Annotated in this window: 52 protein-coding genes and 3 pseudogenes (1 of these 55 running past the window's edge); 33 read left to right on the top strand and 22 right to left on the bottom strand. The window is 68.5% G+C overall.

The features are described from left to right. Window positions 1-4,703, bottom strand: a pseudogene (gene bcpA, locus HWX36_RS20490) (contact-dependent inhibition toxin BcpA); the annotation flags it as partial. Between the two features lie 1,132 nt (window positions 4,704-5,835). Between bcpA and HWX36_RS20495 the strand changes: the two are divergent. Next, on the top strand, window positions 5,836-6,426 hold the full coding sequence (locus HWX36_RS20495; RefSeq protein WP_175954139.1) for a histone acetyltransferase: 591 nt from the start codon (window positions 5,836-5,838) through the stop codon (window positions 6,424-6,426). Window positions 6,427-6,821: 395 nt separating this feature from the next. Further along, window positions 6,822-7,382, top strand: coding sequence for an NADPH-dependent FMN reductase (locus tag HWX36_RS20500; RefSeq protein WP_175954141.1), 561 nt, complete (start codon window positions 6,822-6,824; stop codon window positions 7,380-7,382). Between the two features lie 79 nt (window positions 7,383-7,461). Here the strand turns inward: HWX36_RS20500 and HWX36_RS20505 are convergent, their stop codons facing one another. Continuing rightward, on the bottom strand, window positions 7,462-7,779 hold the full coding sequence (locus HWX36_RS20505) for a DUF4148 domain-containing protein (protein WP_175954143.1): 318 nt from the start codon (window positions 7,777-7,779) through the stop codon (window positions 7,462-7,464). 242 nt (window positions 7,780-8,021) lie between these two features. On the opposite strand from HWX36_RS20505, the gene HWX36_RS20510 reads away from it, so the two are divergent. Beyond that, entirely contained in the window at window positions 8,022-8,525 is a 504-nt protein-coding gene (locus HWX36_RS20510; RefSeq protein ID WP_175954145.1) for a DM13 domain-containing protein, read from the top strand. Window positions 8,526-8,556: 31 nt separating this feature from the next. Here HWX36_RS20510 and HWX36_RS20515 read toward each other — a convergent pair whose 3' ends face one another. From HWX36_RS20515 to HWX36_RS20535, 5 genes are all read right to left on the bottom strand, one after another. Then, complete coding sequence (locus HWX36_RS20515; protein WP_175954147.1) at window positions 8,557-9,162, bottom strand: DUF2894 domain-containing protein; 606 nt, start codon at window positions 9,160-9,162, stop codon at window positions 8,557-8,559. After that, window positions 9,159-9,803 (bottom strand): OmpA family protein, encoded by a 645-nt coding sequence (locus HWX36_RS20520; protein WP_175954149.1) that lies wholly within the window; start codon window positions 9,801-9,803, stop codon window positions 9,159-9,161. The genes HWX36_RS20515 and HWX36_RS20520 overlap by 4 nt, the downstream gene beginning before the upstream one ends. A 3-nt stretch (window positions 9,804-9,806) precedes the next feature. Next, on the bottom strand, window positions 9,807-12,854 hold the full coding sequence (locus tag HWX36_RS20525; RefSeq protein WP_175954151.1) for a DUF802 domain-containing protein: 3,048 nt from the start codon (window positions 12,852-12,854) through the stop codon (window positions 9,807-9,809). Window positions 12,855-12,864: 10 nt separating this feature from the next. Then, complete coding sequence (locus tag HWX36_RS20530; RefSeq protein ID WP_175954153.1) at window positions 12,865-13,638, bottom strand: DUF3348 domain-containing protein; 774 nt, start codon at window positions 13,636-13,638, stop codon at window positions 12,865-12,867. A gap of 576 nt (window positions 13,639-14,214) precedes the next feature. After that, on the bottom strand, window positions 14,215-14,853 hold the full coding sequence (locus tag HWX36_RS20535) for a LysE family translocator (RefSeq protein WP_175954155.1): 639 nt from the start codon (window positions 14,851-14,853) through the stop codon (window positions 14,215-14,217). Window positions 14,854-15,001: 148 nt separating this feature from the next. Between HWX36_RS20535 and HWX36_RS20540 the strand changes: the two genes are divergently transcribed. The 3 genes from HWX36_RS20540 (at window position 15,002) to HWX36_RS20550 (ending at window position 17,627) form a co-directional block, all read left to right on the top strand. After that, window positions 15,002-15,466: a GNAT family N-acetyltransferase gene (locus HWX36_RS20540; RefSeq protein WP_175954157.1), complete on the top strand. Its 465-nt coding sequence runs from the start codon at window positions 15,002-15,004 to the stop codon at window positions 15,464-15,466. A gap of 49 nt (window positions 15,467-15,515) precedes the next feature. Next, window positions 15,516-16,094: a hypothetical protein gene (locus tag HWX36_RS20545; RefSeq protein WP_175954159.1), complete on the top strand. Its 579-nt coding sequence runs from the start codon at window positions 15,516-15,518 to the stop codon at window positions 16,092-16,094. Window positions 16,095-16,247: 153 nt separating this feature from the next. Beyond that, window positions 16,248-17,627: an FAD-containing oxidoreductase gene (locus HWX36_RS20550; RefSeq protein ID WP_175954161.1), complete on the top strand. Its 1,380-nt coding sequence runs from the start codon at window positions 16,248-16,250 to the stop codon at window positions 17,625-17,627. Window positions 17,628-17,682: 55 nt separating this feature from the next. Here HWX36_RS20550 and HWX36_RS20555 read toward each other — a convergent pair whose 3' ends face one another. Then, window positions 17,683-18,576, bottom strand: coding sequence for an SDR family oxidoreductase (locus HWX36_RS20555; RefSeq protein WP_175954164.1), 894 nt, complete (start codon window positions 18,574-18,576; stop codon window positions 17,683-17,685). Between the two features lie 98 nt (window positions 18,577-18,674). Here HWX36_RS20555 and HWX36_RS20560 point away from each other — a divergent pair, with 98 nt between their 5' ends. Then, a complete protein-coding gene (locus HWX36_RS20560; RefSeq protein WP_175954166.1) occupies window positions 18,675-19,532 on the top strand; it encodes a helix-turn-helix transcriptional regulator in 858 nt (285 codons plus the stop codon). Window positions 19,533-19,598: 66 nt separating this feature from the next. Further along, a complete protein-coding gene (locus HWX36_RS20565; protein ID WP_244136474.1) occupies window positions 19,599-19,754 on the top strand; it encodes a hypothetical protein in 156 nt (51 codons plus the stop codon). Between the two features lie 61 nt (window positions 19,755-19,815). Here the strand turns inward: HWX36_RS20565 and HWX36_RS20570 are convergent, their stop codons facing one another. Beyond that, window positions 19,816-20,199, bottom strand: coding sequence for a hypothetical protein (locus HWX36_RS20570; protein ID WP_175954168.1), 384 nt, complete (start codon window positions 20,197-20,199; stop codon window positions 19,816-19,818). A 202-nt stretch (window positions 20,200-20,401) separates the two neighbouring features. Here HWX36_RS20570 and HWX36_RS20575 point away from each other — a divergent pair, with 202 nt between their 5' ends. Then, entirely contained in the window at window positions 20,402-20,923 is a 522-nt protein-coding gene (locus tag HWX36_RS20575) for a GNAT family N-acetyltransferase (RefSeq protein WP_175954170.1), read from the top strand. Window positions 20,924-21,238: 315 nt separating this feature from the next. Beyond that, window positions 21,239-22,576 (top strand): MFS transporter, encoded by a 1,338-nt coding sequence (locus HWX36_RS20580; RefSeq protein ID WP_175954172.1) that lies wholly within the window; start codon window positions 21,239-21,241, stop codon window positions 22,574-22,576. 104 nt (window positions 22,577-22,680) lie between these two features. Here the strand turns inward: HWX36_RS20580 and HWX36_RS20585 are convergent, their stop codons facing one another. Continuing rightward, window positions 22,681-23,691, bottom strand: coding sequence for a 3-hydroxybutyryl-CoA dehydrogenase (locus HWX36_RS20585; protein WP_175954174.1), 1,011 nt, complete (start codon window positions 23,689-23,691; stop codon window positions 22,681-22,683). After that, complete coding sequence (locus HWX36_RS20590) at window positions 23,688-24,803, bottom strand: NAD/NADP-dependent octopine/nopaline dehydrogenase family protein (RefSeq protein WP_175954176.1); 1,116 nt, start codon at window positions 24,801-24,803, stop codon at window positions 23,688-23,690. Before HWX36_RS20590 ends, HWX36_RS20585 begins: the two co-directional genes overlap by 4 nt. 149 nt (window positions 24,804-24,952) lie before the next feature. On the opposite strand from HWX36_RS20590, the gene HWX36_RS20595 reads away from it, so the two are divergent. Together HWX36_RS20595 and HWX36_RS20600 are read left to right on the top strand one after the other, a co-directional pair. Beyond that, a complete protein-coding gene (locus HWX36_RS20595) occupies window positions 24,953-25,927 on the top strand; it encodes an AraC family transcriptional regulator (protein WP_175954178.1) in 975 nt (324 codons plus the stop codon). Next, on the top strand, window positions 25,924-26,958 hold the full coding sequence (locus tag HWX36_RS20600) for a LysR family transcriptional regulator (protein WP_175954180.1): 1,035 nt from the start codon (window positions 25,924-25,926) through the stop codon (window positions 26,956-26,958). The genes HWX36_RS20595 and HWX36_RS20600 overlap by 4 nt, the downstream gene beginning before the upstream one ends. A gap of 47 nt (window positions 26,959-27,005) precedes the next feature. On the opposite strand, the gene HWX36_RS20605 is transcribed toward HWX36_RS20600, so the two are convergent. Beyond that, window positions 27,006-28,124, bottom strand: a complete 1,119-nt coding sequence (locus tag HWX36_RS20605; RefSeq protein WP_175954182.1) for a porin — start codon at window positions 28,122-28,124, stop codon at window positions 27,006-27,008. A 410-nt stretch (window positions 28,125-28,534) separates the two neighbouring features. Between HWX36_RS20605 and HWX36_RS20610 the strand changes: the two genes are divergently transcribed. Then, complete coding sequence (locus HWX36_RS20610; RefSeq protein WP_175954184.1) at window positions 28,535-29,932, top strand: MFS transporter; 1,398 nt, start codon at window positions 28,535-28,537, stop codon at window positions 29,930-29,932. 167 nt (window positions 29,933-30,099) lie between these two features. After that, a complete protein-coding gene (locus HWX36_RS20615) occupies window positions 30,100-31,089 on the top strand; it encodes a PDR/VanB family oxidoreductase (protein ID WP_175954186.1) in 990 nt (329 codons plus the stop codon). Between the two features lie 260 nt (window positions 31,090-31,349). Here HWX36_RS20615 and HWX36_RS20620 read toward each other — a convergent pair whose 3' ends face one another. Then, window positions 31,350-32,270, bottom strand: coding sequence for a LysR family transcriptional regulator (locus HWX36_RS20620; protein WP_175954188.1), 921 nt, complete (start codon window positions 32,268-32,270; stop codon window positions 31,350-31,352). 139 nt (window positions 32,271-32,409) lie between these two features. On the opposite strand from HWX36_RS20620, the gene HWX36_RS20625 reads away from it, so the two are divergent. From HWX36_RS20625 to HWX36_RS20635, 3 genes are all read left to right on the top strand, one after another. Further along, window positions 32,410-33,693 (top strand): aromatic ring-hydroxylating dioxygenase subunit alpha, encoded by a 1,284-nt coding sequence (locus HWX36_RS20625; protein ID WP_175954190.1) that lies wholly within the window; start codon window positions 32,410-32,412, stop codon window positions 33,691-33,693. Then, the gene (locus HWX36_RS20630) at window positions 33,690-34,193 is read left to right on the top strand and encodes an aromatic-ring-hydroxylating dioxygenase subunit beta (RefSeq protein WP_175954192.1); all 504 of its coding nucleotides are present in this window, start codon (window positions 33,690-33,692) and stop codon (window positions 34,191-34,193) included. The genes HWX36_RS20625 and HWX36_RS20630 overlap by 4 nt, the downstream gene beginning before the upstream one ends. A gap of 65 nt (window positions 34,194-34,258) precedes the next feature. Continuing rightward, the gene (locus HWX36_RS20635; protein WP_174429285.1) at window positions 34,259-34,645 is read left to right on the top strand and encodes a 2-hydroxymuconate tautomerase family protein; all 387 of its coding nucleotides are present in this window, start codon (window positions 34,259-34,261) and stop codon (window positions 34,643-34,645) included. Window positions 34,646-34,689: 44 nt separating this feature from the next. On the opposite strand, the gene HWX36_RS20640 is transcribed toward HWX36_RS20635, so the two are convergent. Then, window positions 34,690-36,243 carry an ATP-binding protein gene (locus tag HWX36_RS20640; protein ID WP_175954194.1) on the bottom strand — a complete coding sequence of 518 codons (1,554 nt, stop codon included), beginning with the start codon at window positions 36,241-36,243 and terminating at the stop codon, window positions 34,690-34,692. Between the two features lie 144 nt (window positions 36,244-36,387). Between HWX36_RS20640 and HWX36_RS20645 the strand changes: the two genes are divergently transcribed. From HWX36_RS20645 to HWX36_RS20665, 5 genes are all read left to right on the top strand, one after another. Then, window positions 36,388-37,581: an acyl-CoA dehydrogenase family protein gene (locus tag HWX36_RS20645; protein ID WP_175954196.1), complete on the top strand. Its 1,194-nt coding sequence runs from the start codon at window positions 36,388-36,390 to the stop codon at window positions 37,579-37,581. A 111-nt stretch (window positions 37,582-37,692) separates the two neighbouring features. After that, window positions 37,693-38,070 (top strand): hypothetical protein, encoded by a 378-nt coding sequence (locus HWX36_RS20650; protein ID WP_011356094.1) that lies wholly within the window; start codon window positions 37,693-37,695, stop codon window positions 38,068-38,070. Window positions 38,071-38,078: 8 nt separating this feature from the next. Beyond that, window positions 38,079-38,600, top strand: coding sequence for a nuclear transport factor 2 family protein (locus tag HWX36_RS20655; RefSeq protein ID WP_175954199.1), 522 nt, complete (start codon window positions 38,079-38,081; stop codon window positions 38,598-38,600). 31 nt (window positions 38,601-38,631) lie between these two features. Further along, on the top strand, window positions 38,632-39,756 hold the full coding sequence (locus tag HWX36_RS20660) for an amidase (protein WP_175954201.1): 1,125 nt from the start codon (window positions 38,632-38,634) through the stop codon (window positions 39,754-39,756). Between the two features lie 59 nt (window positions 39,757-39,815). Then, on the top strand, window positions 39,816-40,559 hold the full coding sequence (locus HWX36_RS20665) for an SDR family NAD(P)-dependent oxidoreductase (protein ID WP_175954203.1): 744 nt from the start codon (window positions 39,816-39,818) through the stop codon (window positions 40,557-40,559). 38 nt (window positions 40,560-40,597) lie between these two features. Here the strand turns inward: HWX36_RS20665 and HWX36_RS20670 are convergent, their stop codons facing one another. Then, window positions 40,598-41,230 (bottom strand): response regulator, encoded by a 633-nt coding sequence (locus tag HWX36_RS20670; protein WP_175954205.1) that lies wholly within the window; start codon window positions 41,228-41,230, stop codon window positions 40,598-40,600. Between the two features lie 353 nt (window positions 41,231-41,583). Here HWX36_RS20670 and hpaC point away from each other — a divergent pair, with 353 nt between their 5' ends. After that, window positions 41,584-42,129, top strand: coding sequence for a 4-hydroxyphenylacetate 3-monooxygenase, reductase component (gene hpaC, locus HWX36_RS20675; protein ID WP_175954207.1), 546 nt, complete (start codon window positions 41,584-41,586; stop codon window positions 42,127-42,129). A gap of 20 nt (window positions 42,130-42,149) precedes the next feature. On the opposite strand, the gene HWX36_RS20680 is transcribed toward hpaC, so the two are convergent. Beyond that, window positions 42,150-43,418: a YbfB/YjiJ family MFS transporter gene (locus HWX36_RS20680; RefSeq protein WP_175954209.1), complete on the bottom strand. Its 1,269-nt coding sequence runs from the start codon at window positions 43,416-43,418 to the stop codon at window positions 42,150-42,152. A 3-nt stretch (window positions 43,419-43,421) separates the two neighbouring features. Here HWX36_RS20680 and HWX36_RS37265 point away from each other — a divergent pair, with 3 nt between their 5' ends. From HWX36_RS37265 to HWX36_RS20690, 3 genes are all read left to right on the top strand, one after another. Next, entirely contained in the window at window positions 43,422-43,781 is a 360-nt protein-coding gene (locus tag HWX36_RS37265; RefSeq protein WP_244136475.1) for an Lrp/AsnC ligand binding domain-containing protein, read from the top strand. Between the two features lie 389 nt (window positions 43,782-44,170). Then, the gene (locus HWX36_RS37660) at window positions 44,171-44,293 is read left to right on the top strand and encodes a hypothetical protein (protein WP_006766865.1); all 123 of its coding nucleotides are present in this window, start codon (window positions 44,171-44,173) and stop codon (window positions 44,291-44,293) included. 58 nt (window positions 44,294-44,351) lie between these two features. Continuing rightward, complete coding sequence (locus HWX36_RS20690; RefSeq protein WP_175954211.1) at window positions 44,352-45,305, top strand: leucyl aminopeptidase; 954 nt, start codon at window positions 44,352-44,354, stop codon at window positions 45,303-45,305. 16 nt (window positions 45,306-45,321) lie between these two features. On the opposite strand, the gene HWX36_RS20695 is transcribed toward HWX36_RS20690, so the two are convergent. After that, window positions 45,322-45,831, bottom strand: a complete 510-nt coding sequence (locus HWX36_RS20695; protein WP_175954213.1) for an N-acetyltransferase — start codon at window positions 45,829-45,831, stop codon at window positions 45,322-45,324. Between the two features lie 55 nt (window positions 45,832-45,886). After that, a pseudogene (locus HWX36_RS20700) lies at window positions 45,887-46,222 on the bottom strand (helix-turn-helix transcriptional regulator); the annotation flags it as partial. A gap of 3 nt (window positions 46,223-46,225) precedes the next feature. On the opposite strand from HWX36_RS20700, the pseudogene HWX36_RS37270 reads away from it, so the two are divergent. The 4 genes and pseudogenes from HWX36_RS37270 to HWX36_RS20715 all read left to right on the top strand — a co-directional run. Next, window positions 46,226-46,414 (top strand): annotated as a pseudogene (locus HWX36_RS37270) (hypothetical protein); the annotation flags it as partial. Window positions 46,415-46,626: 212 nt separating this feature from the next. Further along, a complete protein-coding gene (locus HWX36_RS20705; protein WP_175954215.1) occupies window positions 46,627-47,181 on the top strand; it encodes a protein tyrosine phosphatase in 555 nt (184 codons plus the stop codon). Between the two features lie 371 nt (window positions 47,182-47,552). Continuing rightward, window positions 47,553-47,885, top strand: a complete 333-nt coding sequence (locus HWX36_RS20710) for a type II toxin-antitoxin system RelE/ParE family toxin (protein WP_175954217.1) — start codon at window positions 47,553-47,555, stop codon at window positions 47,883-47,885. Beyond that, on the top strand, window positions 47,882-48,211 hold the full coding sequence (locus HWX36_RS20715; RefSeq protein ID WP_175954220.1) for a transcriptional regulator: 330 nt from the start codon (window positions 47,882-47,884) through the stop codon (window positions 48,209-48,211). Before HWX36_RS20710 ends, HWX36_RS20715 begins: the two co-directional genes overlap by 4 nt. Before the next feature lie 24 nt (window positions 48,212-48,235). On the opposite strand, the gene HWX36_RS20720 is transcribed toward HWX36_RS20715, so the two are convergent. Together HWX36_RS20720 and HWX36_RS20725 are read right to left on the bottom strand one after the other, a co-directional pair. Continuing rightward, entirely contained in the window at window positions 48,236-50,254 is a 2,019-nt protein-coding gene (locus HWX36_RS20720) for an LssY C-terminal domain-containing protein (RefSeq protein WP_175954222.1), read from the bottom strand. Window positions 50,255-50,356: 102 nt separating this feature from the next. Beyond that, window positions 50,357-50,809, bottom strand: coding sequence for a hypothetical protein (locus HWX36_RS20725; RefSeq protein WP_175954224.1), 453 nt, complete (start codon window positions 50,807-50,809; stop codon window positions 50,357-50,359). 321 nt (window positions 50,810-51,130) lie between these two features. Between HWX36_RS20725 and HWX36_RS20730 the strand changes: the two genes are divergently transcribed. From HWX36_RS20730 to HWX36_RS20740, 3 genes are all read left to right on the top strand, one after another. Then, on the top strand, window positions 51,131-51,775 hold the full coding sequence (locus tag HWX36_RS20730) for a response regulator transcription factor (RefSeq protein ID WP_175954227.1): 645 nt from the start codon (window positions 51,131-51,133) through the stop codon (window positions 51,773-51,775). Further along, on the top strand, window positions 51,772-53,562 hold the full coding sequence (locus tag HWX36_RS20735; RefSeq protein ID WP_175954229.1) for a sensor histidine kinase: 1,791 nt from the start codon (window positions 51,772-51,774) through the stop codon (window positions 53,560-53,562). The genes HWX36_RS20730 and HWX36_RS20735 overlap by 4 nt, the downstream gene beginning before the upstream one ends. Before the next feature lie 250 nt (window positions 53,563-53,812). Then, window positions 53,813-54,493: a hypothetical protein gene (locus HWX36_RS20740; protein WP_175954231.1), complete on the top strand. Its 681-nt coding sequence runs from the start codon at window positions 53,813-53,815 to the stop codon at window positions 54,491-54,493. A gap of 12 nt (window positions 54,494-54,505) precedes the next feature. Here the strand turns inward: HWX36_RS20740 and HWX36_RS20745 are convergent, their stop codons facing one another. Further along, a complete protein-coding gene (locus HWX36_RS20745; RefSeq protein WP_175954233.1) occupies window positions 54,506-55,816 on the bottom strand; it encodes an MFS transporter in 1,311 nt (436 codons plus the stop codon). A 122-nt stretch (window positions 55,817-55,938) separates the two neighbouring features. Beyond that, on the bottom strand, window positions 55,939-56,660 hold the 3' portion of the coding sequence (locus HWX36_RS20750; protein WP_175954235.1) for an ABC transporter substrate-binding protein. The gene runs 295 nt beyond the window's last position; the window shows 722 of its 1,017 coding nt (coding positions 296-1,017); the start codon falls outside the window, past its right edge; the stop codon is at window positions 55,939-55,941.

Below are 56,660 nucleotides of genomic sequence, written 5' to 3' on the forward strand. Positions count from 1 at the left end.
CGGAATCGAGGCGTTGCCCGCCGAGTTGTTGACGCTGACACCCGTGCCCGAAATCGTGCCGTTCGAACTCAACGTCGAGTCGTATTTCGGTAGTTTGTAATCCTTGATCGAGGCCGGTGCCGCCTGCGTGTAACCGCCCGGGCGACCGGTCACGAACGGCGCGTTGCCGAACGGCAATTGCCAGTCGTGTTCCGTGTTGTCGTAGTTGTTGTAGTGATATTGGCCCGAGTAGGAAACCGACACGCCCGGCAGCTTCTGGCCGGACGCCGCCCAGCCGTCGGCGTCGTAACGGGTCGGCATCTTGACTTCGCCGACCGCGGCGAGGTTGCTCCAGTAGTTTTGCAGCGTGCCGACCGACGACGCATCGATCTTGCCACCCGACACGATCTGGGCGGCCGGGCTGATGTCCGTCACGGTCGTCGCCGTCGCGCTGTCCGCGTAGTACGTCGTCTTCTGGTAGCCGCTGTTCCACTGCCCGCCATGAGGCGGATCGGTCGGAACCCCACCTATGAAATCCAGAAAAAGTTCACGCACTTCGGGCTTGCTCAGGTCGACCCAGGGCACGTCCCGACCAGAGCACGCCTCCATGTGGACCGCCACGCATCCGGACATGCTGATGCCGAACTGCGCGAGCAATGCCGGATCGATCTGGCTGGTGGACGTCTTCATCACGCGGCGCGTGCTCGTCACCTTGTCCGCGTGCAGTTCCATGTCGCCGCCCGACTGAATCAGCGCCGACACGTTGTTGACGAGCGCCGCGTTCGTGTAGTTGCCGCTCGCGTCCTTGCCCCCTGCGAGTACGACCTTGCCCATCCCGAAGATGGCGGTCGTCGCCATCGAATCGGTTGCAGTCGTATCGTCACGGTTTTCGATGTCGTGCGCGAGGATTTCGAGCGTGCCGTTGCTGTCTGAACCGCCGATCAGCGCGGCCGGGCCGAGGTTCGAGATCGTATTTGTCGCGTTGAGCGACACGCTCGCGCCCACAAGCGCGCCCGTATTGGTCAGGTTGGTCGACTGCGTGTGCAGCAGGCCGCCTGCCGTCAGGGCGCCCACGTTGACGATGTTGCCCGCATTGACGCTCAGGTTGTGACCGACTGCAGGTTCGCGTTGTTCGTGAAGGTACCGGGCAGCGTGAAGGCAAGATCGTGACCGACGTTGAACTGCGTATCGGCCGCCGCCGTGTAATCGCCCTGGAGGTTCACGTTCGCGTCGTGCGTCGCGCTGTACGTGCCGCCGCCTTGCAGCGTGGCCGCCGCGACCGACAGGTCGTGCGTCGAGCTGATCTGACCGCCCGTATTCGTGATCGCGCCGGTCATCGTGACGTTCACGTCACCGTTCGAATTCGTGACGTTGCCGATAGTGCCGCCACTGTTGTCCAAGGTGTTGCCCTGGACACGAAGCGATGCGCCGCTGAGCTGGCCGCCTTGCGTGTTGCTGATCGACGCTGCGCTGACCGTCACATCGCCGTTGCCGGTAATCGCCCCCATGCCCGATACGCCGCCGGCGTGGCTGTTGATGATCTGGCTGCCGCCTTGCACCGTCACCTTGCCCGCGCCGAGGTCGACGATGGCGCCGTCCGCGTTGTCGATCGAGGCCGATTGAATGGCGAGCGTGCTGGTGTCGCCCGCAGTCGATTGCCCGGCCTGGATGTGGCCGGCTCGGTTGGACAACGTGCCGCCGTTCGTCAACGACAGCGATGCATCCGAGCGCAACAGGCCCTGTGCGTTGTTCACGTCGCCGGCAATGGTCGCGTGGATGCCGCGCTGCGCCGCGAGAATACCGCCGGCGTTATTCCAGGTCGCCGCGTTGACGATGGCTTGTCCCTTCGTCACGATGGTGCCCGACGCATTGTTCAACGCGCTGGCTCCATTGCCCGGTGCGATCGTCAAAGCACCCGTACCAGCGTGTGTAATGGTGCCGCCCGCGTTGTTCAGCTCGGCCGGCGTGAGCGTCAAGTCCGTGCTGTTGGTCTGGATCACGCCGGCAGCCGAGTTGTCGAGCGTGCCGCTGACGTTCATCCCCATCGCTGACGATCCATACTGCGTGATCGTGCCGCCGTGGTTCACAAGGTTGGCGGCGGTCAGCGCAAGCTGATTGGCCTCGAGCTTGCCGCCGCTGTTGTCCAGCGTCGAATCGGCGGTGACCGATAGGTTCGGCCCGACGATCGACCCACCCTGATTCGTCATTGAACCGGTGTGGATCGTGGCGTCCGTGCCCGCACCGATCTGGCCGCCGTCATTCGCCAGCGTATCGCTGGTGACGCCCAGATCCGTGTTCGACAACAGCTTGCCGCGCGCATTGTTCAGCGTGCCGGCGACGGTTGCCGTCAGTCCGTTCTGCGCGTTGATCGAGCCCGACGTATTGTTCAGCGCGCTGGTTTGTGCGACGACGCGCCCGTTGCTGGCAATCGCGCCACTGACGTTCGACACCGACCCCGTACCACCGCCAAGCGTCAGCGTGCCGTTGCCGGCATGCGTGATCGTGCCGCCGTCGTTGATGATCGACGCCGGCGCGAGCGTCAGGTCGGTACTGTTGGTTTGCAGCGTGCCGCCATTCGAGTTGTCGAGCGTGCCCGACACGTTCACGTTCATCGCCCCGGCGCCGGTCTGCGTAATCGTACCGCCGTGGTTCACGAGGTCGGTCGCCGTCAACGACATCTGGCTCGCCTGCACGGTGCCGGCGCTGTTGTCGAGGGTCGTGCCGGTCAGCGTGGCCGTCTGACCGACGATCGAGCCGCCGTTGTTGATCAGGCGCGCGCCCGCATCGACAGCAACCTTTTGCGCAGCCTGCAGCGTACCGCTACTGTTGTCGACCGACTGGCCCGATACCCGAAGATTCGTATTGGAAGTGATCGCACCGCGATTGACAACGTTTGCGCCCTGGACCGACACATCGCCGTTGCCGCCGATGACACCGCCTTGCGCACCGCTCGCGGTGGTCCCCGCCGCATTGGTCAATTGGCCGCTCGTCGTCACCGACAAACCGTCGCCATTGAGCGACGTGATCCGCCCAGCCGTGTTGTCCAGCGACGTGCCGGCCACCGTCATGCCGGCCGCGCTTTGGAGAGTGCCTTGATTGTTCGCGATGGCGCCGCCACGCACGTCCGCCGTGCTCTCGGATACCAGTTCGCCGGACTGGTTGGCGATCTGGCCAGCCACGTTGACCGACAGCGGCCCCTGCGATGAAACCTTGCCACTCTGGTTCGACAGATTGCCACCGGTCAGCGTCGTGCCGCCGCCGCTCGACAGGCTGCCGTGATCGTTGATCACGGTGCCCGATGCGTTCGCCTGAATGGCGCCTTGCGCGCTCGTCGTCGCGTTCGACAGGTTCACGTCGCCGGCCGTCGCGTTCAGCGACAGATTGCCGTTCGCGGCCGTCGTGCTGCCGGCGAGATTCACATCGTGGCCCGTCGCCGACAGGTTGCCACCCGCAATGTTCTTGCCGGTCGCATTCATCTGGCCTGTCGTCGCAAGTTGCAGGTCCCCCGCTTGCGTGACGGCACCGTCGCCGTTCACGCCCGCGCCGAGTGTACCGGTTGAATCCAGCGAACCGGCATTCACGCCCACGTTGTGCTGTGCGGCGAGCGTACCGGAGTTCACTACGTCGGCACCAGTATTCAGTACAACCGACTGCTGGCCATAGGTCGTGCCGCTGTTCTCGACCCCGCCCGCGGCCGATACCACGACGTTGCCGAGCGAGCTCACCTTGCCGGACTGTACCAGCCGTCCGGCCGTCGTCAGCGTCAGGCCCATCGCGTCGGCAGCGATCGTGCCGGCGTTCCGAACCCCGACACCGCCCTCGGTGCCGACCAGGAAAATCCGGTTGCTGTACATGCCGCCCAATTGACCGACATCGATTGCGACGGCCGGCGCGGCGCCTTCACCCTGAATTCGGGTCGCCTGAAGCGTGTCGTGATTGACCTGATTCGCGCCGGCCACCACGTTCAGATTGTTCGCGTAAATGGCCGCATTGGTTTGAACGGCCCGGGCAATCAGATCCACCTGATCGACGTTCTTCGCATTCAGGCCGGCGCCTTGCACCGTAATGAGGCCGCGCGTCGTGTTGAAACCGGCCAGCGATCCATCCGCATTCAGATTGGGGGTTCCGGTCGTGAGAATAGCGCGCGACGTGTTGATGAAGCCGCCACCATCGACCACCAGACCAGACGAGTTCGAAATAATCATCTCGGCCCGCTGGCCGGCGATCTCGATATACCCCCTCAATTGCGAAGGGTTGTTGCTGTTGACCTGATTGATGATGATTCTGGCCGCATCGTGTGCGCCAAAATTCGGGTTGCCGTTGATATACCCGGCCTGCTGCGTGTTCGTCATCACCGGCGAGTTGTTTACGATCACACCGGGTTTCTGCACATCGAACTGGGAATAGGTATTTAGCGAAACACCGGCTCCGCCAGGCTTGTTGATATTGACCTGTGGCAAACCGTTCGCAGTCTGCACGACCGACGGTGCATTCGCCCCTGCGCCCACCACCTGTGCCTGCACCCAGCGTGGCGCCACGCCCGCCGCAAGCAGCACCGCAAACGCCGCGTGGCGCAGTGCGAACCTCACCACTACGCGCGGCGGCTGTGCAACGCGGACGGCTTCTCCACGACTTGTGTTCGCCGACGAACTGGCCGTCTCTTCGACCGCGATCAACATGCCACGTACGCGGCTGAATACCAGACGATATTGGTTCTTGTTCATGGTACGGCGGGCGCGCTTTGACGCACCAGGTGAATAAGTTTGGAACGCCGCGACAGGTAACGAAGAGGTTGGCAATGCCGGGATCGACGCGCCAGAATTTCTCCGCCTTTTCGTCACTCAGGTCGTAGCGAACTTGATTGGTCTCTCCCGCCGAAATATATCGAAACATTTGTCAGTACATTGTCAGGAATTGATAAAGTCGCGTCGCTCCGGAATGGCCGCAATCGATTTTCCGGGTAGGTACGCCTCGGTTTCTCGCGCATCAGAGTCGAGTGCAGACCAGAGTGGCTCGCAATTCCACGCCACTATTTAACAATTGGAATTGATTTTAAAAAACACCCCCGATATTTGAGATAATTCGATATCCGTAGCCGTCACGTGATCGGCACCCCATCAACCGCTTGATGACGAAGCCGTTCAAACAAGCAGAAATCGGGCATATCAGCGCTTTGCCAGCGTCAATCGAACGCGGGGTTTTCTCACTTCATCCCGGAGGGCCGCCCTCTCCATTCCTCCTATCCCGAATTGATCGTTCACACTCCTTATTGACAATCTCGCCAACCAGCGGGCGTGTGAGCGAGACGTTTCGCGGCCGAATCGATGTAGCGACTGCATTGTCGTGAACACGCAACAAAAACACGCCTGTGATGCCGGAACGCACTTCCTGCTCGCGAAGACGAATGTGCGTCCCCCTTGCGACCAATCGTCGCGAAACACCCCGAATCCCCGGGATTCGTCGCTTTTCTCCCCTAGTCCGATTGCCCGACCCGATCGCGTCGCGTATGGTGCAGGCCGTCCGCGTGCGATACGGCGCCCGACCCGCGCGCTGCCGCCCGGACCTTCGACCGTCGTCCCGCACGACGGCCGCGCGGGCCGTGCCCGCCGCTCACCGTCTCCGCGATGCCGCCCTTCGGCGCCGCGCATTCATGAGGAGAGAGACGTGATCCACAAAGTCCTGATCCTGTTCGCACTCTGCATCGCGGGCCTCGCCGCGATCGCCGCCGGTTTCCAGCACATCCCCAGCTGATTCGCGGCCCCGGTTCGCTTCGCCGAGCCCGGGGGCCGCAACCATTCCCTTCCCCTTCTGCGATGAACCACTTTCTCGGACCGCCCGGGACGGGCGACCTTTGCCATGCGTATCGACGTACAGCATTCCCAGCACGACATCGACGATGAACTCGACACGCTCTACGCGCGTCTCCACCAGCCAGGCCATCGCCTGCACGGCCTGCCGGCCGTCGCGCTCGGCCGCTCCGGCCTGATCGTCCGCCACCGCGAGGCGGACGGCGAGTACTTCCTGTATGTCGAAGATCCGGCCGCGCGTCAGCTCGCCGGCTATACGGTATTCAACCGCCTGCCCGAAATCCCGCGCCGTGCCGACCGCTACCTGCGCGCGCCGCATACGCGGCTGCGCGGCTCAGCGCAGCGCAAGGGCCTCGCGACGACGCTGTATCGCTGGGCGCTCGACGCGGGCCTGTGCCTGATCAGCGGCGCGCGCCAGTCGGTCGGCGCCGCGCGCTTGTGGACGGCGCTCGCGCAGGACTACCGGCACGGCTTCGTCGATATCGACGAGCGGGCGCTGCGTTATCTCGGCGAAACCGTCGCCGACGACGTGCACGGCGCGCTGCATACGCGGCGGCTGATGCTGGGCAAGGGATGGAGCCTCGAAGCATTCGCGCTTGCGGCCGGGATGACCGACATGGCAACGGGATCGCCTCGATAGCGGGTGCTGTCGTATCCCGTTGGCATTGCCAATCATCGATTGTGACGACTGCTCTTCACGTTTTACAAGAGACGGGTGCGCGCCGGACAGTCCGGAATACGCGCGCCCCGACGCCCGTGCAATCTCCGCGAGAACGGCCTGCACGTCCGGATCGCCGGGCGGGCGCAAGACCTCGTCATGGTTGGAAGAAGGACCGGCGCAAGCGCTCATCGGCACCGTGACGGCAACACTTGCCAGACAGCTCCAGCGCTTCATGAGCGAACCATTCCTCAAAAGATGCCCAGGGCCGACAGAATCGATGGCGCAATTCTGGCGCTTGCGATCGGATCCCGCGGCAATCACGCGCCGGTGCGATAATGCGTCCGCTCCACGCATCGCGTCCCGAATACTCACCGATGGCTACCGATCCCACCCGTCACATCAACATCGTCGCGCTGTGCGGCAGCCTCCGCGCGCAGTCGTACAACGCCGCGCTGCTCGATGCGGCCGCGCTCGTCGCACCGAGCGGCATGCGCATCGTGCGCTTCGATCGTCTCGGCGAATTTCCGCTGTTCAATCCTGATACCGAATGCCCGTCGCCTGCCGCCGTGCGCGACCTGATCGAGCGCCTGAACGCGGCCGACGGCGTGCTGATCGCGAGCCCGGAATACGCACACGGCGTGACGGGCGTCATGAAGAACGCGCTGGACTGGGTCGTGGGATGCGAAGCGTTCGTGTGCAAGCCGGTCGCGGTGCTGAATGCGTCGCCGCGCGCGACACATGCGGACGCGGCGCTGCGGGAAACGCTGGCGGTGATGTCGGCGCACATCGTCGAACGCGCGTCGATCACGCTGCCGGTGCTCGGCAGTCAACTCGACGCGGCGGGCATCGCCACGCATCCGCCGTTCGCATCGGCGCTGGTTGATGCGTTGCACGCGCTGCGTGCGGCAGTTGCGCAAGGCGATCCGTCACGCTGACGTCATGCACCCGAAAACACATCGCAGTCCGGAATGACTGGACACGACGCCCGTCGACAGGCGTCATGTCCGGGCCGGCTCATCGTCCACGATAGATCGGCAGTTCGCGGGCAATCGAGCCCGATTCGCTCGCGGCCGGCGACATCGTCCCGTATCCGCTCGTATCGGCCGTCGACGGGCCAGTCGAACCGATCTTCGCCAGCGCTTCGGCGAGGCGTGCCGGATAGTGCGGGTCTTCGCCGGTCTGACGGTAGCCGGCCGCGCGCACGGCGGCCAGTTCGGCCGTGACGTCCGCGCGCGTCACCGTGGACTCCGGCGCGGCCCATGCGGAAATGGACATGGAAATGGAAGCAGTCGCGGCAACGGTCGCGAGAACATACAGGGCAAGCTTGTTCATCTGATCTCTCCTGAGCGTCGACGACGTTGTCGACGGAGAGTGAGTCGCCCCGCGAGCGCAAAGATGACACGCGCCGGCGGAAAATTTTCGACATCGTGCCGCCATGCGGCTGCCGGGCGCCCTGCCCTGTGGATACGGCATGCGCAAATGAATGCCGGCCGGGTGTCAGATTTTGCCGGCCCGCGCGACTACAGGGTCGTGGCCCTGCGCCACCCTCTGTTTCCGCTCATGGGGTCCGACACATGAAAACCAGAATCTGGATACTGATCGCGTCGCATTTCGCGACGGGGCTCGTGGCATTCGCGGCAGGCATCTACGTCCTTCCGATCCTGACGGCACCGGAAGGCGCAAGCGCCGTCGAACTGCAGGTGGCCGCCGAAAACGAACGTCATACCGGCCGTTTCGAACGCGACCTGCCGGGCAGTGACCTGCTGCACTGGGCCGACGGCAAGCTGACCATCACCGACTCGTCGATCGCCTTCGAAGGCGACATCGCGCCGGGGCCGGATTACAGGATCTATCTCGTGCCGGAATTCGTCGATACCCGCGCGTCGTTCCTCGCGATCAAGGCGCGCACCGCGCGCGTGGCCGACCTGAAGACATTCGGCAACTTCATCGTGCCGCTTCCCGCCGACGTGAACCCCGCGCAGTACACGTCGGTCGTGATCTGGTGCGAGCGCTTTTCGAAGTTCATCAGCGCGGCCCGGTATCGGAACGCGACGACATCGGGCCTGGTGTCGATGTAGCGAGTCCGGACCGCCGCCCCACGAAGTCGCGCTAGCGGCTCTTGCTCCGCACGACCTTCTTCACCGCCTTCGCGCGCGGCGCTTCCTTCTCGGGCTGCGCGCCGCCGCCAGCGAGATCCTCGAGCCACGCGAGCGCGTCGACATACGACAGGAACTGCTGCAGATAAGCCGGCGACAATTCGCGCATCGTCGCGAGCGACCGGTGCACGAGACTGTTCGAATTGAGTGGCCCCGCGTTGCGCGGCACCTGGTCGAGCGACTGACGGTACTGCTGTTCCGTGCGGACTTTCGACCACATCGAGCGGAAGTAGTCGACCAGCTCGGGATCGAGCCCGCGCCGGTCGGCCTGCGCATCGCGCGCGAGCCGCTCGACGAGTTCCGCCAGCGCGCCGCGCGCGGGCGCATCCGCCGCGCCGCTCGCGGCTGCCGTTTCACCGGCGCGCGCGACAACTTCCGCGAAGCCTTCGAGCAACGTCGCCAGACGCGCGTCGAGCAACGCGCGTGCGTCGCCTTCGAGCGCGGCCGCACGCCGTTCGAGCGCGTCGATCCGGTGAAAGCGCACCGGATCGAGCCGGTCGGCGCCCTGCTCGCGCCATGCGTCGAGCATCGCTCGGACGTGCGTCGCGTCGCCGGTCACTGCGCCTTCCCTCCGTTCGACGCGGACTTGCGCGGCACCGGCGCGATCTCCACGCGGCGGTTCTTCGCGCGGCCTTCGTCGTCCGCATTCGAGCTGACCGGCTGCTCGGAGCCGAACGCGGCCGCGAACACCGACGACGCCGGTACGCCGGCGTCGATCAGCGCACGCGTGACCGTCAACGCGCGCTTGGCCGACAGCTCCCAGTTGTCCGCGAACAGGCGGTTGCCCGCATGCACCTGCTGGTCATCGGCGAAGCCGCTGACCATCAGGATCTCGTCGCGCGTCTTCAGGTAAGCGCCCAGCGGCGCGGCCAGCGTCTTCAGCAGGTCGCGGCCCGCGGGCTGCAACTGGTCCGAGTTCAGCGCAAACAGCACGTTGCCGCTGATGCCGATGCGGCCGTTCACGAACGTCACGCGGCCGGCCGCGAGCGGCCCGGCGAGCGCCTGCTCGAGCGACTTGCGCTGCTGCGCTTCGAGCTGCCGCGCGCGCACGGCTTCCTCGAGCTTCGACGTGAGCTGAAGCTGCATGCCGATCACGCCGACGAGGATCAGCACGAACGCGCCGAGCAGCACCGACATCAGGTCGGCGAACGCGGGCCACACCGGCGCGGAGGACGCGCCGCCGTCGATTTCGTCATGCATGCGTTACGCTCCGACGCTCGCCCGCCGGCCGGCGAGCTGCTGCAGGTCTTCGACGATCTGCTTCTGCGACATCATGCTCAGGTCGATCACCTCGCGCGCCTGCGCGACGTAATACTCGAGCTGCTCGTCGCTGCGCGCGAGCGATTTCTCGAGCGCGGCCTCGATGCGTTGCAGATGGGTCAGCAGCTTGTCGTTCGACTCGCCGAATACCTGCACGGCCATCCCGAACGCGTCGCCGAGGCTCGCGACCTCGACAGCGCCTGCCGTGACCTGTGCGGCCACCGAGTCGAGCTTGCGCGTCTCGGCATCGACGGTGTCGTTGAAGCGCGCGCCGACGCGGTCGAGCAGGTCGGCCGACGTGCTGACGAGCGCGTCGATCGCGGTGCGCTGTTCGGTCGACGCGTGGTTGACCGCGCCGAGCAGCGTTTCGAGCGTCGCGAGCAGGCGGCTGCGCTCCTCGAGCATCGCGGTATCGTGCACCAGGCTGTCGGACAGGCGCTGGCGCAGCTCGGCGACGACGTCGGCCGCGGCCTTCGGCGCCTCCGATGCAGCCTGCACGAGGCGCGCGATCTCGTTGATCGTGTCGCTCGCATGCACCTGCGCCTGTGCGGTGATGTCGTTCGCGGTGCGGGCCAGCGTGTCGCAGATGTCCTGCTGGCGCGCCGCGGCCTGCGCGCTCGTTTGCGCCCATTCGTCGCGCAGCGCGGCCGCCATCGCGGCGAGCGAGTCGTTCCATGCGGCGAGGCGTGCTTCGTCGCGCGCGGCGAGTTGCGTCTGCAGGCCGGCATGCGAATCGCGAATCGTCGACAGCAGTTCGGTCGAGCGTTGTTCGAACGTCGACGCCTGCGTGGCGAGGTCACGCGTCGTTTGTGCGAGCGCGTCGCAGATTTCCTGCTGACGGCCCGCGCTGTGCACGCCCGCGCGTTGCCATTCGTCGCCGAGCTTCGCGGCCATCGCGGCCAGCGAATCGTTCCACGCGGCAAGACGCTGTTCGTCGCGCGCCGCCAGTTGCGTCTGCAGCCCCGTGTGCGAATCGCGGATCGTCGACAGCAGTTCGGTCGAGCGTTGTTCGAACGTCGACGCCTGCGTGGCGAGGTCACGCGTCGTTTGTGCGAGTGCGTCGCAGATTTCCTGCTGGCGGCCCGCGCTGTGCACGCCTGCGCGCTGCCATTCTTCGCCGAGCTTCGCGGCCATCACGGCCAGCGACTCGTTCCATGCGGTGAGGCGTTCTTCGTCACGCGCCGCCAGTTGCGTCTGCAGGCCCGTGTGCGAATCGCGGATCGTCGACAGCAGTTCGTTCGAGCGCTGTTCGAACGTCGACGCCTGCGTGGTCAGATCGCGCGTCGTTTGTGCAAGCGCGTCGCAGATTTCCTGCTGGCGGCCCGCGCTGTGCACGCCCGCGCGCTGCCATTCGTCGCCGAGCTTCGCGGCCATCTCGGCCAGCGAGGCGTTCCAGGCCGACAGGCGTGCTTCGTCACGCGCAGCCAGTTGCGTCTGCAGCCCCGTGTGCGAATCGCGAATCGTCGACAGCAGTTCGTTCGAGCGTTGTTCGAACGTCGACGCCTGCATCGCGAGGTCACGCGTCGTTTGTGCGAGCGCGTCGCAGATTTCCTGCTGACGGCCGGCACTGTGCACGCCCGCGCGCTGCCATTCGTCGCCGAGCTTCGCGGCCATCGCGGCCAGCGAATCGTTCCACGCGGCAAGACGCTGTTCGTCGCGCGCCGCCAGGTCGGTCTGCAGCCCCGCGTGCGACTCGCGCATCGCGGCGAGCGTCGCGCCCGAATGGCGTTCGAACGTCGCGGCGGCCTCGCCCAGCGCGCGCGCATGCTGCGCGGCCAGCGTCTCGCCGACCTGTTCCTGGCGCGACAGCGCGTCGCGCCATGCGTCCGACAGGCGGCTTTCCGTCGATTCGAGGCGCGTCGCCACGCCGTCGAGCAGGTCCGTCGAACGCAGCGCGAACGTGTCGGTGAACTGGCCGAGCGTCGTTTGCAGCTGCTGCGCGACGGCGTCGCCCGCGCGACGCTGTTCGTCGAGCGCGCGGTTCCAGACGGCCGTCACGTTGCCGGTGGTCTTCTCGAAGCCGTCCGTCAGCCCGTCGAGCTGACGCTGCACGGCGCCCGTCACGGTGTCGCGCAGCGCGGCCATCTCCTGCGCGAGCCCCGTCATCGTCGCGGCGACGACCGGCTGCAGCGCGGCGCCGGCCACGCGCGCGCTTTCGGCGGCGCTTTCCTTCAGCGCATCGCCGACATTCGACGCGAGGCCCGCATACGCGCGCTCGGTCCGGTCGAAAAACGCCTGCTGGCTTTCGATCTGGCGATCGTGCAGCGCGACGCTGCGCGCCTCGAGCGTCGTCATCATCGCCTGCAACCGGTCGACCAGCGCCGGCATCACGTCGGCCTGGCGCTGCAGCAGCCGGAACGATTCGTCGCGCTGGTGCGCGGAAGAATGCACGCGCAACGTCGTCGCGATCTTCGCGTCGAGCTGCTGAGCCGCATCGATCCGCTCGCGGCGCACGAGCGCGGACAGCAGCCCGAGCATCGCCGACGTCGCGACGCCGGCGATCGACGTGCCGAACGCGAACCCGAGGCCCTTCACCGGCGCGATCAACGACGCGCGGATCGCGTCGAGATCGGTCGCGCTTTCGAGCGCGGCGCCGGTGCCCTTCAGCGTGACGACCATCCCGAGCAGCGTGCCGAGCATGCCGAGCAGCACGAGCAGCCCGACGAGGTAAGGCGTGAGCGACGGGCCCGGCAGCGCGACGCGCGCGCCTTCGACCCGCGCGCGCACGGCGCCGCGCAGGCCCGGGTGCAGCGTGTCGAGCCAAGCGTCGAGCTTCGCGGGCGGCTCGGTCAGGCCGGCGACCGCGCGCGACAGCGTGGCGGTGGCCTGCCGGTAGCGCAGCAGTTCCCATGCGCCGGCGACGTAGCACGCGGCGATCAGCAGCGTGACGGCCGACGCCAGCGGGTTCGACGCGACATAGCCGACGCCGATCCAGCCCACAGCGAGCAGACCGGCGACGAAGACAACGAGATCAAGGCGAATTCTGGACATAGCGTGTTGATTAGCTGGTGCGAAGGGCCGCGAGCAGCCCGTCTACCGTTTGAAACCGGACTTCGAGTTCGGCAAGCAGGATGCCTTGCATCTCGTCGCGAAACGTATCGAGCCATGCGCCGGGCACGATCGCCGCGACGGCCGCACCCTCGGCCACCACCTCGCCACCGTCGGCCGCGGCGGCCGTGGCTGCGGCCGCGGATTCGGCGTCGGCCTGCGCCTGCCGCTCCGCGTCGCGCAGCCGCCCGAAACGCGTGCCGAGCAGCGCGGGGATGGCCGACAGCAGGCTGCGCTCGCGCGCGCCGAGCACGCGCTCCATGATCGCGTCGAGCGTCGCGAGCCGCGCCATCCCGGCCGAGCGCGCGGCGACCGCGACCCGCAGGCGGCCGCGCAACTGGCCGATCGCCGTTTCCATGTCCTGCTGCAGGGACAGATAACGCTGGCGGAAATCCGCGAAATCGGCCGTGTCGGCGGCCGGCGGCGGCGGATCGCCGGGCCGGCGCCGCGCTCGCGGCCGGTTGGTAGCCGTGATCGCCTGCGCGAGCTCGTGGCGCACACGTGCGCAATCGCGCTCCGCGTCGTAGCCGCGCACGCCGGCCGCGACGCCGGGCGGGCTCGCGTTCAGCGCGGACGACAGCGTGATCGCGTCGGTCCAGCCGAGCCACTGGCTCAGCCGGTCGGACAGCGTCTGCCGGGATTCCACGACGTCGGCATCAGCCAGGCGCGCGAGCAGCCGGACGAGCGCCGGGCCGCTCAGCGCCGGGCGCGAAGGTGCTTGCACCATGCTGCAAACCGTCAAAAAAGGCAGCAGTTTACACGTCGGCGGGACGTCGGCCGCCAGAATCGGGGAAGCGGCGCCGTTCGGCGCGGCACGCGGCACACGCGAACGCCCGCCGCGCAAGGCTTGGCGGGCGACTGGGGGCTGCTGCGGCGACGGTCCCGCCGCGCCCTTGCCCTTGCCCTTGCCCTTGCCCTTGCCCTTGCCCTTGCCCTTGCCCTTGCCCTTGCCCTTGCCCTTGCCCTTGCCCTTGCCCTTGCCCTCGCCCTTGCCCGCTGCCGTGTCGCCTGCCGGTTGCGAATATCGTCCGACGATACCTGCCGCGCTGCGCTACCACCACAGCACCCGGCGAGCCACGCGTGCCGGCCGCGGGTTGCGCCGCCGAAACCGGGCGCCACCGACCCACCACGACAACAGCCGGTGCGGTATGAAGTGAAGGAATTTCCGGACGACACGCGGTTCGCGGCGCTGCTGGCGCGGTTCAGCGAAGCCTGATGCCGATGCGCGTTCGCGCGGTGCGCGCCGGCGGCCAGCCAAGGGAATGACCGGCCGCCGTGCGATGCAGATCGGGAATGGAAGCGCTCAGATGCCCGCTTTCGGTGCATTCAAGATCAATCGCAGCCCGAGCAGCGTGATCGCGCCGGCGGCAACGCGGTCGACCCACTTCTTCGCGCGCAGGTAGAGTTCGCGCGGCCGGCGGGTGGAAAAGCACAGCGCGACGATCGTGTACCAGCCGAACTCAACGCCGAACACGAGCGGCGGCAGCGCCAGATAGCACCACAGCGGCGGATGCTGCGGGAGCAGCGCCGCGAAGATGCTGCCGTACCAGATCGCCGTCTTAGGGTTGCTGAGCTGGGTCGTGAGGCCCGTCCAGAACGACTTGCGCGCGCTGCCGCCGGCGATGGCCTGCGGATCGTCCATCGCGATCGGCCGGCCGGCGCCGCGCCAGATCTTCGACGCCATGTAGATCAGGTACGCGCCGCCCGCCAGCTTGAGGCCCACGTACAACCATTCGACGGCCTGCAGCAGCGTATAGAGCCCGGCCAGCGCGACCCCGCCGAACACAATGCCGCCGATGCCCATGCCGAGCGCGGTCGCCAGCCCGTCGCGGCGCGACAGCCCGATCGAATTGCGCGCGACCAGGACGAAGCTCGGGCCCGGAATCATCGCGCCGAGAAACAGCGCAGCCAGGATGGCGAGTACGGCAGCCGATGCAGTCATCGAAGTCTCCTTGGTGAGCGACGCCGAATCGCCGGCGCCCGCGGGTCGTTTCCGACGGCCGAAGCGTCGATTCTGGCACGCTTCGCGGATGGCCGAAAGCGGCCCTGCGCTGCTATGCTGGCCCTGTTTCCCGTCATTCGCGCCCCTCATGATCGAGATCCGCCCCGCCCGCTATCCCGACGACGCCCGCGTCGTCGAGGCGATCTTCCGCGAGTACATCGCCAGCCCGACCGTCAGCCTCGAATTCCAGGACCACGCGCCCGAGATCGCCGCGCTGCCCGGCAAGTACGCGGCGCCGCGCGGGCAGCTGCTGCTCGCATGGCAAGGCGAGCGCGCGGTGGGCTGCGCGGCGTTTCGCGAGATCGACGACACGACGTGCGAGATGAAGCGCGTCTACGTGCGCCCGGAAGCGCGCGGGCTGAACGTCGGCCGCCAGCTCGTTGAACGGCTGCTGCGCGATGCGAAGGCGGCCGGCTATGCGCGCATGTGCCTCGACGTGCTGCCGGAGTTCGTCGCGGCCAGGAAACTGTATGCGTCGCTCGGCTTCACGCCCGCGCCGCCCGTCGCGTTCAATCCGGTGCCGGGCACCGAGTTTCTCGGGCGGGACCTGTAGCCGCCACGCCATCGGCAGCGCTTACCTCCTTTCGACCGGACACCCCGTCATGCGCATTTCCCGCCTGCCCTTCGTGCTCCTCCCGCTGCTCGCCGCGCTGTCGCTCGGCGCCCGCGCCGGCGACCTGCCCCAGTCGATCGCCGCGCAGTTGCCGCCCGGCTACCAGCCGCTGCTCGCGCATGCCGGGCCGGATCTCGACAACAGGCGGCACAGCTTCCTCGTCGTCGTGCATCGGGCGGTCGATACGCGCGAGCAGCCGTCGCCGCGGCCGCTGCTGATCTTCGAGGAGCAACCGGATCACGCGTTCCGGCTCGTCGCGCGCAACGACCAGGTCGTGCTGCGCGCGGACGAAGGCGGCCAGTGCGACCCGTTCGATCCCGAAGATGCCGCCGACAGCGGCGTTGCCGTAAAAGGCCGCTATTTCACCGTGCAGAACTTCGTCGCGTGCGGGCAGCACTGGAGCGACTACGTGACGTTCCGCTATGACCCGCATACGCACGGGTGGCTATTTTCGAACCAGATCGTCACCGAATCGTTTCCGCTCGACGACCAGCCCGATCACGTCACCGTCACGCGCGCCGACGCGCACCGGCCGGTGTCGTTCAGTCAGTGGCAACGCAAGGACTGACCCGGTCACGCCTCGCTTCTCCCGCCCCGCCCGCACTCGCGAGCGCACGCCAACAGGGCTACCATAAGCGCTCGCCGTCGCACGGCCGCGCGCCGGCCACGCACGCGGCTCGCCCGCACGCGCTCCCTCGCTGCACCCGCACAGGAGGACGTCATGACGCAACACTTCGACGCGATCGTCATCGGCACCGGGCAGGCCGGGCCGCCACTCGCCGCGCGACTGTCCGCCGCCGGCATGAAAGTCGCGATCATCGAGCGCGGCCGCTTCGGCGGCACCTGCGTGAACACCGGCTGCATCCCGACCAAGACGCTGATCGCAAGCGCGTATGCCGCGCACCTCGCGCGGCGCGCAGGCGAATACGGCGTGTCGGTCGGCGGCCCCGTCACGGTCGACATGAAAGCCGTGAAAGCGCGCAAGGACCAGATCTCCGGCCGCTCCAATCACGGCGTCGAGCAATGGGTGCGCGGCCTCGCGAACACGACCGTGTTTCAGGGTCACGCCCGATTCGAGCGCGCCGATGCGGTGCGCGTGGGCGACGACGTGCTCGAAGCGCAGCGCATCTTCATCAACGTCGGCGGGCGCGCGCAGATCCCGGCCATGCCGGGCCTCGACACGGTGCCGTACCTGACCAACTCGACGATGATGGACGTCGACTTCCTGCCCGACCATCTCGTGATCGTCGGCGGCAGCTATGTCGGGCTCGAATTCGGCCAGATGTACCGCCGCTTCGGGTCGAAAGTCACGATCGTCGAGAAGGGCCCGCGCCTGATCCGCCGCGAGGACGAGGACGTGTCGCAGGCCGTGCGCGAGATTCTCGCCAACGAAGGCATCGACGTGCAGCTCGAGGCGACCTGCCTGAGCGCACGGCGCGACGGCAACGGCATCGCGATCGGCCTCGACTGCGCGGGCGGCGGCCGCGAGGTCGCGGGCTCGCACCTGCTGCTTGCGGTCGGACGCGTGCCGAACACCGACGATCTCGGGCTCGACCGGGCGGGCGTCGCGACCGACGCGCGCGGCTATATCGAGGTCGACGAGCAGTTGCGCACGAACGTGCCCGGCATCTGGGCGCTCGGCGACTGCAACGGCCGCGGCGCGTTCACGCACACCGCGTACAACGACTACGAGATCGTCGCGGCCAACCTGCTCGACGGCGATCCGCGCAAGGTGTCCGACCGCATCACGGCGTACGCGATGTATATCGATCCGCCGCTCGGCCGCGTCGGCATGACGCTCGCGGAAGCGAAGCAGACGGGCCGCCGGCTGCTCGTCGGCACACGCCCGATGACGCGTGTCGGCCGGGCAGTGGAAAAAGGCGAGAGCCAGGGTTTCATGAAGGTGATCGTCGACGCGGACAGCCACGCGATCCTCGGCGCGTCGATCCTCGGCGTGACGGGCGATGAAGTCGTGCACGGGATGCTCGACGTGATGGCCGCCGGCGCGCCGTACACGACGATCAGCCGCGCGATGCACATCCACCCGACCGTGTCGGAGCTCGTGCCGACGCTGCTGCAGGATCTGCATCCGGTCGAATGACGCGCGGCCTGACGGACGGCCGCCGTTTGAAAACGACGGCACGCCCGCCGCCCGCTCAGCTTTCGAAATACCGCGGCCGGTCGATATCGGCCAGCAGCCCCGGCTGCGTCGGCGCCCAGTCGAGCAATGCACGCGTGCGCTCGCTCGTTGCCGGCGCATCCAATCCCGCGAACATCGCGAACCAGCCGAAGTGGTCGCCGGCTTCCGCCGCCGTTTTCGCGACGACCGGCACGTTCAGCCGCCGGCCGATCACTTCCGCGATGTCCCGGAACCGCACGCCGGTATCGTCGACCGCGTGATAGCGCGCGCCGGCCGCGCCGCGTTCGATCGCGAGCCGATAGACGCGCGCCGCATCGAGCCGGTGCACGCCCGGCCAGCGGTTGCCGCCGTCGCCGAGATAGGCCGATACCCCTTTCTCCCGCGCGAACGCAATCAGGCGCGGCACGAAACCGTGATCGCCGTCGCCGTGCACGGACGGCGGCAGGCGGACGACCGACGCGTGCACGCCGCGCGCTTCGAGCGCGACCGCGGTCGCCTCGGACGCACGCGGATAATTCGCCGATACCGGCACGTGCGGATCGTCCTCCGTCGCCGCGCGGCCGGGCGCGACGAGCGCGAGGCCCGACGTGACGACCAGCGGCCGCGCCGAACCCGCGAGCACCGCGCCGATCGTCTCGATCGCATGACGGTCGAGCTCGCAGTTCTGCGCGAAACGCGAGAAGTCGTGATTGAATCCCGTGTGGATCACCGCATCGGCGGCCTCGGCGCCCCGGGTCAGGCTGTCGAGATCCTCCAGCGACCCGCGATGGACGTCGGCGCCGGCGGCGGCCACCGCCGCCGCGGCCGCATCGGACCGCGCGAGACCCAGCACAGAGTGGCCAGCGGCCACGAGTTCCGCGACGACGGCCGAGCCGACGAACCCCGACGCTCCCGTAACAAAGACACGCATGTTCAGCACCTCCGGATGAAATGGAGGCTTACTATCTGCCGATGGCCGCTCGCGGTGAAGCCGTGACGGTTTACCGGTAAACGAACTAACAGGATGTGATGGCCGACGCCCCCGACAACCTGCTCGGCGCGTACCTGCGGGACCGCCGCGAGAAACTCGACCCGGCCGCGCTCGGGCTGCCGGCCACGCGCCGCCGCACGCCGGGCCTGCGGCGCGAGGAAGTCGCGCAGCGCGCGCACGTGAGCACCGCGTGGTACACGTGGCTCGAACAGGGGCGCGGCGGTGCGCCGTCGGCCGACGTGCTCGACCGGCTCGCCCGCGCGCTGCTGCTGAACGACGCCGAACGCGAACACCTGTTCCTGATCGGCGTCGGCCATCCGCCCGAGGTGCGCTATCACGCACCGGCCAACGTGACGCCGCGCCTGCAGCACGTGCTCGATTCGCTCGATGCGAGCCCCGCGATCGTGCGCACGGCCACCTGGGACGTCGTTGCGTGGAACGCCGCGGCAGCCGCGACGCTGATCGACTATGCGACGCTGCCGCCGCCTGCGCGCAACATCCTGCGGCTGATCTTCATCGACGACGGCGTGCGCGACGCGCAGCCGAACTGGGAACGCGTCGCGCGCTTCGCGGTGGGCGCGTTTCGCGCGGATATCGCGCGCGGCGGCGCAACGCGGGCCGTGCAGGCATTCATCGACGAGATGCGCGCGACGAGCGCCGAATTCGACACGATGTGGCGCGACCACGCTATCCGCACGCACGACGAAGGCACGAAGGAAATCCGCCATCCGCAAGCCGGCCGGATCGCGCTCGAATATTCGGCGTTCTCTGTCACGGGCCGCCCCGACCTGAGCCTCGTGATCTTCACGCCTGCGACGCCGGCTGATCGTGAGCGCATCCGGGCGCTCGTCGCGGCCCGCGAGCAGGCGCGTGAACTGCGGGCGCCGGCCGCCTGAAAACCGCGGAGGGGGGCGAACTTCGAATTCGCGGGGCCGCCGCTGCATGACCCGAAGACGCTCGGCGTGGGTTCGGCGATCGGCGTGCGCAAGGATGACGACACGCTGTGCACGTCGATCAACCAGGCGCTTGCGAGCCTGATCCAGGACGGGGGTGTACCAGCGAATCTCGAAGAAGTATTTCTCGTTCGATATCCGCAACTGACGGACACGAACGGATAACACCAAGAGGCGTCACGCATGAATGCGCGACGCCTCTTCTTCGTTGACCGAATAAAATCGACTATGCCGCTCGCTGCAACAGGTCGGTTGCGAACGACCTCGCGTGCTCGACGGCCTCTTGCGCGTCGCCGAATACACCGAGCTGATCCCAGTGTTCTTCAGCCGCATACGTTCCCTTCACGGTGAGCGCCCGCTGAACGCTCAACTGCGCCGCGTACCTGCCATCTTCCAGCGGTCGGGCCGTTGCAACCACCTTGTGTGGAGGGCTCGCTCGCTCCGGCTGAATCAGCTCGATGGCGCCGCCGACCATGTCGACATGCATCAACTCGTTCCTAGTGTTGCAGTCCGGGCAGTAGAAGCACCACCCCACGTCCTCCTGACGGGGCCTGACCTGCCCGCGAGCCAGCACGGCGCGGCATTCAACGTTTTCGCAGATGAACGGCATGGCAGTCTCCGAGGTTGTTTGCCGGAAATCCTAGCATGTCCGTCGGCGGTCAACCATCGGCATCGGCATGATTGCGGTGCGGGGGATCAGGTCAAGCGCAACAGCCCGTCACACGCCGCGCACGCCGGCCATCCAGGCGCTCGCAAGCCTCTTGTCACCCGGGATAAACTGTCTGCCCGACCCACGAACCGAGCCGTCCCCCATGCTGATCCGCGTTGCAACGCCGTCCGATGCCATCCCGCTTGCCGAATTGAAGCGCGACACGTTTCGCGAAACCTTCCTGCATGACGGATTCGGCATCGACTACCCGCCACACGATCTGGCCGCTTACGAGGCCCGAACCTACTCGGTGGAAACGATCACGGGCCAGCTCAACGATCCCCAGTGCCGCACGTGGGTCGCCGAAAGCGACGACGGCCAGCTGGTGGGGTATGCGCACGCGGGGCCGTGCAAGCTTCCTCACCCGGAAGTGACGGACGGTTCGGGGGAGATCCATCAGATCTACCTTCGGCGAGGGACGCAAGGGACCGGCGCCGGGCGCGCCCTGTTCGACGCCGCACTGGGCTATCTGGCAACGGAGCGCCCCGGACCGGTATGGCTTGGCGTGTGGTCCGGCAACGCGAAGGCCATCGCCTTCTACGAGAAGGCCGGGTTCGAGCGTGTCGGCACGTACGAATTCAAGGTCGGTGAAGCGACCGATCTGGAGTTCATCTACCGTCGCTGATGCCGCGGATCGAGCGCCGGTGCGATTGACGCGCCGCGACCGCCGTATTCGGGTTTCGATGATCCGCCTGCCGCGCCCATGCCGGCTACCCTGCCGGCCATCTCCGCCACGAGCACGGCGAGCGTGACGAACGTCGCGCCGGATCGAGCGGCAAGCGGCGCGCCAGCGGACACGGCCGCGCACGCCGCGACCATCATTTGCGGGAGTGATGACACGCCCCTTTTTCTGCGGATTTGACCGGGGCCGGCGGGGCCGACAACACTAGCCCGCAGGGCTGCAAAAGACGGCACGCGCCCGCCCCCTTCAGAGTCCGCCATGGTCCCGACCGACACCGTGCAATCCCCGAGCGCCGCCCGGCCGCTCGCCGACCGGCAACTGCGCCGGATCGTCATCGCCTCCGTCGCCGGCAACGCGATGGAATGGTATGACTTTTTCGTGTACGGCACGGCCGCCGCGCTCGTGTTCGGCCATGTGTTCTTTCCGCCCGGCGCATCGCCGCTGGCCGGCAGCCTCGCCGCGTTTGCGGCCTTCGCGCTCGGCTTCGTCGCGCGACCGCTCGGCGGGATCGTGTTCGGCCACGTCGGCGATCGCTACGGGCGCAAGGCGTCGCTCGTGTGGACGCTGCTGATCATGGGTGCGTCGACCTTCGCGATCGGCCTGCTGCCGACCTATGCGCAGGTCGGCATGTGGGCGCCGGCCGCGCTCGTCGTGCTGCGCCTGCTGCAAGGCATCGCGTCCGGCGGCGAATGGGGCGGCGGCGTGCTGATGATCAGCGAGAACGCGCCGCCGGAACAACGCGGCTACTACGCCGCGTGGAGCCAGCTCGGCGTGGGCGGCGGCTTCGTGCTGTCGTCGGCCGCGTTTCTCGCCGCGCAGGCGCTGCCGGACGACGCGTTCCGCACGTGGGGCTGGCGGCTGCCGTTCCTCGCGAGCATCGCGATCTTCGCGATCGGCATCTATATCCGCCGCCATCTGCCGGAAAGCCGCGACTTCGAACAGGCCGGCAAGCGCGGCGCGCACACTCACCTGCCGATCGTCGAATGCATCCGCCGCCATCCGAAGGAAATCCTCCTCGCGATGGGGCTGCGCGTGGCGGAGAACGGCGGCGCCTACATCTTCCTCGCGTTCTCGCTCGTCTACGGCAAGTACGTCGGCATCCCGAACGGCACGATGCTGACCGGCGTGATGATCGCGATGATCGTCGAGATGGGCGCGATGCTCGCGTGGGGCCGGCTGTCCGACCGGATCGGCCGCAAGCCCGTGTACCTGATCGGCGGGCTGAGCCTCGTCGCGTGCGCGTTCCCGTTCTTCTGGCTGCTCGACACGCGCGCGACGCCGCTCGTGTGGCTCGCGCTCACGGTCGGCACGGCGGTGAGCCACGGCGCGATGATCGGCACGCTGCCCGCGCTCGTCGGCGAACTGTTCAGCACCGAGGTGCGTTACTCCGGCGTCGCGCTCGGGCATGAAGTCGCGTCGATCTTCGCGGGCGGGATGTCGCCGCTGATCGCGACTGCGCTGCTCGCGCGCTATCAGGCGTCGTGGCCCGTGTCGCTGTTCCTCGTTGCGCTCGGCCTCGTGACCGTCGCGACGCTGTGCGTGATGCGCGAGACACGGGCCGCACCGGCCGCCGGCGCGCGCGGTGAGACGGCATGAGCAAGGGGCCCGCGCCCTGGCCGGCTAGTGAACGGCTCACCGGTTCACGATGCCGCGTGCGCGCTTGCGTGGCGCCGCACGCGCACGCGGCCGCGACGTCCGAGCTATGCGCCCCGGTTGCGCCGCCCGCCGTCGAACACCGGCGCCAGTCCCAGGTGATCGAGCAACCGCGCGAATTCGCCGAGCCGCTGCCGCATGTACGCAGGCACGTCCACGTCGGCATAGTCGTGGAAGCCGGCCCCCGTGCGCACACCATCGCGCCCGGCGTCCATGTTGCGCACGACGCTCGCGGCCGGCGCGAAGCGCGGGCCGATCTCGCCGGCCAGATATTTCGACGCGTAATACAGGATGTCGCAGCCGCCCCAGTCGATGAATTCGAGCAGCCCGAGCACCGCAAAGCGCGGGCCGAAGCCCGTGCGGATAGCCGTGTCGATATCCTCGGCGCTGGCCACCCCTTCCTCGACCATCCGCGCGGCCTCGTTCATCGCGAGCGCCTGGATGCGCGGCACGATGTAGCCCGGTGCAGGCCCGCAGATCACCGGCTTCTTGCCGACGCGTTCGAGCAGCGCGGCGAGCGCATCGACCACCGACTGGGCGGTTGCGTCGCTGCGGCTGATCTCGACGAGCGGCATCAGCAGCGCGGGATTCAGCCAGTGCGCATTCAGCATCCGCTCCGGGCGCGCGACATGGCGCTGCAATTCGGTGACGACGAACGTCGATGTGGTCGACGCAATCGTTGCACGCGCATCGACATGCTCGCCGAGCCAGCGCAACGCATCGGCCTTCGCATCGAGCACTTCGGGGAGTGCCTCGAACACGACGTCCGCATCGCGCACGGCTTGCGCAGCGCCCTCCCGAGCAACGATCGCGATGCGCGCGACGACCGCATCGGCCTGCGCGGCATCGATGCGGCCGAGCGCGACCTGCGCGTGCAGCGGCCTTGCGATCTCGTCGCGCGTGCGATTGTCGAAGGCTCGCCAGCCAGCCGCATCGCGCCGCTTGAAGTCGATCAGCGTCACGTCGAGGCCCGCGAACGCGAACACGAGCGCAATCCCCTGCCCCATGCGCCCCGCGCCGAGCACGTGCACGCGCGTCACCTCGGCGGCCGCGCTCATGCCGCCGCTCCCGCGATTCCAGCGTCGAGCAGCGCACGCATCGCGTCCTTCGACAGCGCCGCGATCCCGAGCCGCTCCAGCGTGCGCCCTTCCGCATACAGGTCACGCACCGCGACCGCGCTCGCGATGCTCAGCAGCCCCTGCGCGACCGGTGTCTGCACGCCGGCCCAGCGCCCGCACGACACGATGAACGACAGCCCGAGCCGGGTGTCCTCGAGCATGTAGCGATGGGAGCGCAAATCGATCTTCTCGCGCCAATCGCCGCTATCGGTCAGCTTGCCGTGCGCGCCGCGCCCGTACATCCATTCGTCGCCTTCGGTCGCATAGTGGTCCGCGAGCGGGAAATGCGGTGCGTGGTAACCGAGCGCTTCGCGCACCGCGATGCGTTCGGCATCCAGCGCGTTCGTCACGCGACGGATCGATGGCTGCGTGCCTTCGTTGTGGATGTCCCACGCGTCGAAGTGTTCGAGCGGCCCGGCGTTCATCAGGATCAGCGGCGGATGGATCACGGGCCCCGCGTTCATCAGCGCACCGGACAACGCATCCTCGACCGGCTCGACCGACGGATAACCCGCACGCAGCACGCCGAACGCCCAGCCTGCCGCATTCGCCGGAAAGACACCGGTCGGCAAACGCGTCGCGTAGGCGCTGATCACGACGTCGTTGTCGCCATGCTTGCGCACCAGGTACGGCAGCGTGCCCGTCTCGGCGAATGCGACGCGCGAACGGTTGCCGGCATCGGCCGCCGCCCGTGCGAACACGAAGCTGCCGAACGTGCCGGGCGGCAGGAACACGACCTGGCCGTCCTCCAGAAAAGGCGCGACTTGCGCGGCGAGTGCGTCGTGCGACGTGGAAGGCAGCGGCACCACGACAAGCTGCGCACCGCGCACTGCCGCTGCGAGATCGTCGGTCAGGCGGATCGCCCCCGGTGCATCGCCGAGCGGCACCGCGCGCTTGCCGCGATAGTCGGTCACGTTCAGCACGCCGAGCTCACGCAGCCGCGCATGCGGCTCGCGGTCGCGCCGCCACCACGTCACGTCGTGGCCCTTCTCGAGCAGGTCGATCGCCGCCGCATGGCAGCCGTGGCCGCCGCCCAGTACACATGCCTTCATCGTTTTCTCCCGGTGATTGAGTGTCTCCGAGACTACGCGGCCGCCCCGGCCGCGTCGCTTCAAAACGCGCAACGGCGCGCCCGTTCGCGCAACGCAATCGCGGCGGTGCGCACGCCGCCGCGCCCCCGCATCCGCTACGAGGTCCGTGAATGGATATCGCCCTTTCCCGCCATGCGCCGAACCGGCTCGGCACGCTGCGCGCACCCGACGAAGTCGAACGCGCGGTCGCACACCGGCTCGGGCCGCACCGGATGGCTGCACGCAACCGCGATCCGTTTCATGCGGAGCTGTACGAAGTGCCGCTGCATCACGGCGCGCTGCTCGAACTCTGCTACGGCCGCGAGACGCACATCGATTTCGGCGGCGATGCCGATCATTTCCTGTTCAGGCTGACGCTTGCCGGCGCATGCGAGTTGCAGGCCGGCAACGTCGTCGCGCGCGCCGGCCCCGGCGAGCTGACCGTGTCGTCGCCCGCGCTCACCAGCCGGCTGAGCACGAGCCCCGATTGCCGCAACCTCGTGCTGCGGCTCGAACGCGGCGCGCTCGAACGCAAGCTGCAGGACATGCTGCAGGCCACGCTCGCGCGGCCGCTGCAGTTCGATCTCGCGGCCGGCGGCGCCGGCACGGGCGCCACGCGCCTGCTGCCGACTTTCGAATACCTGTGCCGGCTCGGCGCGCAGCCGGACATCGGTACGGCCGCGACGACCTTCGGCGCCGACCTCACCGCATGGCTGATGTCGCTGCTGCTCACCCACCTGCCGCATTCGTACAGCGATGCGCTCGCGCGCGGCAAACCGCCGCTACCGGCCCACGTGCGTCGCGCATGCGCTCACGTCGACGCGCACTTGGGCGAACCGCTCACACTCGCCACGCTCGCGGCGGTCGCGGGCGTGGCGCCGCGCACGCTGCAGCACGCGTTCCGCGCGTTCCTGCACACCACGCCGGCCGCGTACGTGCGCGAATGCCGGCTCGCCGCCGTGCACGCGGCGCTGCAATGCGGCGACGCGCGCAGCGTGACCGACGTGCTGATCGCACACGGCATCCATGGCTTCGGCCATTTCGCGAAGGCGTATGCGCGGCGTTACGGCCACGCGCCTTCCGTCACCGCGAGGCAACCCCGATGACGCACGCCGCAACCGGCCGCCCGGCGGCCCCGGCCCGCGCCGAATCCGCACCGCACGACAACGACCCGTCCGAACTGCGCGTGCAGGATCTCGATCTCAACTTGCTGAAGACGTTTCGCGCGGTCTACGAGGAGCGGCACGTCGGCCGTGCGGCGCTGCGGCTCGGCGTCACGCAGCCGTCCGTCAGCCACGCGCTCGGCCGGCTGCGGCTGATGTTCCGCGACGCGCTGTTCGTGCGCACCGGCACCGGCGTCGAGCCGACGCCGCGCGCGCAGCGGCTCGCCTTGTCGGTCGACAAGGCGCTCGCGATCCTGCAGGACGTGCTCGACGAAGGCTCGCGCTTCACGCCCGACAGCACGCAGCGCGTGTTCCGCCTGCACATGAGCGATTTCGCGGCGAGCGCGTTCCTGCCGACGCTGCTCGCCGCGTTCGACCGGCGTGCGCCGGGCGCCGTGATCGAGACGCTGCACGTCGACGAATGCCAGCTCAACGTCGCACTCGAATCGGGGCGCATCGACTTCGCGCTCGGGCATTTCGCCGATGCGTCGAGCCACTTCCAGCGCACCGCGCTGCTGCACGAGCGCTGCGTGCTGCTGATGCCGCGCCGCACCGCGCGGCGCGTCGCGCTGCCCGACGACTACGTGCTCGATGGCGAAGCGCCCGATACGCTGCGCTTCGTCGCGGTCACGTCGCATCCGCAATCGATGCAGTTGCTGGAACGGCACGGACTGATGCCGCGCGTGCGCGCGGCGCTGCCCGATTTCATGGTGGTGCCCGCGCTGCTGCAGGACGGCGACTATGCGCTGATCCTGCCGGAGACGATCGCGATCACGTTCGCGGCGCGGCAGCCGTGCGCGCTGTACGAGATCGCCGGCGCCGGCGAATGGGCCGTCAACGCATACTGGCACCGGCGCTTCGACGCCGACCCCGGCCATCGCTGGCTGCGTGCGCTGCTGCTCGAGCTGTTCAACATCGGCGAGCTGGCGCCGTTCGACGCATGGCTCGCGCCGCAGCCGCCCGCCTGCGCGTAACGGGGCGGGCGGCCCGAGCGGCGCAAGCGGGCACCGGTGCGGGCCGGTCAGAACGACGTGAGCATGCCCGCGACGATCGAACTGGCGGTCGCGCCGGGCTGGGCGACCGCCACGCCGCCACCCGCCGCGCCGTTGACGACGAAGCGTGCATGCGCACCGTTGCGCACCATCGCGGCGCCCGTGTACAACACCGTGCGCTTCGACAGCGGATAGTCGAAGCGGATGCCGTACGAATCGGCGTTGCCGTCGCTGTCCGCGACCTTTCGATAATGGCCGACGCTCAGCAGCAGCGACGCGCGCCCGATCGGCACCGTCGCGCTCAGCTCCATGATGTCGCTGTGCGGATACGCGCTCTGGCTGTCGATCGCGGTCGCGACGTCGGGGCCGCCACGATGGCGCATGTACAGCGCGGCAACCTTCACGACGCTGAAATCGTACGAAATCGCGCCCAGCGTGTAGTTGCCGTTCGCGGCCGGGCTCGTGTCGCCGAGCGCGGCCGCGGCCACCGGGCTGAACTTCTGCTGCATGTAGTCGACGTCGACCGACAGGGCGCCGCGCACGTAGTTGAGCCCGGCGCCGTACGTATCGCCGAGCGTCGCCGGCTGCCCGGCCGCGCCGTTGGTGCCGCGCGCGGCCATCGCGCGCAGCATGAAGCCCGCGTAGCGCGGCGACGTGTAGCGCAGCGAGTTGCGCACGCGCAGGAACGCGGGCCCGACGAAGTTGTTCGTCGCATTGCCCCAGGCGAGCCCTGCGCCGAGGCCGGGCAGGCTGTACGTGACGAGCGTCGTGTGCAGGATCGTGTAAAGCTCGCCGAACTGCACGCCGCCGAACGGCCCCGTGACGCCGACCCACGCCTCGCGGCCGAACAGTGCGCTGCTGTTCGACAGCGCGCCGCTTGCCGCATTGAAGCCGTCCTCCAGCTTGAAGATCGTCGCGTAGCCGCCGCCGAGATCCTCGACGCCCTTCAGCCCCCACTGCGATGCGAACAGGTTGCCGCTGCCCATGCGCGTCACGTGGTTCGGCCCCGCGTTCGCGTATTCGATCGCGGTGTCGACGCGACCGTAGAGCGTCACGCTCGATTGTGCGAATGCGGGCAGCGCCGCGCAGGCAAGCAGCGCGGCAAGCGGTACGGCAAGCCGGTCGGCCCGCCCGTTCGGTTGGTTCATCGTCATCGTCCCGTAGAGAGTCCGGCGCCGGTCGGCGTCGCGCCGCGTGGTGTGAAGCGCGTTCGCCGCGAAGGGCCAACGCTGCCGATCAAAAACGGGCCGAGTCTAGGAACGACAATTTCGGACGTCGACGCAATGCGCTCTATAACGCTTATAGATGCGCCGCATGATGCGCGCGCGCCCCGCCGCAAGCGCGCTGCGCGGCGGCCGGCGCGCGCAACCCTGGTGTTTTCTTTATCCGGGTCGGTAAATGCCCGTGTGGTGCGGCCGTCACTCCGGCTATGGCGGCCGAATTTGGCCGACTACGCTGCGTCTCCGACACGTGCCCCCGCACGCTTTCGCGCCGCGACGGCGCCCGGCCCGCAAGGCCGCTGCCGCGCTTTTCCCCCGCCCGCTCCTGGAGAATCCGCATGTCCGCATCCACGGCCCGCGCTGCCGACGGCAAGCGCTATACGTACGAATGGTATGTCGTCGTCATCTGCATGCTCGCGTACATCTTTTCGTTCGTCGACCGTCAGGTCCTCGTGCTGATGATCGAGCCGATCAAGCGCGACCTGCACCTGTCCGACACGCAGTTCAGCCTGCTGAACGGCTTCGCGTTCTCGCTGTTCTATGCGGTGATGGGGCTGCCCGTCGCCTATCTCGCCGACCGTTACGCGCGGCCGCGGATCATCTCGCTCGGCATCGCGCTGTGGAGCGTCGCGACCGCCGCGTGCGGGCTCAGCCAGCATTTCGTGCAGATGTTCATCGCGCGCATGGGCGTGGGCGTCGGCGAAGCCGCGCTGTCGCCCGGCGCGTATTCGATGCTCGCCGACTCCTTCCCGAAGGAGAAACTCGGGCGCGCGATCGCCGTGTATTCGCTCGGCTCGTTCATCGGCGGCGGCGTCGCGTTCCTGATCGGCGGCTACGTGATCGCGCTGCTCAAGCATGCGAGCGCGTTCACGCTGCCGGTGGTCGGGCAGGTGCATGCGTGGCAGGTCACGTTCCTGATCGTCGGGCTGCCGGGGATCTTCGTGGCGCTGCTGTTCGCCGCGACCGTGCGCGACCCGCAGCGCAAGGGGCTCGCGCAGGATCGCTCGGGCGCCGTGCGGCGCGTGTCGATGCGCGATTCGCTGCGCTTCGTCGGCACGCATCGCGCGACCTTTTCGTGCCACTACCTGGGCTTCTCGTTCTACGCGATGACGCTGTACTGCCTGCTGAGCTGGACGCCCGCGTTCTATATCCGCCGATTCGGGATGACGGCCGTCGAAGCCGGCTACACGCTCGGCATCGTGCTGCTGGTCGCGAACACGGCCGGCGTGTTCTGCGGCGGCTGGCTCAACGACTGGCTGCTGCGACGCGGCCGCGAAGACGCGCCGATGCGCGCCGGCGCAATCGGCGCCGCGTGCATGGCGATCCCCGCGACGCTGTTCACGCAGCTCGACTCGCTGCCCGCCTCGCTCGCGACGCTGGTCGTCGCGATGTTCTTCGCGTCGTTCCCGATGCCGACCTCGACCGCCGCGATGCAGACGCTCGCGCCGAACCAGATGCGCGCGCAGATCTCCGCGCTGTTCCTGCTCGTGTCGAACCTGATCGCGCTCGGCATCGGCACGACCGTCGTCGCGCTGTTCACCGACCGTGTGTTCGGCGCGCCGGCGGCGGTCGGCCATTCGATGTCGATCGTCAACGTCGCGGCGGCCACGCTCGCCGCGCTGCTGCTCGCCGCCGGGTGCCGGCACTATCGCCGCAGCCTCGATCGCGAACGCGGCCATGCGTCGGCAGCCGCGCCGCAGGCGGCCGAGACCGGCAACGCGATCGCCGCGCGTTGAACACCGGACGCGACCGGGCCCAATCGGTCGCCCAACCATCATCCATGCCATTGATTACGCCATCGATTTTTAATCGATTTGATTTATGCGATGCCCATCCCTATTCTCGATCGCATGACGGCGCGGCATCTGCCGCGCCGCGTTCTCCCTACCCCACGAATTGACCCATGCAAGCGAACCGCCACCAAGTCCGGATCGACGCGCTGATCGACGCGGCGCAGGACATCCGCTGTTTCCGGGTTTCGCGCGTCGACGGCCAGCCGTTCGACGCATACGAACCGGGCGCCCATATCGACGTCACCGCGCCGTCCGGCATCACGCGGCAGTACTCGCTGTGCGGCAACCCCGACGAGCGCGGCAGCTACCTGTTCGCGGTGAAGAAGGAGGCGCAGTCGCGCGGCGGCTCGCGTTCGCTGCACGACGACGTGCAAGTCGGCGCCGAGTTGTCGATCGGCGCGCCGCGCAACCTGTTTCGCCTGGCGGACGACGCGAGCGAGCACCTGCTGATCGCGGCCGGCATCGGCATCACGCCGCTGCTGTCAATGGCGTATGCGCTGCACAAGCGCGGCGCGCGCTATCGGCTGCACTACTTCGCACGCAGCCGCGAGCACGCGGCCTTCGTCGCCGAACTGTCGGCCGAGCCGTTCGCGTCGCGCGTGACGTTCCACTACGGGATCGAGCCCGCCGCGCTCGCGGCCGAGCTGGGCCGCTGCGTCGAATCGGTCGACGCGCATGCACACGTCTATACGTGCGGCCCGGGGCCGTTCATGGATGCGGTCGTCGCGGCAGCCGCGACCCGCCTGCCCGACGAGTCGATCCATCTCGAGCGCTTCGCGGCGGAACCGGCCGCCGCCGATGCGGGCAATACCGATGCGGGCGCCAGCCCGGCCGATGGCTTCGAAGTGCGCCTGCAGCGCAGCGGACAATCGGTACGCGTCACGCCCGACACGTCGATCGTCGACGCACTCGCGCGCATCGGCATCGCGGTCGACACGTCATGCGGCGAAGGCGTGTGCGGCACCTGCATGGTGCCCGTCATCGACGGCGAGCCCGATCATCGCGACCACTGTCTCAGCAAGGCCGAGCGCGCGAGCAACACGGTGATCTGCTGCTGCGTGTCGCGTGCGCGCTCGGCGGTGCTCGTTCTCGATCTCTGACGCACGCGGCACGCGTCGCGCGTCGCGCTCGCTCGGGACGTCTCGGGTCGTCGAACCGCTCGATGCCCTCCGCCAGCCACGCGTGCACTCACGCGTGGCCTTCGCCTCGTGGGCCACGCGTCGCCCAATCGCTCCACGAGCTCCGCCAGCAATACGCGCACTCACGCATTGCCTCCGCCTCGTGGGTCACGCGTCGCCCAATCGCTCGACGCGCTCCGCCAGCAACGCGCGCACTCGTGCATTGCCTTCGCCCTCATGGATCACGCGTCGTCGAAACGCTCGACGAGCTCGGCCAGCAGGTTGCGCATCCACGCGTTGCCCTCGTCTTCATGGAAATGCTCATGCCAGTGCATCGTCACCGGCGCGGGCGGCAGCGTGACGGGCAGTTCATAAAGCCGGAACGCGTTGCCGCGGTTCAGGATCTGCGCGAGCCGCTTCGGCAGCGTCGCGTACAGGTCCGTGACCGACAGGACGCTCGGCAGCGCGACGAAGTGCGGCACTTCGAGCGCGATGTTGCGGCCCACGCCCTGCGCGCGCAGCGCATCGTCGAGCGCGTGGTGGCTGTGCTCGACCGATTTCACGTTGACATGCGCGGCGCGCACGAACTGGTCGAGGCTCAGCGCCGTGCCGCTCGGCACCCCGCGCCGGCGGCCCGTCATGCACACGTAGGTTTCCTCGAACAGCACCTGGTGGCGCGTGCGCGGCATCAGCTCCGGCAGGTTGCCGATCGCGAAATCCAGCCGGCTCGCGCGCAGCGCTTCCTCGATCTCCTCCACCGGCAGCGGCTGCACGCTCAGCGTCACGCGCGGCGCGCGCTCGCGCAGCGCCTGGCAGATCGCCGGCAGGTACGCCATCTCGCCCGCATCCGACAACGACAGCCGGAACGTGCGCGTGCTGGTGGCCGGGTCGAAGCGCTCCGCGTAGCGCAGCGCCACGCGCACCATGTCGAGCGCCTTGCCGACGATGCCGGCCAGTTCCAGCGCGACCGGTGTGGGCTGCATGCCCGAGCGCGTGCGCACGAACAGCGGATCGTCGAACAGCGTGCGCAACCGGCCGAGCGAATAGCTGACGGCCGGCTGCGACAGCGCGAGCCGCTCGCCGGCCTTCGTCAGGTTGCGCTCCTCGACGATGGCCTGGAATACGCGCAACAGGTTCAGATCGAGATGATCGACCGAAGTCATCGCAACCTCCATTATTTGCCGAATTTATTGATCGGCCAATTTTAGATCAATTTGACGGATATGTAGCGGGAGACGAGACTGGGCATTCGACACCGCGCGCTGCGCGGCCCGATTTCACGACGCTTTCCCCACGACAACGATGAGCGACATTTCCTGCCAGACGATCGACACCCGCGCGCTGCATGGTCTCGCGCAACCCGACCGCATCGCACCCGCGATGTATCACGATCCCGCGCTGTTCGAAGCCGAGCTCGACCGCATCTTCTACCGCACCTGGATCTGGGTCGCGCACGCAAGCGAGCTGCCGAACCCGGGCGACTTCATCACGACGACGATCGGCCGCCAGCCGGTGATCGTCGTGCGCGACAAGAGCGGCGAAATCAACGTGCTGCAGAACCGCTGCCGCCATCGCGGCGCGACCGTGTGCGAATCGCACAAGGGCAACGCGAAGGGCTTCACGTGCCCGTATCACAGCTGGTCCTACGCGCTCGACGGCACGCTGCGCGCGCTGCCCTACGGCGACGGCTACGAAGGCGTGTGCGAGAAAGGCGACCTGCCGCTCGTGAAGCTGCGCGTCGGCGTGTACCAGGGGCTGATCTTCGCGAGCTTCAACGACGACATCGAACCGCTCGAGGATTTCCTCGGCGGCGCGAAGCCGTGGATCGACCTGTTCATGAAACAGGGCGCCGGCTACCCGATCAAGGCGAACGGCGAGCACAAGTTCAAGTTCAAGGGCAACTGGAAGATCCAGCTCGAGAACACGACCGACCTCTATCACTTCCCGGTCGTGCACAAGTCGTGGATGAAGTCGATCGACGACGAGACAGCCGCCGCGATCACGCGCTTCATGACGAGCGAGGATGCGTTCTGCCGCGGGCTCGGCAACGGCCACAGCCTCGCGGTGCTGATGCCCGAGCTGATCGACCTGGACGACGACGACGGCGCGCCGCTACCCGAACGCTTCGCGCCGCTCGCGGCGAAGCTCGCCGAGCGCCACGCGCCGGAAGCAGTGCGCCGCATCGTGCGCTCGCTGATGGGCGTCGGCTTCAACCTGAACCTGTTCCCGAACCTTGCGCTGTCGATGGCGTTCTTCCGCGTGCTGCGGCCGATCTCGGCGAACGAAACCGAGATCCGTCACGTCGCGCTCGCGATGGACGGCGGCCCCGACGAAGCGAACCGCGAGCGGCTGCGCATCCACGAGCACTTCCAGGGCCCGTTCGGTTTCGGCAGCCCCGACGACGCGGAAGCATGGGAGCGCGTGCAGCGCGGCGCGCATGCGGGCCCCGACGTGCCGATCCTCGTGAATCGCGGGCTGAACCGCGAGACGACCGCCGCGAACGGCGAAACGACCGCCCATGCGACCGACGAAACCGGCATGCGCGAGGCCTACCGGCAATGGCGCAAGATGATGGAGCAACAATGATGGACGACCGCAACGCCCTCTTTTCCGAGCAGACCTTCGCCCGCGCGGTCGAATTCGTGTGGCGCGAAGCCGAGATGCTCGACCGCCGCGACTATCGCGCGTGGCTCGACCTGTGGGATCCGGCCGGCCACTACGTGGTGCCGATCGAACCCGATACGACCGACTTCGCCGCAACGCTGAACTACGTGTTCGACGACCAGGACATGCGCGAGAAGCGCGTGCAGCGGATGGTGTCCGGCTATTCGGCATCGGCGACCGACGCCGCGCGCACGGTGCGCACCGTGTCGCGCTTCACGCTGGAAAGCGGCAGCGCCGATACCGTCGAGCTGAAGTCGGCGCAGGTCGTCGTCGCATACAAGCGCGGCGTCGCGACGCTGTTCGCGGCCGATGTCACGCACAAGCTGCACGTCGATGCCGAAGGCGAGATGCGGATCGCCGAGAAGGTCGTGCGCCTGATCGATTCGACCGAAGCGCTCAGCGCGATCGGCTTCCTGCTGTAAGCCGTGGCCGGTTCGCCGCTGCAAGTGCAATGGTGAACCGGCAACCTTCACCTTTCCGGACGACCATGCCCACACTCGAGGTTTTCCTGCCGGCCGGCCACGACGACGCCCGCAAGGCCGAGCTGATCGCGCGGCTGACGGGTGCGACCGTCGATGCGATCGGCGCACCGATCGAATCGGTGCGCGTGCTGCTCACCGAATTGCCCGCAACGCACATCGGCCTCGGCGGCCGCAGCGCCGCGGACGGCGCGCCGCCGTCGCTGCCGGTGATCGTCGCGATCCTGATCGCCGGCCGCACCGATGAACAAAAGCGCGCGCTGATCGCCGCGTTGTCCGACGCCGGCGCGAACGTGCTCGACGCGCCGCTGCAGGCCACACGCGTGATCATCAAGGACATCCCGAATACCGACTTCGGCATCGGCGGCCAGACCGCGCGGGCGCTGGGGCGCTGATCATGCGCCGCGCGTCGCTGCCCGGGCGTGACGCGACGCAGCCGTTATGCGTGCGTTCCGGCGAGCGGCAGCGTCACGCGGCAGTCGAGCCCGCCGCCATCGGCCGGGCTCGCACCGATCCGGCCGCCGTGGCGCGTCACGATGCTCTTGCACAACGACAACCCGATCCCGTTGCCGCCGGCCTTCGACGACGAGAAGCCGTCGAACAGCCGGTCGTGCGCGCCCATCGCGATCCCCGGGCCGTTGTCGATCGCGCGCAGCTCGGCGTGCCCGCCAACGTTCGCGGTGCCGAGCGTCAGCATGCGCGGCACACGTTCGCAACCGGCGAACGCCTCGATCGCATTGAACGCGAGATTCAGGATCACCTGCCCGATCAGCACGCGCTCGCAGCGGATCGGCAGCGGCGCATCGGCCTGTACGATCGTGACCGTCACGCCGGCCTCCTTCGCGCGCAGCTCGATGAAGTACGCGACGTCCGCGAGAATGTCGCGCAGGTCGGCGAGCGCGACGACCGGCTCGCGCTTCACGATGAACTCGCGCACGCTCTTGATGATCAGCGCCGCATGCTCGGCCTGCCGGTCCGCGCCGCGCAGCCCCCAGATCGCGTCGTCGATGGCGCCGCGCGCGCTCAGCCGCTGCACCGCCCCCTCGATGAAATTGCGCACGGCCGCGAGCGGCTGGCTCAGCTCGTGCGCGATCACGCTCGCCATCTCGCCCATCGCGTTGTAACGGCCCGCGTGTTCGAGCATGCGCGCCTCGACGCGGCGCGCGTCCTCGATCGCGACTTCGTCGCTCACGTCGCGGAACTGCACGAGCAGCCCGTCGAGATCGCCCTCGATCTCGACTTGCCGGCACAGGATGCGCAGCCAGCATGGCGAGCCGTCGCGCCGCACGATCCGGTAGCGCTGCGGCGTGGACGGGTACGCGGACGGCGCATCGCGCAGTTGCGCGACGAGCCGGTCGCGATCGGCCTCGGAACAGTAGTCGAGCACCTCGCCGGGGGCTTCGTCGGGCGCGAGGCCGAGCACGCGGCGGCCCGACTCGCTGATGAACTGTACGCCGCCGTGCGGCGTCACGACCGCGATGCCTTCGTCGAGATCCTGCATGAATTCGCGCAGCCGCGCCTCGTAGCGGCGCAACTGCTGGCGCACCGCCTCTTCCGCGCTGATGTCGCGGAACTGCACCATCACGACGTCGCGCCCGCGCAGCGGCACGTAGGTGGCGGTCGCCTCGGACAGCATGTCGACACCCGTGCGCGACCGGTAGCACCACTCGTACACCTGCGGACCGTCGACGCGCGCGCGGTCCCACGCGCTCACCGCGATCTCGCGCCGGTATTTCGGTTCGGGGCGCGTCATGTCCGGCGCCTTCAGCGGCAGCAGTTCCTCGACGGAAAAACCGAGCGCGATGCACGCGGCGCGGTTCGCCCACACGATCGCCCTGGTGTGCGCGTCGTGCAGCAGCACGCAGGTCGTCAGCGCGTCGAGCAGCCGGTGGAAATCGTCTTCGTCGGGGAAACTCATGATCGGCGTCGGATGAGGCCGCGCGGCATCGCACGGCCGGCAACCCAACATAGCACCGGCGCGCGCCGCCCGCACCTGAAGATTTCTTTAGTGCGGCGCGGAATGTCACCAGTCGCACGGCCCAACGCACCAATTGCCGCGCGTTTTCGGCGTTTCTAGACTGGCTGCATCGACGTGACCACCCCGCATTCGAACCCCGATCCGCCCCAGGAGACAGCCATGACCCACGCCGCCCTCGCCCTCCATACCGAGCCGAGCGCCCCTCACGCGGCCAGCGAACCGGCCGCCCGGCTGTCGCCGCTCGACGCCGTGATCGAGACCGTCGCCGCGCGCCGCGAAGAATTCGACCGCCTGTCGCACGTGCCGCGCGACGTGATCGCGCTGTTCAAGCAGGCCGGCATCTATCGCGCGGGCACGCCGCGCCGCTTCGGCGGCGACGCGCTCGCGCCGGCCGCGTTCCTCGACATGATCGAACGGATCGCGACCGCCGACGGCTCGGCCGCGTGGGTCGCGAGCTTCGGCTCCGCCAACGTGTATCTCGCCGCGCTGCCGCTTGACACCCAGGCCGAGCTGTATGCGAGCGGCCCCGACCAGGTGTTCGCCGGCGGCCTGTTCCCGGTGCAGCCGGCCCAGCCCGCGCCCGGCGGCTGGCGCGTGAACGGCACGTGGAAATTCGCGAGCGGCTGCAAGGGGGCCGACTGGCTCGGCGTCGGCATCGCCGTGCAGGGTGCGCACGACGCCGCGCCGAACAAGCCGCGCACGGCCGTGTTCCGCGCCGATCAGGTCGAGATCGTCGAGAACTGGAGCGTGGTCGGCATGCAGGGCACCGGCAGCCACGACCTGCGCGTCAACGACCGCTTCGTGCCCGAAGCGTGGACCTTCGTGCGCGGCGGCGAACCGACCGTCGACGAGCCGCTGTACCGCTATCCGACCGTCGCGTATGCCGCGCAGGTTCTGGCCGTCGTGAACCTCGGCCTCGCACGCGCGGCGCTCGACGTCGCGAACCGCATGTCGGGCGGCCGCCAGACGACGACCGGCGCACCGCGCCTCGCCGATCGCGCGTACTTCCGCATCGAGCTCGCGAAAGCCGAAGCGCAGCTGCGCTCCGCGCGCGGGTTCTTCTACGACGCCACCGATACGGTGTGGCAATCGATTCTCGCGGGCCGCCCCGTGACGCCCGACCAGGTCAGCCTGTTGCGGCTCGCGGCCACGCAGATCGCTCGCGAAGGCGCGAGCGTCGTCGAACGCGCGTACCGGCTCGGCGGCACGGCGGCGATCTACCGGTCGCATCCGTTGCAGCGGCTGCTGCGCGACGCGATGGTCGTCACGCAGCACGCGTTTCTCGCCGAAGGCAACTTCGACGGCGCCGGCGCGGTGTTCACCGGCGTCACGCCGTTTCCCGGCTATCTGTAACCGGCTTCCGGCCAACGCTGTTTGTCTGAACGTGCATGACGCCGATGCCGATGTCGAAGCCCCCTCGCCGGCCGGCCCGTGCATTCACCCGATTCCTCTGGAGAACCTCGCATGTCCGATTCGAATCCGCTGCCGCTGCGCGTCCTGTTCTGCTGTGGCGTGTCGCAAAACTTCTTCGACCTGCCGCGCGAGAAGATCGGCGAAGTGTGGCAGGCGTACGGCGCGATGCTCGCCGCCGTCGAAGCGATGCCCGGCGTGCGCGTGCTCGGCGTGATGGACGACGACCGCCTCGTGGTCGGCCAGGCCGACGGCGCACCGTGGACCTTCTACATCATGGCCGACGTCGCCGACTTCGACACGACGGTCGCCGTGTGCAACCTGTATCGCACGACGCCGGTCGGCGAATACAACCTGTGGCGCTACGGCAAGATCGAAGCGCGCGTCGGCCGTGCGCTGACGGTGCCGCCGGCCGCGAAACCCGCGGCGTGAGGCGCGCGATGACCGACCTGTCTCCCGGCCTGATCGACGCGCTCGCGCAGCGTCTGGCAGCGCTCGACGCCGAGCGCGCGGTGCGCGCGACGATCACGCGCTACATGGCGCTGTGCGACGTGCCCGAGGATGCCGGCGACGGCCCGTCGCTCGCCGATCTGTTCGCGCCCGATGCCGTGTGGGAAGGCGTCGGCCCGCAGTATGCGCGCAAGTTCGGCCGCCTCGAAGGCACGGCCGCGATCGTCGCGATGCTGGGCCGCTACCTGCCGCCCGATCCGCACTTCTCGGCGAACCTGCACTTCCTGACGTCGGAGTCGATCGAGATCGATGCCGGTCACGCAAGCGCACGCGGCCGCTGGATCATGCTGCAGGCATCGCGCTACGCGGACGGCGCGGCCGAACTGATCGCCGCGCGGCTGACCGTCGATTTCACGCCGGCCGGCGACGGCTCTGCGTGGCTGATCCGCCATTTCCGCACCGAACGCGTGCTCGACGGCCCGTGGCCGCTCGCCGCCGCGCCACGGTCCTGACGCTTTCCAACGCTTGCTCACGATACCGACCATGACAGGCTTCATCGACCCCTTCACGCTCGGCGGCCCCGGCCCCACGATCGCGATCAAGGACACGATCGACATCGCCGGCCATCCGACCCGCGCGGCAAGCCGTGCGCTCGCCGATGCAGCGCCGGCCCCTCGGCACGCGGACGTCGTCCGCCTGCTGCTCGACGCAGGCTGGCAGATTGCCGGCAAGGCGAACATGCACGAGCTCGCGTTCGGCATGACCGGCATCAACGACTACACGGGCACGCCCGTCAATCCGCAGGACGCGACGCGCATTCCGGGCGGCTCGTCGAGCGGGTCCGCTTCGCTCGTCGGGCTCAGCACGGTCGATGCGGCGCTCGGCACCGATACGGGCGGCTCGATCCGCGGGCCGGCCGCCTGCTGCGGCGTGGCCGGGATGAAGCCGACGTTCGGCCGCGTATCGCGGCGCGGCGTCGCGCCTGCCGCAACGACGCTCGATTGCGTCGGGCCGTTCGCGCGCGATATCCGCACGCTGGCCGCGGTGATGGCCGCGATCGCGCCGGGCTTCGACCCTACGCAAGCGGCGGCCTCCGCCGCAGGCTGCACGGTCGCGCACATCACGATCGACGCCGATCCGGCCATCGCCGCCGCGCTCGACGCGGCCGTGCGCGCATCGGGCCTGCACGCGCACGCGGCCGTGCTCGACGAAATGCCGGCGTCGTTCGCGGCAGGGCTCACCGTGATCAACGCGGAAACGTCCCGCGCGTTCGGCCATCTGGTCGCGACCGGCAAGCTCGGCGCCGACCTCGATGCGCGATTGCGTGCGGCCGCAACGACCACGCCCGCAGCATTGAAAGAAGCCGAAGCCGTCCGCGCACGCTTCACCGCGCAGGTCGACGCCGCGCTCGAACACGCGGACGTGCTCGTGCTGCCGACGTTGCCCGCGCTGCCGATCACGCTGCAGCAGGCGCGCGACGGCGTATCGGTGATCGCGATGTCGTCGCTGATCCGGCCATTCAACCTGAGCGGCCATCCGGCGCTCAGCCTGCCGCTGCCGCTGGCCGGTTCGCCGCTGAAGGCCGGCCTGCAGATCGTCGGGCGCAAGGGCGCGGACGAGCAGGTCTGCGCGATCGCGGCACACTTCGAAGCGGCACTCGCCGCATGAACCACGATGCGGGCGCGGCCGCACCCGGCACGCGCTCGCGAACCAGGGAATCACGCACCATGTCAGACCGAGTCGTCCTCGTCACCGGCGCCGCGCGCGGGCTCGGCGCCGTCATCGCCGAACGTTTTCATGCAGCCGGCTATCGCGTCGCGCTGGCCGATATCGCCGCCGACGCCATTCACGCGCATGCACGCGCACTCGACCCGCGCGGCGAACGCGCGATCGCGCTGCCGCTCGACGTCACGTCCAAACGCGATTTCGAAGCCGCGCGCGATGCGCTCGTCGCGCGCTGGGGCACGATCGACGTACTCGTGAACAACGCGGGCGCATCGAAGGTCGTGCCCGCGATGGAGATCACGGCCGAGCAGTTCGACCAGGTGATCGACGTGAACCTGCGCAGCGTGCTGTTCGGCTGCCAGGTGTTCGGTCAGTACTTCGCGACGCGCGGCGCGGGCCGCATCGTCAACATCGCGTCACTCGCCGGGCAGAACGGCGGCTCGGCGACGGGTGCGCACTACGCAGCCGCGAAGGGTGGCACGCTGACGCTGACCAAGGTGTTCGCGCGCGATCTCGCCGCGCAGGGCGTGACCGTCAACGCGATCTCGCCGGGCCCGCTCGATCTGCCGATCGTGTATGAAAGCGTCGCGCCGGAGAAGCTGCGCCAGGTGCTCGCGAGCCTGCCGGGCGGCAAGCTCGGCTCGGCCGGCTTCGTGGCGGATGCCGCCCTGCTGCTCGCGTCGGGCGACGCGCATTTCGCGAACGGTGCGTGCTGGGACATCAACGGCGGGTTGTACATGCGCTGAGCGCTGCGTGGAGCGCCTCGCCGCGCCGCCGGCAGTCCCTATCGCGACGGCTCCCCGTCGTCGCCCCACACGACCATCACGTCGCGCACGAGCGCGGCGATCGACGTCGCGCCGAGCTTCTCCTTGATGCTCGCGCGATGCACGTCGACGGTCTTCACGCTGATCGACAGATCCGCCGCGATCTGCTTGCTGCCCTTGCCGTCCACCACGCCGCGCAGCACTTCCTTCTCGCGCGCGGTCAGCGCATCGAGCCGCTGGCGCAGCTCGCGATGACGCCGGCTCACCGCATGCCGCTGCTGCGCGAGCCGTAGCGCGCGTTGCACGCGCTCGAGCATCTGCTGCGAGTTGTACGGCTTCTCGACGAAATCGATCGCGCCGTTCTGCAGCGCACGCACGGACATCGGGATATCGCCGTGCCCGCTGACGAAGATCACCGGCAGCGTCGCGCCACGCGCGTTCAGTTCGGCCTGCACGTCGAAGCCGCTCTTCTCCGGCATCCGCACGTCGAGCACCAGGCACGCGGGCAGGTTCACGTCGAAGCGCGCGAGAAAATCGGTCGCGTTCGCGAACCCTTCGGACGCGATGCCGACCGATTCGAGCAGCCACGCGAGCGATGTCCGCATGCCGTTGTCGTCGTCGACGATGTATACGATCGGTGCGGGTGACGTCATCGCGGATGTCTCGCGGAATATCGGTATGGGTATCGTACGCGCCGCATACGGGGCCGGTTGCCGGCGCGTCGCGCGCGTCGTTCGCTGGGGATGTGCGGCACATCATAACGAGCCGAAAACCCGCTGAACACCCCTTCACGGGCCGCTCGAACGCGCAATCGCGCTTTTTTTCGCGCGGTACGGCGCGCATCTAGGTAGAACCTTTAGACGCGTTGGCGAGAACGCCATCTCGATCGTCAATCGTGCGAATGGCAGCCGGCATTTTCGCGACGTACGCTTGGGTCATCGTCGGCGATCCGGCGCTGCACCGGCAGCGCCGCTCGATCGCCGCTTTCGTCCACTCAGGAGCGTCCATGTCTTCCACGACCGATATCCAGCGCCCGGCACGCGTCGAGCCGACCGACGCGCAGAAGGCCTTCCGGCAAGCGATGGCCCACCTCGGCGCGGCCGTCAACGTGATCACCACCGCCGGGCCGCACGGCCGCTGCGGAATCACCGCGAGCGCCGTGTGTTCCGTCACCGATACGCCGCCGACGCTGCTCGTGTGCCTCAACCGGTCGAGCGCGATGCGTGCGACGTTCGAACGCAACCGCCACGTCTGCATCAACGTGCTGCCGGCCGAGCATGAGCCACTCGCGCGGCATTTCGCGGGGCTGACCGACCTGCCGATGGACCGGCGCTTCGAGCTGCCCGTGTGGGATCGCGGCGAGCAGGACGTGCCGGTGCTGCGCGACGCGCTCGCGAGCCTGCAGGGCACGATCGCCGACATGAAGGAAGTCGGCTCGCATTCGGTGATGTTCATCGAGGCGACGTCGATCCGCGTGCGCGACGACGGCGACAGCCTGATCTACTTCAGCCGCGCGTTTCATCGCGTGTCGCGCACGGCCTGCATGCGGTGAATGGTGCGTGCCGCGCGTGATTACGCGGCGGCCCGCAACGCGCGCTGCCCGGCCGCCAGCGCGGCGCCCGCGAACAGCGTCAGCGCCGAATACACGAGCCCGCGCGCGAGCCCCGCACTGTCCGACACCCAGCCGATCGCGACCGGCCCCGCGATCTGCCCGAATGCGAAGACCGTCGTGAACGCGCTGATCCCTTTTGCCCAGCCGTCGGGCGGCAGGTTGTGGCGCACGAAGGCCGTCGTCGACGCGACGGCCGACAGGAACGTCGCGCCGAACAGCACACCCGACGCGAACGCGGCCACCGGATGCACGAACATCGCCGGCATCAGCGTCGCGATGCCGAGCAGCGCGTTGAGCACGGCAAGCGCCTGGCCGCCGCGCATCCGGTCGAGCAGCCCCGACCACAGCCGCGCCGACACGACGGTCGCGACGCCAAGCATCACGTAGAACGCGGCGACCACCGTGCCGCTCATCCCCGCGCCGCGCAGCAGCGCGACGATGAATGTCATGTAGCCGATATAGCCGACGCCGAACAGGCCGTAGCCGGCCAGTGCGGGTGCGAAGCGTACGGGGCTCGCGGTCGCGGCCGGCGCCGTGCCGTCACGCGGCGCGGCCGGTGCCGCGTGCGCGCGCTCGATGCGGCGTGCGGCCGATACGGCCACCGCCGAGAACAGCACGCACGCGAACGCGAGCGCGAACCACGCGGGCTGCCAGCCATGCTCCCCCTGCGTGAGCGTGGCCGGCACGAGCAGTGACGCTGCGACGATGCCCCATCCCGTGCCGCCGTAGTAGAGCCCGAGCAGCAACCCCGCATCGCGCGGCGACGCCGACGCGAGCCGCGCGGCCAGCACGCCGCCGCTGATGAAGATCAGCGCGCTGCCGACGCCGGTCGCGAGCCGCTGCACGAGCAGCGCGTGCATGCCGGACGTGAGCCCGCATGCGGCCATCAGCAACGCGGTCAGCACGCATCCGGCCGCCAGCAGCGTGCCCGCGCGCCAGCGCCGCGACAGCCACGGAAACGCGAGTGCGCCGACCAGGTAGCCGGCCGCGTTCGCCGTGTTCAGCGCGCCGGCCTGCGCGAACGTCCAGCCGAGATCGGCCTTCATCGGCGGCAGCAGCAGCGCATACGAAAAGCGCGCGAGGCCGAGCGCGATCGCGCTGCCGAGCGACAGACCGATCGCGAGCCGCCACGCGGCGATGCGATCGGGGTCACGATCGGGGCAGGTACCGGTCGCGCCGGCGTCCGGCTGCGGCGGCCCGACCTGCTCAGGTTGCGGCGCTGCGCGCATCGCATGTCTCCTTTGTCGTTCGAAGCCGCGGCAAGTCGACACGGCGGAACCGGTGTTCCGCACGCGGCGATCCCGACTGTCGAGGCTTCCGATTCTGTCGAGCGATCATACTTGAGCCGTCGCATGCCGGCATGCGTTGGCGACAGGAACCCGGCCGCGGCAGCCGGATCGCCGATGCATCGCCCGCCGCGGGCCATCCAGCGCATGACCGGCGAGGATTGCTTCCTGCTGAAGGTCCTGGTGCCGACACCGGGACAACTGGGAACCCTCGTCGATGCGATTGCCCGCTTCGGCGCGGTCACGACGTCGCTGGTGCCGCGGTCCGAGCCGGCCAAGCCGCCCGGCAAGGCGCTGCTCGGTTGACGCGGTCAGCGGGCCGCTGACGCGCCGCCGGTAACCGACGGCGCGTGCGCACGCATGCCCGCCTCGAATGACATCGATCGCTGCGCTCGATGCGACCGAATTCCCGATGAAAAATCTCCGAATGCAATGTGTCGATTCCAATTCCGGTCATTGAGAAAATGACATCGAATCCTTCATCCGCTTTATCCGCGTTTTACGGCACACGAGCCGAAATTCCCCGCTGTTTAGCATGTATTAGCTAAAAACCTTGCAACGCATTGCATTCGTAAATTCATCAGACTAATATCAACGCCACTCGCCGTGCATTCACGAAATGCGTGATGAGGAGTGGCAACTTTTTAGCCGCGATTTCATGTTGAAACGCTCATGTTCACCACAGGAGAATTGACATGCAAGACACTCAGCAAATCGAATTGCTTGACTGGATGCAGGAAGACACGCACCCCGAGGCCGTCGACATGATGGTCGAGGACGCCGTGGTGCCGTTCGGCACCGCGCTCTGGCCGGTCTGAGCGGGCCACCCGTTCTCGCGGAAGGGCCTCGGCCCTTCCGCCGCTTCCGGAGACACGCATGCTGAACCTGCACCGCGCGCTGGGCTTCCACCCCGCGCTGCGCGACAAGCTGGCGCGCGGCGAGTCGGGAAAACTGCTGGTCGGCCATGACACCCGCAACCGCGACATCGCGTTGCGCGCGTTTTCCGCCCTGCCCGATTCGCTCGACGCGACCACGCTCTGCCTCGAAAGCACCCCGCCCGCCGAGATCGCCGCCGCGCTCGATCGCGCCGATCTGTTCGTGCTGCTGTACGACTCGTCGTGCCTGCCGGCGCCATCGCCGAGCGGGCCGCCGTTCCTCGCCGCGATCCGGCCTGCGATCGTCGAACACTGGAGCAAGTCGGTACTGTTCAAGGATTACGGCCCGCATCTCGACGAGGCGTTCGCCGAATCGCTCGACGACATCGCGGCGCGCAACGGCCGGCTGATCGACGCGGCCGCACGCGCCTCGCAGATCCGCTTCATCGACGAAGCCGGCAACACGCTGACGGGCTCGCTCGCGCCGGACCAGAAATGGACAAGCGTGGACGGCATGGGCAACCTCGACGTCGTGCCCGGCGAGATCGCGACGCACGTCACCGATCTCAACGGCTCGGTCGTCTTCAGCGGCACGTTTCTCGGCACCGTGCCGTTCGCGATCAAGTACAAGGTGGCCGACCGACTGGCCACACTGCAGGTCGAGAACAGCACGATCGTCGGGTTCGACACCGACAACGAAGGCTTCCGGCGCGATTTCTCGACCTATCTCGACCGGCATGCGAATCACCGGCGGATCGAGGAATTCGGCATCGGCACGAACCTCGGGATTCGCGGGCTGTACGGCCGCAACGCGGGGTTCGAGGAACGCCATCCGGGCCTGCACCTCGGGCTCGGCGGCGGCGAGAACGGCAGCCACCATCTCGACCTGATCTTCGCGCGCGGCACGCTCGCGCTCGACGACCGGATCGTGTTCGACGGCGCGTTCGCCGTCTGACGAAGCGGCTGCGTGCTCAGGCTTCGGCGGCTGCCGTGTCGCCGAGCCACTTGTACATCACGAGGCTGTCGACGAAGCCGAGCCGCGCGTGACGATACGCGCGCGGCAGGCGGCCGACGATTTCAAAACCCAGCTTCTGCCACAGCGCGACCGCCACCTCGTTCGTCGAGACGACCGAGTTGAACTGCATCGCGAGGAAACCGCGCTCGCGTGCAACCTGCTGCGAGTGCTCGCACATCAGGCGCGCGACGCCGCGGCCGCGCGCACTCTCGCTCACCATGTATCCGCAATTGCTCACGTGATTGCCGGGGCCGGCGGCGTTCGCCTTCAGATAGTACGAACCGAGCACGACGCCGTCCTCTTCGGCGATCCACGTGCAGAGCGGCGCGTCGAGCCACAGTGCGCGCGCCGCTTCCTGTGTCGGCGCCGAATCGAATGCATAGGTTTCCTGAGCGGCGACGATGGCGCGGTAAGTCGGCCAGAAGCGCGGGAAATCGTCATCGGTCATCGGGCGAATCGTGATCATGCGGGGTCTCTCGTGATTGGCATGTCGGCAGCAATGCCAGCGATCGTACCGCGATTCAGGAACGGCCGCTGTCCCGTTGCGCCGCGCAGCGATACGCGCCCGGCGGCACGCCGTACCGGCGCTTGAACGCCTGCGAGAAGCTCGACAGATTTCTGAAGCCGAGCCGCTCCGCCACGTCCGCGAGCGACAGGCGCGCGTCGCCGAGCAGCGTCTCGGCCATCGCGCCTCGCGCCTGCGCGAGCAGCGCCCGGAACGTCGCGCCCTCTTCCTGCAGCCGGCGCTTGAGCGTGCGCGGGCTCGTGTTCATCAGCCGCGCCATGTCCTCGAGCGAGAACGGCGGGGGGCCGGGCGTCGCGGTCAGGTACTGGCGCACCCTCTCCGACGTGCCCACCACAAGGTGCTGCTGTCGGATGCGCAGCGGCTGGCCCGTCATGCGCAGGCTTGCGGCGTGCCGTGCAAGCTGGAGATTCATGCGGCGCGCTGGCATGTGTTTCATCTGCAGGCGTTTTACCTGCGGTCGGCGCGGGATGCGTTGCGAACGCTGGCGGGGTTTGCGGCGGAGCGGGTGGCGGTGACGGCATGACGATGAAGCGGTCACCCGCGGCGATCGGGGCCGTGGTTCGCGGCTTCCCCGATCGGGCACACGGCGCACGCCCCGTCACCAGGCCCGCTTGCCGCGAAGCGACGCCATCTTGCAAAAACCAGCCGTTTATTTTTTTCCGTCGCATGCGGCCGTCATGATCTCCCGCAAGCCCCGGCGCGCCGCCGGGGTTCCCCCACCCTCGCGGAGACATCATGAAAAGAAGGCACACCCTCAACACGCTGGCGCTGCTCTGTTGCGTCGGCATCCAGTGCGCGACTTCGGCATTCGCCGACGAGCCGAAGAAGGTGGCGTTCGTCGACACCGGCAACACCGGGCGCAGCGTGATGGCCGAAGCGATCGCCGGCCAGTTGATCGCACAGCGCCACGCGCACGTCGCGGTGATTTCACGCGCGGTCGACGAGGATCCGTACGACGAAAAGCCCGAGGAAAACGGCGTGATCCTGATGAAGCGCCGCGGCATCGACACGTCCGCGCACCGTTCGGTGCAGTTGAACGCGAACGACGTCAAGCATTCCGACGTGATCCTGACGATGACCGACAAGCACAAGGAGAAGGTGCTCGCACTCTATCCATCCGCCGCCGGCAAGGTGTTCACGCTCGCCGAATATGCGTCCGGGAAGCACGTCGACGTGCCTGACGCGTGGGGCAAGCCGATGGACTTCTACGAATCGGTGACCGCGCAGCTCGACACGTACATCCCGGCCGCGCTCGACAAGGTCGCGACGGCCGCGCCGGCGAAGCAGTAATGCGGGAAGACCTGCCGGCATGCAACGCGCACGACGCGCCGGCGCCGGCAGGTTTGCCGTTCACGTCACTCCCTCCCAACACCCCACACCCGGCGCGTGCCTCGTCCTCGCGCCATCGACACCGGCCATTCGGCCGAATCGCCACCGTACGCACCGGATGAAAGAATGATCGTCGTCCGGGAAGCCGGCTTCGCTGCCTGAAACCCCGAACCATGAAGGCGCTGCGTGCGCTCCGGCCGCGGCGCCGCTGCGTTGCACGCCGTCTCGATCCGACGACCGGCAACGCGTGCATCGCGCCCCGTTCGCACCGCCTGTTGCCGGCCGCATGGTCGCCTCGTTCCCTCCATCCTCTTTGTAGCTTTTAAGTTACAATGCTATCCAAGTTCGAACTGCTTCGCTATCAGCGCGACGACGGTCGCGAGCCTTTCACCGAATGGCTGAACGCCGTGCGCGACAAGCTCGCCCAGGCGCGGATTCGCGAACGCCTGCGCCGCGTGCAGACGGGCAACTTCGGCGATTGCGAGCCTGTTGGCGAAGGCGTGATCGAACTGCGCATCCATATCGGCGCCGGCTATCGCGTGTACTTCGGCCGGCACGGCGGCGCACTGGTACTGCTGCTGTCCGGTGGCAACAAGAGCAGTCAAGCCGACGACATCAGGCGCGCAAAGGAACACTGGTCGAACTGGAAACGGAGGCAAATGTGACCACACTCAAAGGCGCGGTTTCGCACCACGATGCGGAAGTCGCCGAACTCGGCGCCGATCGCGAACTCGCGGTGGCCTATCTGCGCGTCGCAATGGAGTCGCTCGACGATCCCGACAACCGCGCGGCCGGCCTGCTCGCGCTACGCACGGTCGCGGAAGCGTACGGCGGGCTCGGCGCCGTCGCGGCCGAAGCCGGCATCAGCCGCGAATCGCTGTATCGCACGCTGTCGCCCAACGGCAACCCGACGCTGAAAACCCTGCTCGCGGTACTCAAGACGGTCGGCCTGCGCCTGTCCGTCGTCCCCGCGCAGCCCGCACACACGTAAGCGGCACACCACCCGCCTGCGCCCTCACGGCCGAACCATCCACACCAGCAGCATCGCCACCGGCGCGTTCGTCATCCCCGCCGGCGGACGCTCGATCGTCGGCTCGATCGACAGCGCCTGCGCAATCGACGCCGCATCGTCGATCGTCGTCGAGCGCACGATCGTCATCAGCCGCGCCGGCCGGCGCAGCGTCTCGCGATACAGCGCGCCGTACCACAGCGGCCGCGTGCCGAGCGCGTCCTGCAGCACGTACGGATAACGCCACAGCCGCAACACGAGGCGGCTTTCCGGCTGCCCCGGATCGACACGGACGAACACGCGGCGCGTGCTTTCGCCGTGCGTGTAGCGCGGCAGCACCGGCAGCGCATCGGCCGGCGCCTGCGGCAACAGCCAGCGCAGCGCGGTGGCCGGCGACCACGGCGTCGCGCGCTGCCAGCCGGCCTGCGCGAGATGCCGGTCGAGCGTGTCCGACGTCGCGCTCCATTGCAGCGGCAGATATTCCTCGCGGTCGCCGCCGATCTCGGTGCGCCGCATCGGCACGCGCTGCCACCCGCCGCGCAGCCACTGGTCGACGGTCATCGCGACCACGTCGCCGGCATGCGGGCGCGACGCGCGGTCGAGCTGCCATTGCACAGGAACCGTCCATACGCCGGCCGTCGCGAGCACCACCGTCACCGCGACGAGCGCGCCCCTCGGCTGCACGTGCTCGCGCACGCGCCAGTACGCATAGGCGCCGGCCAGCAGCGCGAACCAGGCGAGCCCGAGGCTCCAGCCGCCCAGCAGGCCCGACAGCCACGTGTCGCCGACATACAGCCGCGCGAAGCCGCCGAGCACGATCCACAGCACCACCGCCGTCACGACCGGAACCCGCCACCGCGCGGGCCGGTCGCGCGTCAGCACCCAGCCGAGGCCGCTGCTCGCGAGAATCGCGAACGCCGCTTCGGCATCGGGCAGCGGCACGTGCAGCGCGCCGGGCGGCAGGCACGCGGGCGTCGCGCCGGGCATGCCCGCGCCGAACACCGGCACGAGCACGACGGCAACGCCGACGGTCACGAGCCACCACGCGGCCGTCAGCCAGCAGCGATGGATCATCAGCCAGACGAGAAACGCGGCCGCAACGATCAGCCCCGTGTCGTGCCCGTGCAGGACGGCCAGCGCGCGCATCGTGGCGTCCGCCGGTGGCGTGCGCAGGTTCTGCAGGAACGCATACAGCGCGATATCCGCGTGCATCAAGGGATCGTTCGCGACGACATCCCGCACGAGGCCCGCGAACAGCCACACGCAGCCGATGAACAGCAGCGCGAGCACCGGCACCGCCCCCGGCAGGCCGCGCACGTATGCAATCGCGTCGTGCAGCCGCGCGCCGAACCGCGGCCAGCGGCGCGCGCAGGCGTGCACGCCTTCTACGAGCGCACGGCGCAGCAGCGGCCAGCCGCGCTGCAATGCGACGCGCACGCCGATCCACACGAGTGCGACCAGCGCCGCGACCACCAGCAGGATCACGGCGACCCGCACGCTGATCGCCGCGGCCAGCGCGGCCGACGCCCCGAACAGGATGCCCGGCGCAACGTGCACGGGCGCCCAGATGAGCGCCGAGACGACGTTGACCGGATAGAACGACCGGCGCGGCAGCGTCGCGCAGCCGACGACGACCGGCACGACCGCGCGCACCGGCGCAAGAAAACGCGCGAGCACGATGCTCTTCATGCCGTGACGCAGCACGAACTCCTCGCCGCGCGCATAGGCGGCCGCATAGCCGAAGCGCGTCCACGCATGGCGGATCACGCCGCGGTAGCGCCGCCCGAGTTCGTAGCTGATCCCGTCGCCGATCACGGCGCCGACCGCCGCGACACCGATGGTCGTCCAGCCGTCGAGCGCGCCCGCACCGATCAGCGCACCGGCCGCGAACATCACGGCGCCGGCCGGCACGACCGTGCCGATCAGTGCGATCGCCTCGGCGCAGGCCGCCACGAACACGATCGCGAGCACGAGCAGCGGATGCGCGCCGATCGCGCCGATCCACGCGTGGATCGTGTCGCTCATCGCGCGCGCCTCGGTGGGGCCACGCGGCGTGCGAACACCGGGCCGGCGCTGACAGGGGGAACGTTCATCGGGAGGTGCGCGCGGTCGCGCCGGCGTAACGGATCAGTCGAATTCGTGCTGCCGCGCGTCGGCCTCGAGCGGCGCGTCGTGGTAGCCAACCGTCGCGATCTCCTGCAGATAACGCGCGAGAAACGCATCGATCGAGCCGGCGGCCTCGTACTGATGCACGTGGCGGAATTCGTGGGTCAGCAGGCGGCGCGTGTCCTGCCCGCGCAGCACGTACACCGCATGACCGAGCGTGAGCCCGATCGTCCCCGGCGACAGCAGCCCCGAGTCGCGGGCGATCGCGGCCAGCGACGGCACCTCGGGGAACGGCATGAGATCGACGATCACCACGCGGATCCGCTCCGGCTGCGCGACGCCCACCGTGCGCGCGTCGTCGGCTTGCGCCGGCGTCAGCGGCGCGCCCTGCGCGATCCCGCGCGCCGCCTCGGCTTCGGCCCATGCAACGGCGGCGGGTAGCGCGGACGGCACGATATCGGCAAGATCGATCATCAGGTGGCTCCTCGAGCGGTGAGATGGCATCGGGCACCAGTTTAGTCCCGAATCGGGACGGTTCGCGGGGCGGCTCGCGACGCGCGGCGCCTTGCTGTTGCGGCCGCCGCAGCCGCCAGGGAATACCCTGATTCATACCCGCTCCGTCGCATACCTTTTCCCCGCGATTATTTCGCTTCAGTGCACGATCCGCGATCGTCCATCTCGAAAATTTCCCGGATGTGTACCGTTTTCGGATTCGGCGGAATATATTGATCAGAAGAACAGCCGCGGCGACCACCTGACAGCAGAACGCTGCGTCATCCCGAAGAGGATCGCTAGATGATCAGGGTAATTCTGGCTGACGATCACGCAGTCATGCGGGACGGACTGCGTTACATCCTGGAAAGGGCCGGCGGTTTCGAAATCGTCGGCGAGGCAAGCGACGGCTCGGCCACGCTTGCGCTGGTCGAGCGCGGCGACGCCGACGTGCTGCTGCTCGACCTGTCGATGCCCGCGCCGACCGGCATCGAGCTGATCCGGCTGGTGAAGCGCCAAGCGCCGTCGCTGCGCACGCTCGTGCTGACGATGCATGCGGAGGCGCAGTACGCGGCGCGCGCGTTCAAGGCCGGCGCAACCGGCTACCTGAGGAAGGACAGCGCGACCGCCGAGCTCGTCGAGGCGGTCGGCAAGGTCGCGGCGGGCGGCGTCTACGTGAGCCCGTCGGCAGCCGAAAGCCTCGCGCTCACGCTGCGCACACCGGCCGAGACGCTGCCGCACGAACGGCTGTCCGCGCGAGAGCTCGACGTGATGCGCCGCATCGTCGCGGGCCAGACCGTCACGCAGATCGCGACCGAACTCGCGCTGAGCGTGAAGACGGTCAGCACGTACAAGACACGGATCCTCGAGAAGATGGAACTGCCGCACGAAGCCGCGCTGGTCCGCTACGCGGTGCGCCACGACCTCGACCCCGGCGGCAACGCATGACGGCCGCCGTCCCCGTCCCGCCCTTGCTCCCGGACGACGACGACCCGGACGCGTCGCACCTGTTCATGTCGTCGCTGCCACCGGGCCGGCGCGAACGGCGGCTCGCGCTCGCGACCGTGCTCGTATCCGCCGTGATCTTCGCCGCGCTCGCGCCGTTCGCGGGCAGGCCGCTTGCGCCGGGCTGGGCGTTCATCCCCGTGTACCAGTCGGCGATCGTCGTCAACGACATGGTGACGGCCGGCCTCCTGCTCGGCCAGTACGCAATCCTGCGCGAGAAACCGCTGCTCGTGCTCGCGGGCGGCTACCTGTTCACGGGCTTCATGGCCGGCACCCACATGCTGACCTTTCCCGGGCTGTTCGCTCCGACCGGCCTGCTCGGCGCCCGCGACCAGACCACCGCCTGGCTGTACCTGTTCTGGCACAGCGGCTTTCCGCTGACGGTCGCCGTGTACGCGCTGCTGCGCACGACGTCGCGCGCGGCGGGCCCGATCCCGGCCCCGCAGCGCCACGCGGCGATTCCCGTCGTGCTGTGCATCGCGGCCGCGGCCGGCGCGACGGTCGCGCTCGCGCTGCTCGCGACGGCCGGCCACGACCTGCTGCCGCGCATCATGAACGGCAACCGCATGGCCGCGCCGATGACGAACGCGATCACGATCGTCTGGGGGCTGAACCTGGTGGCGCTGATGCTGATGTGGCAGCGGCGGCGGCGCCATTCGGTGCTCGACCTGTGGGTGATGACGGTGCTCGTCGCGTGGCTGTTCGACATCGCGCTGTCGTCGATGCTCAATCACGGGCGCTACGACCTCGGCTTCTACGCGGGGCGCGCGTACGGTCTCGTCGCGTCCAGTGTCGTGCTGTTCGCGATGCTGTTCGAGAACGGCCGGCTGCATGCGCAGACGGTGCGCGCGCTGGCCGGCGCGCGCCACCATCATCTGCTCGTCGCGCAGAAGAGCGCGCAGCTGAACGACGCGAACGAACGGCTCGAACAGCGCGTCGCCGCGCGCACCGCGCAACTGAGCGCGTCGAACCGCGACCTGCGGCGCGAGGTCGAGGAGCGCGTGCGCGCGGAGCGTGCGCTGCAGGCGTCACGCGAGGAACTGCGCGAGATCGCCGCGATCAGCGCGAGCGCGCGCGAAGCCGAGCAGCGCCGCATCGCGCGCGAGCTGCACGACGAACTCGCGCAGACGCTCGCGACGCTGAAGAATGAGCTCGAATGGCTGATCAACCAAGTGCCGCAGGACGACGCGCCGCTGGCGCGCAAGATCGCGGCGATGCATACGATGGCGCGCGGCGCGGTGGCCGCGACGCGCCGCATCGCGTCGGACCTGCGCCCGCTGATGCTCGACGATCTCGGCTTCGCCGCGGCGATGCAATGGCTCGTGGAGGATTTCCGGCAGCGTCACGGGATTGCATGCGAGCTGCACGTCGATCCGCCCGAGCTGCAGCTCGACGAACCGTATGCGACAGCCGTGTTCCGCATCGCGCAGGAAGCGCTCGCGAACATCGCGCGGCATGCGGCCGCGTCGCATGCGGATGTCGAGCTCGTGCACGGCGACGATACGATCGCGCTGACGATTCGCGACGACGGCGCGGGATTCGATCCCGGCGTGCCGCGCAAGTCGGGATCGTTCGGGCTGGTGGGGTTACGCGAGCGCGCGTACCTCGTCGGCGGCACGCTGCGGATCACGACGACGCTCGGCGAGGGGACGACGGTCGAGGTGGAGATTCCGCTGTCGCCTGCGCAGGTGACGGTCGCGCATGGCGGGGTTGGGGGGCCGCGCGCGTAGGCGGGACGACGCGATGCCCGGCCGCCGGCCGGTCGTCAGTGGTAATCGTCTTCGCGTCGATGGCGGGCGGCCAGGATCGTGAAGCGTCCGTCGTTCGCACCCTCGGCTTGTGAAATGCCCGTGCCCCACCCGCCCATCCCTGCGCGCTACGCGCGGTGACGGCGACGGCGTGGCGCTACAATCCTTCGCCATCACCGTCCCGCGTCCTTGTGCGCCCATGCGCCAGCGGATCGCATTCCCCTTCGCCACAATGAAAACACTCCGCAGCTACGTCCTCGTCTCCTGTGCGGTGCCAGCCGGCTGGCTTGCCGTATCGCTGCTGTGCTGGCCCGTCCTGCTCGCGCTGCAGGCCCTGACGACGGCCGTGTTCATCCCGCATCCGGCCGGCAGCTACATCGGGCTCGGGTTCGTGTCGACCGCGCGGCTCCTGGATTTTCCGACGAGCTTCGTCGGCGCGTTTTCGGTGCCGTTCATGAACGTGCCGCTCGGGTTCATCGCGATCGCCTGGTGGTTCGCCGTCTGGCTGATCGTACCGTCCGCATACCGGCGCTACCGCACCAAGCCGCGCGGCCGTGCGTCACGGGCCGTCGTGTGGCGTGCGGTCCGATCGTGGCTGATCACGACTGTCGTGCTCTTCGTCGTCGCGATACCGTTCCTGCGGCGCTACGAAATCGTCACGCCCGATCATCTCTACGTGCGGCACCTGTTCGACTGGCACGAGCGCGCGTATCCGCTTAAGTCGCTGAAGGAGATCCGCGTGGACATGCCCGAATACAGTCGCGGCATCGTCACGTGGGACTTCATGTTCGACGGCGGGAACCGATTCTCCACGACCGCGCCGGACATCGACGCGCTCAAGTACCTGCTGTCGAACAACGCGCACGTCTCGACCAACTTCAGGGTCGTAGGAAACCACGTGACGATGCGGTGACGCCGCACGCCGTCACGCCCGCGCCGCCACCATCCCCCGCTCCGACCGCGTCCACGCGACCAGCGCGCCGATCCCGAGCAGCGCGAGACACACGATCGGCACGATCATCGGCCCGAACGCGGTGCCCGTCACCTTGCCGGCAAACGGCATCAGGTTCTGGCTGAAGAAGCCGCCGAGGTTGCCGATCGAGTTGATCGCCGCGACGCTCGCCGCCGCCCGCGCGCCGGTGAAGTAGCGCGGCGGCATCGACCAGAAGCACGGATACAGCAGCGGGATGCACGCGCCGCCGAGCACCAGTGCGATGAAGCGCAGCGGCGTCGACGGCAACACGAGGCTCAGCAGGAAGCCGAGCGCGCCAAGCGCCGCGACGATCGCGATCGTGCGCAGGATGCTCTTCGCGCGGCGCAGCTTCGCCGGCAGCCACAGCAGCAGCAGCACGGCGAGCGCCCACGGCAGCATGCTCAGGAAGCCGTTCGTGCTGCTCGATACGCCGAACGACTTCACGAGCGTCGGCAGCCAGTACGTCACGCCGTACAGCGACGTCGACATCAGCATGTAGGTCGCCGCGAACAGCATCACGCGCGGATCGAGCAGCGCCTTCCACGGCTGGCCGTGCTCGGCCTTCGCGGGCTTCTCGCGTTCGAGCGCGGCCTCGACGATCTGCTTCTCGCGCTCGTCGAGGAAACGCGCGTCGCGCACCGAGGCGGGCAGCACGCGGAACACGACGATCGCGACGATCACCGCCGGGATACCCGTCGCCACGAACACCCACTGCCAGCCCGCGAGCCCCCACACGCCGTTCAGGCTCAGCAGCACGCCGCCGACCAGCGAGCCGAGCATGTTCGCGAGCGCGCTGCCGAGCGTAAAGATGCCGAGCACCTTCGCGCGATAGCTCTGCGGAAACCACAGCGTCAGGTAGTAGATCACGCCCGGATAGAAGCCGGCTTCGGCGATACCGAGCACGAAGCGCAGCGCGCAGAACGCGGGCATCGACGTCGTGAAGCCCATCAGCACCGTGATGAGCCCCCACGTCAGCATGATCCGCGCCAGCCACACGCGCGCGCCGTAGCGATGCAGCGCGAGCGTGCTCGGCACCTCGAACAGCAGGTAGCCGATAAAGAACAGCGACGACGCGAGCCCGAACGCGGCTTCCGTCATCCCGAGGCTGTGCACCATCTGCAGCTTCGCGAACCCGACGTTCTGCCGGTCGATGAACGCGATCAGGAACATCACGACGAGGATGGGCATCAGGCGCCGCGCCAGCTTCGACATGATGCGCTGTTCTTCGGCGGACGCGGGGTCCAGGGTGTCGGTAGCGTTCACTTCAGGCTCCTTGCGTGAATCGGTTGTATCGCGGTTGTGTGGCGATTGCATATCGGTTGAATCGGCGCCGCCCGCGATGCTTGCACGGGCGCGACGGGTTTCGATGAAAGGAAGCGGCGGCATCAGCCCGACCGGTAGTCGTCGAGCATCGGCGCGAACATCTCGTGCCACGCGCGCGGCTTGGCCTTGATCGTGCCGGCCAGGTACAGGAATTCGACGTAGTCCATCAGCTGGTTCGGCAGCACCGAGAAGCGCGTGTCCGGCGCGGCGAGCATCCGCATCACGTCGTCGTGCGACACGCCGACGCCCGACGATGCCGCATAGAGCGCGGCCGCCGCGCGCGGGTCCTGCGCGATCAGGCGGTTCGCTTCGTCGAGCGCGCCGAGAAACGCGACGGCCAGCGCGGGCGCCGTATCGACGAGCCGCTTCGGCGCGAACACGACGTCGAGCGTCATCGGCCCGAGCACGTCGACCGAATTCACGACGCGGTGAATACCCGGCTGCCGCAGCTCGAGCGTCGAGAACGGCGGCGACGTGAAGTGCGCGGTGACGCCGTTCTCGCGGCGGATCAGCGCCTGCATCGCCTGCGGATGCGGCAGGTTCACGGTGATCGAATCAAGCTGCGCGAAATGCTTCGGGCCGAGTTGCCGGCTCGCGACCATCTGCAGCACGACCGCCGACAGCGACGTGCGGATGCCCGGCACCGCGATCCGGTCGGACGGCGTGAAGTCGCGCAGCGACGTCAGGCCCGGCCGGTTCGCGTTCAGCGACAGCGACGTGGCCGACAGCCCGCTGATGCCGATCACCTCGACGTTCGGAATGCCGCGCGCCCGCGCCCACAGCT

This window comes from Burkholderia sp. BCC0405 (assembly GCF_902833075.1).
GTDB lineage: Bacteria > Pseudomonadota > Gammaproteobacteria > Burkholderiales > Burkholderiaceae > Burkholderia.

Coding starts and splice junctions, on each gene's coding strand:
- HWX36_RS20580 (WP_175954172.1), top strand. CDS start 21,239: ATGGTCCCGACCGACACCGTGCAATCCCCGAGCGCCGCCCGGCCGCTC.
- HWX36_RS20720 (WP_175954222.1), bottom strand. CDS start 50,254: ATGAGCGACACGATCCACGCGTGGATCGGCGCGATCGGCGCGCATCCG.
- HWX36_RS20665 (WP_175954203.1), top strand. CDS start 39,816: ATGTCAGACCGAGTCGTCCTCGTCACCGGCGCCGCGCGCGGGCTCGGC.
- HWX36_RS20660 (WP_175954201.1), top strand. CDS start 38,632: ATGACAGGCTTCATCGACCCCTTCACGCTCGGCGGCCCCGGCCCCACG.
- HWX36_RS20650 (WP_011356094.1), top strand. CDS start 37,693: ATGTCCGATTCGAATCCGCTGCCGCTGCGCGTCCTGTTCTGCTGTGGC.
- HWX36_RS37660 (WP_006766865.1), top strand. CDS start 44,171: ATGCAAGACACTCAGCAAATCGAATTGCTTGACTGGATGCAGGAAGAC.
- HWX36_RS20570 (WP_175954168.1), bottom strand. CDS start 20,199: ATGCCGTTCATCTGCGAAAACGTTGAATGCCGCGCCGTGCTGGCTCGC.
- HWX36_RS20500 (WP_175954141.1), top strand. CDS start 6,822: ATGGCTACCGATCCCACCCGTCACATCAACATCGTCGCGCTGTGCGGC.
- HWX36_RS20645 (WP_175954196.1), top strand. CDS start 36,388: ATGACCCACGCCGCCCTCGCCCTCCATACCGAGCCGAGCGCCCCTCAC.
- HWX36_RS20495 (WP_175954139.1), top strand. CDS start 5,836: ATGCGTATCGACGTACAGCATTCCCAGCACGACATCGACGATGAACTC.
- HWX36_RS20560 (WP_175954166.1), top strand. CDS start 18,675: ATGGCCGACGCCCCCGACAACCTGCTCGGCGCGTACCTGCGGGACCGC.
- HWX36_RS20530 (WP_175954153.1), bottom strand. CDS start 13,638: ATGGTGCAAGCACCTTCGCGCCCGGCGCTGAGCGGCCCGGCGCTCGTC.
- HWX36_RS20585 (WP_175954174.1), bottom strand. CDS start 23,691: ATGAGCGCGGCCGCCGAGGTGACGCGCGTGCACGTGCTCGGCGCGGGG.
- HWX36_RS20740 (WP_175954231.1), top strand. CDS start 53,813: ATGAAAACACTCCGCAGCTACGTCCTCGTCTCCTGTGCGGTGCCAGCC.
- HWX36_RS20730 (WP_175954227.1), top strand. CDS start 51,131: ATGATCAGGGTAATTCTGGCTGACGATCACGCAGTCATGCGGGACGGA.
- HWX36_RS20510 (WP_175954145.1), top strand. CDS start 8,022: ATGAAAACCAGAATCTGGATACTGATCGCGTCGCATTTCGCGACGGGG.
- HWX36_RS20605 (WP_175954182.1), bottom strand. CDS start 28,124: ATGAACCAACCGAACGGGCGGGCCGACCGGCTTGCCGTACCGCTTGCC.
- hpaC (WP_175954207.1), top strand. CDS start 41,584: ATGTCTTCCACGACCGATATCCAGCGCCCGGCACGCGTCGAGCCGACC.
- HWX36_RS20575 (WP_175954170.1), top strand. CDS start 20,402: ATGCTGATCCGCGTTGCAACGCCGTCCGATGCCATCCCGCTTGCCGAA.
- HWX36_RS20705 (WP_175954215.1), top strand. CDS start 46,627: ATGAAAAGAAGGCACACCCTCAACACGCTGGCGCTGCTCTGTTGCGTC.
- HWX36_RS20630 (WP_175954192.1), top strand. CDS start 33,690: ATGATGGACGACCGCAACGCCCTCTTTTCCGAGCAGACCTTCGCCCGC.
- HWX36_RS20540 (WP_175954157.1), top strand. CDS start 15,002: ATGATCGAGATCCGCCCCGCCCGCTATCCCGACGACGCCCGCGTCGTC.
- HWX36_RS37265 (WP_244136475.1), top strand. CDS start 43,422: ATGTCTCCTTTGTCGTTCGAAGCCGCGGCAAGTCGACACGGCGGAACC.
- HWX36_RS20595 (WP_175954178.1), top strand. CDS start 24,953: ATGGATATCGCCCTTTCCCGCCATGCGCCGAACCGGCTCGGCACGCTG.
- HWX36_RS20545 (WP_175954159.1), top strand. CDS start 15,516: ATGCGCATTTCCCGCCTGCCCTTCGTGCTCCTCCCGCTGCTCGCCGCG.
- HWX36_RS20615 (WP_175954186.1), top strand. CDS start 30,100: ATGCAAGCGAACCGCCACCAAGTCCGGATCGACGCGCTGATCGACGCG.
- HWX36_RS20635 (WP_174429285.1), top strand. CDS start 34,259: ATGCCCACACTCGAGGTTTTCCTGCCGGCCGGCCACGACGACGCCCGC.
- HWX36_RS20620 (WP_175954188.1), bottom strand. CDS start 32,270: ATGACTTCGGTCGATCATCTCGATCTGAACCTGTTGCGCGTATTCCAG.
- HWX36_RS20555 (WP_175954164.1), bottom strand. CDS start 18,576: ATGCGTGTCTTTGTTACGGGAGCGTCGGGGTTCGTCGGCTCGGCCGTC.
- HWX36_RS20655 (WP_175954199.1), top strand. CDS start 38,079: ATGACCGACCTGTCTCCCGGCCTGATCGACGCGCTCGCGCAGCGTCTG.
- HWX36_RS20505 (WP_175954143.1), bottom strand. CDS start 7,779: ATGAACAAGCTTGCCCTGTATGTTCTCGCGACCGTTGCCGCGACTGCT.
- HWX36_RS20525 (WP_175954151.1), bottom strand. CDS start 12,854: ATGTCCAGAATTCGCCTTGATCTCGTTGTCTTCGTCGCCGGTCTGCTC.
- HWX36_RS20590 (WP_175954176.1), bottom strand. CDS start 24,803: ATGAAGGCATGTGTACTGGGCGGCGGCCACGGCTGCCATGCGGCGGCG.
- HWX36_RS20690 (WP_175954211.1), top strand. CDS start 44,352: ATGCTGAACCTGCACCGCGCGCTGGGCTTCCACCCCGCGCTGCGCGAC.
- HWX36_RS20520 (WP_175954149.1), bottom strand. CDS start 9,803: ATGCATGACGAAATCGACGGCGGCGCGTCCTCCGCGCCGGTGTGGCCC.
- HWX36_RS20625 (WP_175954190.1), top strand. CDS start 32,410: ATGAGCGACATTTCCTGCCAGACGATCGACACCCGCGCGCTGCATGGT.
- HWX36_RS20725 (WP_175954224.1), bottom strand. CDS start 50,809: ATGATCGATCTTGCCGATATCGTGCCGTCCGCGCTACCCGCCGCCGTT.
- HWX36_RS20535 (WP_175954155.1), bottom strand. CDS start 14,853: ATGACTGCATCGGCTGCCGTACTCGCCATCCTGGCTGCGCTGTTTCTC.
- HWX36_RS20600 (WP_175954180.1), top strand. CDS start 25,924: ATGACGCACGCCGCAACCGGCCGCCCGGCGGCCCCGGCCCGCGCCGAA.
- HWX36_RS20670 (WP_175954205.1), bottom strand. CDS start 41,230: ATGACGTCACCCGCACCGATCGTATACATCGTCGACGACGACAACGGC.
- HWX36_RS20680 (WP_175954209.1), bottom strand. CDS start 43,418: ATGCGCGCAGCGCCGCAACCTGAGCAGGTCGGGCCGCCGCAGCCGGAC.
- HWX36_RS20550 (WP_175954161.1), top strand. CDS start 16,248: ATGACGCAACACTTCGACGCGATCGTCATCGGCACCGGGCAGGCCGGG.
- HWX36_RS20710 (WP_175954217.1), top strand. CDS start 47,553: ATGCTATCCAAGTTCGAACTGCTTCGCTATCAGCGCGACGACGGTCGC.
- HWX36_RS20735 (WP_175954229.1), top strand. CDS start 51,772: ATGACGGCCGCCGTCCCCGTCCCGCCCTTGCTCCCGGACGACGACGAC.
- HWX36_RS20695 (WP_175954213.1), bottom strand. CDS start 45,831: ATGATCACGATTCGCCCGATGACCGATGACGATTTCCCGCGCTTCTGG.
- HWX36_RS20610 (WP_175954184.1), top strand. CDS start 28,535: ATGTCCGCATCCACGGCCCGCGCTGCCGACGGCAAGCGCTATACGTAC.